47 protein-coding genes, 1 pseudogene and 1 riboswitch are annotated in these 49,505 nt (G+C 58.9%); of the genes and pseudogenes, 32 read left to right on the top strand and 16 right to left on the bottom strand.

Annotated elements, in window-relative coordinates:
* Both VIN96_RS00365 and VIN96_RS00360 read left to right on the top strand, forming a co-directional pair.
* Positions 1-223, top strand: a pseudogene (locus VIN96_RS00365) (hypothetical protein); the annotation flags it as partial.
* 88 nt (positions 224-311) lie between these two features.
* Positions 312-1,244: a hypothetical protein gene (locus VIN96_RS00360; RefSeq protein ID WP_331893422.1), complete on the top strand. Its 933-nt coding sequence runs from the start codon at positions 312-314 to the stop codon at positions 1,242-1,244.
* Positions 1,245-1,269: 25 nt separating this feature from the next.
* Here the strand turns inward: VIN96_RS00360 and glpD are convergent, their stop codons facing one another.
* Positions 1,270-2,805, bottom strand: coding sequence for a glycerol-3-phosphate dehydrogenase (gene glpD / locus VIN96_RS00355; RefSeq protein WP_331893421.1), 1,536 nt, complete (start codon positions 2,803-2,805; stop codon positions 1,270-1,272).
* A 206-nt stretch (positions 2,806-3,011) separates the two neighbouring features.
* Between glpD and VIN96_RS00350 the strand changes: the two genes are divergently transcribed.
* From VIN96_RS00350 to VIN96_RS00335, 4 genes are all read left to right on the top strand, one after another.
* Complete coding sequence (locus VIN96_RS00350; RefSeq protein ID WP_331893420.1) at positions 3,012-3,797, top strand: DeoR/GlpR family DNA-binding transcription regulator; 786 nt, start codon at positions 3,012-3,014, stop codon at positions 3,795-3,797.
* Between the two features lie 299 nt (positions 3,798-4,096).
* Complete coding sequence (locus VIN96_RS00345) at positions 4,097-4,561, top strand: sulfur globule family protein (protein ID WP_331893419.1); 465 nt, start codon at positions 4,097-4,099, stop codon at positions 4,559-4,561.
* A 133-nt stretch (positions 4,562-4,694) separates the two neighbouring features.
* Positions 4,695-6,089 (top strand): helix-hairpin-helix domain-containing protein, encoded by a 1,395-nt coding sequence (locus VIN96_RS00340; protein ID WP_331893418.1) that lies wholly within the window; start codon positions 4,695-4,697, stop codon positions 6,087-6,089.
* Between the two features lie 377 nt (positions 6,090-6,466).
* Positions 6,467-6,838 (top strand): hypothetical protein, encoded by a 372-nt coding sequence (locus tag VIN96_RS00335; RefSeq protein WP_331893417.1) that lies wholly within the window; start codon positions 6,467-6,469, stop codon positions 6,836-6,838.
* Here VIN96_RS00335 and VIN96_RS00330 read toward each other — a convergent pair.
* Positions 6,835-7,749, bottom strand: coding sequence for a DMT family transporter (locus VIN96_RS00330; RefSeq protein ID WP_331893416.1), 915 nt, complete (start codon positions 7,747-7,749; stop codon positions 6,835-6,837). The two genes, VIN96_RS00335 and VIN96_RS00330, sit on opposite strands and share 4 nt — an antisense overlap.
* Before the next feature lie 49 nt (positions 7,750-7,798).
* Here VIN96_RS00330 and VIN96_RS00325 point away from each other — a divergent pair, with 49 nt between their 5' ends.
* From VIN96_RS00325 to elbB, 4 genes are all read left to right on the top strand, one after another.
* The gene (locus VIN96_RS00325; protein WP_331893415.1) at positions 7,799-8,620 is read left to right on the top strand and encodes an N-formylglutamate amidohydrolase; all 822 of its coding nucleotides are present in this window, start codon (positions 7,799-7,801) and stop codon (positions 8,618-8,620) included.
* Between the two features lie 56 nt (positions 8,621-8,676).
* Complete coding sequence (locus VIN96_RS00320; protein ID WP_331893414.1) at positions 8,677-9,813, top strand: carboxylate-amine ligase; 1,137 nt, start codon at positions 8,677-8,679, stop codon at positions 9,811-9,813.
* A 109-nt stretch (positions 9,814-9,922) separates the two neighbouring features.
* Positions 9,923-10,165 (top strand): DUF2312 domain-containing protein, encoded by a 243-nt coding sequence (locus VIN96_RS00315; protein ID WP_331893413.1) that lies wholly within the window; start codon positions 9,923-9,925, stop codon positions 10,163-10,165.
* Positions 10,166-10,202: 37 nt separating this feature from the next.
* A complete protein-coding gene (elbB, locus tag VIN96_RS00310; protein WP_331893412.1) occupies positions 10,203-10,862 on the top strand; it encodes an isoprenoid biosynthesis glyoxalase ElbB in 660 nt (219 codons plus the stop codon).
* Positions 10,863-10,987: 125 nt separating this feature from the next.
* On the opposite strand, the gene VIN96_RS00305 is transcribed toward elbB, so the two are convergent.
* From VIN96_RS00305 to VIN96_RS00265, 9 genes are all read right to left on the bottom strand, one after another.
* Positions 10,988-11,422 carry a CBS domain-containing protein gene (locus tag VIN96_RS00305; RefSeq protein ID WP_331893411.1) on the bottom strand — a complete coding sequence of 145 codons (435 nt, stop codon included), beginning with the start codon at positions 11,420-11,422 and terminating at the stop codon, positions 10,988-10,990.
* Between the two features lie 201 nt (positions 11,423-11,623).
* Positions 11,624-14,554, bottom strand: a complete 2,931-nt coding sequence (locus VIN96_RS00300) for a phosphoenolpyruvate carboxylase (RefSeq protein WP_331893410.1) — start codon at positions 14,552-14,554, stop codon at positions 11,624-11,626.
* Positions 14,555-14,682: 128 nt separating this feature from the next.
* The gene (locus VIN96_RS00295; RefSeq protein ID WP_331893409.1) at positions 14,683-15,975 is read right to left on the bottom strand and encodes a class I SAM-dependent RNA methyltransferase; all 1,293 of its coding nucleotides are present in this window, start codon (positions 15,973-15,975) and stop codon (positions 14,683-14,685) included.
* A 74-nt stretch (positions 15,976-16,049) separates the two neighbouring features.
* Positions 16,050-16,664 (bottom strand): ABC-type transport auxiliary lipoprotein family protein, encoded by a 615-nt coding sequence (locus VIN96_RS00290; protein ID WP_331893408.1) that lies wholly within the window; start codon positions 16,662-16,664, stop codon positions 16,050-16,052.
* 17 nt (positions 16,665-16,681) lie between these two features.
* Positions 16,682-17,641, bottom strand: a complete 960-nt coding sequence (locus VIN96_RS00285; protein ID WP_331893407.1) for an MlaD family protein — start codon at positions 17,639-17,641, stop codon at positions 16,682-16,684.
* Entirely contained in the window at positions 17,638-18,471 is an 834-nt protein-coding gene (locus tag VIN96_RS00280; protein ID WP_331893406.1) for an ABC transporter ATP-binding protein, read from the bottom strand. Before VIN96_RS00280 ends, VIN96_RS00285 begins: the two co-directional genes overlap by 4 nt.
* A gap of 10 nt (positions 18,472-18,481) precedes the next feature.
* A complete protein-coding gene (locus tag VIN96_RS00275; protein WP_331893405.1) occupies positions 18,482-19,297 on the bottom strand; it encodes an ABC transporter permease in 816 nt (271 codons plus the stop codon).
* Positions 19,298-19,370: 73 nt separating this feature from the next.
* Positions 19,371-19,703: an STAS domain-containing protein gene (locus VIN96_RS00270; protein WP_331893404.1), complete on the bottom strand. Its 333-nt coding sequence runs from the start codon at positions 19,701-19,703 to the stop codon at positions 19,371-19,373.
* A gap of 19 nt (positions 19,704-19,722) precedes the next feature.
* Positions 19,723-21,501, bottom strand: coding sequence for an ATP-binding SpoIIE family protein phosphatase (locus tag VIN96_RS00265; protein ID WP_331893403.1), 1,779 nt, complete (start codon positions 21,499-21,501; stop codon positions 19,723-19,725).
* A 386-nt stretch (positions 21,502-21,887) separates the two neighbouring features.
* Here VIN96_RS00265 and VIN96_RS00260 point away from each other — a divergent pair, with 386 nt between their 5' ends.
* The 10 genes from VIN96_RS00260 (at position 21,888) to VIN96_RS00215 (ending at position 32,392) form a co-directional block, all read left to right on the top strand.
* Positions 21,888-22,655, top strand: a complete 768-nt coding sequence (locus VIN96_RS00260; protein ID WP_331893402.1) for a heme-copper oxidase subunit III — start codon at positions 21,888-21,890, stop codon at positions 22,653-22,655.
* Positions 22,656-22,682: 27 nt separating this feature from the next.
* A complete protein-coding gene (locus VIN96_RS00255) occupies positions 22,683-23,513 on the top strand; it encodes an SCO family protein (protein WP_331893401.1) in 831 nt (276 codons plus the stop codon).
* The gene (locus tag VIN96_RS00250) at positions 23,513-24,223 is read left to right on the top strand and encodes a cytochrome c oxidase subunit II (RefSeq protein WP_331893400.1); all 711 of its coding nucleotides are present in this window, start codon (positions 23,513-23,515) and stop codon (positions 24,221-24,223) included. The genes VIN96_RS00255 and VIN96_RS00250 overlap by 1 nt, the downstream gene beginning before the upstream one ends.
* 28 nt (positions 24,224-24,251) lie before the next feature.
* A complete protein-coding gene (locus tag VIN96_RS00245) occupies positions 24,252-25,886 on the top strand; it encodes a cytochrome c oxidase subunit I (RefSeq protein ID WP_331893399.1) in 1,635 nt (544 codons plus the stop codon).
* A 193-nt stretch (positions 25,887-26,079) separates the two neighbouring features.
* Positions 26,080-26,283, top strand: coding sequence for a hypothetical protein (locus VIN96_RS00240; protein WP_331893398.1), 204 nt, complete (start codon positions 26,080-26,082; stop codon positions 26,281-26,283).
* A gap of 15 nt (positions 26,284-26,298) precedes the next feature.
* Positions 26,299-26,766, top strand: a complete 468-nt coding sequence (locus VIN96_RS00235; protein WP_331893397.1) for a DUF420 domain-containing protein — start codon at positions 26,299-26,301, stop codon at positions 26,764-26,766.
* 50 nt (positions 26,767-26,816) lie between these two features.
* Positions 26,817-28,259 carry a cbb3-type cytochrome c oxidase subunit I gene (locus VIN96_RS00230; protein ID WP_331893396.1) on the top strand — a complete coding sequence of 481 codons (1,443 nt, stop codon included), beginning with the start codon at positions 26,817-26,819 and terminating at the stop codon, positions 28,257-28,259.
* Positions 28,260-28,344: 85 nt separating this feature from the next.
* Positions 28,345-29,307 carry a heme o synthase gene (gene cyoE, locus VIN96_RS00225; RefSeq protein WP_331893395.1) on the top strand — a complete coding sequence of 321 codons (963 nt, stop codon included), beginning with the start codon at positions 28,345-28,347 and terminating at the stop codon, positions 29,305-29,307.
* Between the two features lie 14 nt (positions 29,308-29,321).
* Complete coding sequence (locus VIN96_RS00220) at positions 29,322-30,818, top strand: carboxypeptidase M32 (protein WP_331893394.1); 1,497 nt, start codon at positions 29,322-29,324, stop codon at positions 30,816-30,818.
* A gap of 227 nt (positions 30,819-31,045) precedes the next feature.
* Entirely contained in the window at positions 31,046-32,392 is a 1,347-nt protein-coding gene (locus VIN96_RS00215) for a GGDEF domain-containing protein (RefSeq protein WP_331893393.1), read from the top strand.
* Between the two features lie 16 nt (positions 32,393-32,408).
* Here VIN96_RS00215 and VIN96_RS00210 read toward each other — a convergent pair whose 3' ends face one another.
* Positions 32,409-33,128, bottom strand: coding sequence for an LrgB family protein (locus VIN96_RS00210; RefSeq protein ID WP_331893391.1), 720 nt, complete (start codon positions 33,126-33,128; stop codon positions 32,409-32,411).
* The gene (locus VIN96_RS00205; protein ID WP_331893390.1) at positions 33,121-33,495 is read right to left on the bottom strand and encodes a CidA/LrgA family protein; all 375 of its coding nucleotides are present in this window, start codon (positions 33,493-33,495) and stop codon (positions 33,121-33,123) included. Before VIN96_RS00205 ends, VIN96_RS00210 begins: the two co-directional genes overlap by 8 nt.
* 118 nt (positions 33,496-33,613) lie before the next feature.
* On the opposite strand from VIN96_RS00205, the gene thrC reads away from it, so the two are divergent.
* Positions 33,614-35,020, top strand: a complete 1,407-nt coding sequence (gene thrC / locus VIN96_RS00200) for a threonine synthase (RefSeq protein WP_331893389.1) — start codon at positions 33,614-33,616, stop codon at positions 35,018-35,020.
* A complete protein-coding gene (locus VIN96_RS00195) occupies positions 35,017-36,282 on the top strand; it encodes a pitrilysin family protein (RefSeq protein ID WP_331893388.1) in 1,266 nt (421 codons plus the stop codon). The genes thrC and VIN96_RS00195 overlap by 4 nt, the downstream gene beginning before the upstream one ends.
* 10 nt (positions 36,283-36,292) lie before the next feature.
* Here the strand turns inward: VIN96_RS00195 and VIN96_RS00190 are convergent, their stop codons facing one another.
* Positions 36,293-36,868 carry a YqgE/AlgH family protein gene (locus tag VIN96_RS00190; RefSeq protein ID WP_331893386.1) on the bottom strand — a complete coding sequence of 192 codons (576 nt, stop codon included), beginning with the start codon at positions 36,866-36,868 and terminating at the stop codon, positions 36,293-36,295.
* 192 nt (positions 36,869-37,060) lie between these two features.
* On the opposite strand from VIN96_RS00190, the gene VIN96_RS00185 reads away from it, so the two are divergent.
* The 3 genes from VIN96_RS00185 (at position 37,061) to VIN96_RS00175 (ending at position 40,293) form a co-directional block, all read left to right on the top strand.
* Positions 37,061-39,241, top strand: a complete 2,181-nt coding sequence (locus tag VIN96_RS00185; protein WP_331893385.1) for a protein-disulfide reductase DsbD family protein — start codon at positions 37,061-37,063, stop codon at positions 39,239-39,241.
* A gap of 94 nt (positions 39,242-39,335) precedes the next feature.
* Positions 39,336-39,818 (top strand): peroxiredoxin, encoded by a 483-nt coding sequence (locus VIN96_RS00180; protein ID WP_331893384.1) that lies wholly within the window; start codon positions 39,336-39,338, stop codon positions 39,816-39,818.
* A gap of 142 nt (positions 39,819-39,960) precedes the next feature.
* Positions 39,961-40,293: a hypothetical protein gene (locus VIN96_RS00175; protein ID WP_331893382.1), complete on the top strand. Its 333-nt coding sequence runs from the start codon at positions 39,961-39,963 to the stop codon at positions 40,291-40,293.
* Between the two features lie 21 nt (positions 40,294-40,314).
* Here VIN96_RS00175 and rnhA read toward each other — a convergent pair whose 3' ends face one another.
* Positions 40,315-40,773 carry a ribonuclease HI gene (gene rnhA / locus VIN96_RS00170; protein ID WP_331893380.1) on the bottom strand — a complete coding sequence of 153 codons (459 nt, stop codon included), beginning with the start codon at positions 40,771-40,773 and terminating at the stop codon, positions 40,315-40,317.
* Positions 40,774-40,778: 5 nt separating this feature from the next.
* Positions 40,779-41,741, bottom strand: a complete 963-nt coding sequence (locus tag VIN96_RS00165; RefSeq protein ID WP_331893379.1) for a homoserine kinase — start codon at positions 41,739-41,741, stop codon at positions 40,779-40,781.
* Between the two features lie 157 nt (positions 41,742-41,898).
* Between VIN96_RS00165 and VIN96_RS00160 the strand changes: the two genes are divergently transcribed.
* The 7 genes from VIN96_RS00160 to gcvPB all read left to right on the top strand — a co-directional run bounded on the left by VIN96_RS00160 (position 41,899) and on the right by gcvPB (position 49,469).
* Positions 41,899-43,668, top strand: a complete 1,770-nt coding sequence (locus VIN96_RS00160; RefSeq protein ID WP_331893378.1) for a peptidoglycan-binding domain-containing protein — start codon at positions 41,899-41,901, stop codon at positions 43,666-43,668.
* Between the two features lie 76 nt (positions 43,669-43,744).
* The gene (locus VIN96_RS00155; protein ID WP_331893376.1) at positions 43,745-43,984 is read left to right on the top strand and encodes a CDGSH iron-sulfur domain-containing protein; all 240 of its coding nucleotides are present in this window, start codon (positions 43,745-43,747) and stop codon (positions 43,982-43,984) included.
* Positions 43,985-43,994: 10 nt separating this feature from the next.
* Positions 43,995-44,555, top strand: coding sequence for a hypothetical protein (locus VIN96_RS00150; protein ID WP_331893375.1), 561 nt, complete (start codon positions 43,995-43,997; stop codon positions 44,553-44,555).
* 148 nt (positions 44,556-44,703) lie between these two features.
* Positions 44,704-44,806, top strand: a riboswitch (glycine riboswitch).
* A gap of 153 nt (positions 44,807-44,959) precedes the next feature.
* Positions 44,960-46,072, top strand: a complete 1,113-nt coding sequence (gcvT, locus tag VIN96_RS00145) for a glycine cleavage system aminomethyltransferase GcvT (RefSeq protein WP_331893374.1) — start codon at positions 44,960-44,962, stop codon at positions 46,070-46,072.
* 40 nt (positions 46,073-46,112) lie between these two features.
* Positions 46,113-46,487 carry a glycine cleavage system protein GcvH gene (gcvH, locus tag VIN96_RS00140; RefSeq protein ID WP_331893373.1) on the top strand — a complete coding sequence of 125 codons (375 nt, stop codon included), beginning with the start codon at positions 46,113-46,115 and terminating at the stop codon, positions 46,485-46,487.
* 58 nt (positions 46,488-46,545) lie between these two features.
* Positions 46,546-47,898, top strand: a complete 1,353-nt coding sequence (gcvPA, locus tag VIN96_RS00135; RefSeq protein WP_331893372.1) for an aminomethyl-transferring glycine dehydrogenase subunit GcvPA — start codon at positions 46,546-46,548, stop codon at positions 47,896-47,898.
* A gap of 8 nt (positions 47,899-47,906) precedes the next feature.
* Positions 47,907-49,469, top strand: a complete 1,563-nt coding sequence (gene gcvPB, locus VIN96_RS00130; RefSeq protein WP_331893423.1) for an aminomethyl-transferring glycine dehydrogenase subunit GcvPB — start codon at positions 47,907-47,909, stop codon at positions 49,467-49,469.
* Positions 49,470-49,505 lie beyond the last annotated feature (36 nt).

The raw sequence follows: 49,505 nt of genomic DNA, 5'->3' as shown, positions 1-49,505 counted from the left end.
TGAAGACATCTATCTGCAAGGCATGCTCACGGGCATCTTCAACTGGCTGGGCGCGGGCGCGTTCACCGGCAGCACCAGCGGCAACAACACCGAAGCGCGCTTCGACGACGGCACCGATCTGCTGCAAATCGACACCAACGGCGACGCCACCGTGGACATGGAAATCACCCTCACCGGCGTCAGCCTCGCCGACCTCGACGCGAACGACTTCACGGTGACGTGAAATTTCGACGTGCCGTGACTGCAACTTCGTCCACAGCGTTGCCATAAGATAGGCGGGCTGATAGCGTGTGTCGTAAAAGGGGATACGAATGGCGCGCGTTTTAGATCCATACTGGTTTTGCGGCGAAATACTCGCCCCTGGCAACCTGGAACTGCATCCCGTTTACATTCAGCATCTTCCCAAAACCGGCACCACGACGTTGTTCACCGCCCTTAAGGGGGCTTTTGACGCTCAGTTTCAAATGATTGCTGAAGGTGTGCCGAACTTCACGGCTCTGCGCAGCGGTCGACTGGACGCCCCGGAAGATCTGAGCGTTGGCCGTATCAGAGAACAATTTGCGCTCATCGCGTCTCACCACCCATTCGGCTTTCATCAGCGATTTGAGAAACCTTTTACAAAGTTGATCACCGTCGTTCGCGAACCCTACCGCCGCGTTTATTCGGCATATACGTACGGGTGCATGAGGTCCGGAGAAAAACCAACGCCTCAAGGCTTTAAAGATTTCTTTGGCGACGAAACCAATAGAAATGTCATGTCCAAGTTGTTGTCTGGGCGGAATGTCCATGACCGTTCAGGTGACGCCGATGCAGAGACATCCATAACCAACCTGCACAACAACTTTGTGCTATTTGGCACCACCGCGCACATTACCGACATCACATCGCAAATTCTCAAATTGAACAAACTTCCCAATGTTCTTTGCGATCACCTCAACAAAACGGAAAAAGAATATCTTCTGCCAGGCGATGAATTTAAAGATGAAATTCTAAGTTTGAACGATCAGGACGTTTCTCTATTCGATCACATACACAAAAACCCAAGGATCGAAATCCCGCATCTGAACGAACAGCGCACCAACACACCGCACCAACGCACGGTTCTCATACAAGAAGTGACGAACAAAACCGAAGGCGCCTTTGGGAGATCGTTAACGGTTCCAACAGATCGCGTCTTGCCCCTCATTGTCGATGGACGTTGCGACAAAACGCAATTCGACAAGTTTTTTGAGTCCGACACATAAGAAGGGGAAAATTCAAAGAGAACGTTTACACAGCAGTGTGTTGCTGACGCATGTGGTACGTCCGCATCCACGCGCCCAAACGGGATCTTTCATAGGTATCCAGCCGCAAACCCAACTTGGTGCGGCGCCACAAAATGTCGTCGGCGGTGCGCGCCCATTCGTGTTCGATCAGATAAACGACTTCCGCTTCCGTCAGGGTCTCGCCGAACATCTCACCCAAATCGTCGAGACTGTGCGCCGCGCCGAAGACCTGCCATACGCGGGTGCCGTAGGCCCGCACCATGCGGTTTGCCCATCCCGCTTCGATGAAGGGATACTTGTGCTGCACCGCCAAAGACAATTCGTTCACGCCATCGACCGAAAAATCGCCGCCGGGTAACGGTGCCTTTTGGGTCCATTCCTGCCCGACCTTGCCCAGCCAGGGGCCCAGTTTCGCCAAGGCCGCTTCCGCCAATTTCCGATAGGTGGTGATTTTACCGCCGAAGACGTTCAACAGCGGAGCTTGATGCAGCGCCGCATCGCCATCGATCTTCAAAACGTAATCGCGGGTCGCCTGGTGGGCCGCACTTGTCCCGTCGTCGAACAATGGACGCACGCCGGAATAACTCCACACCACATCTTCGACCTTGGGGGCTACTTGAAAATAACGTTGGGCGGCCGTGCACAGATACTTCACTTCTTCATCGGTGATGGAAACGGTGTCGAGAGATCCTTGATGGTCCTCGTCGGTGGTGCCGATCAAAGTGAAGGCGCGCTCGTAAGGGATGGCGAAGAAAATCCGCCCATCTTCGTTTTGGAAGATGTAGGCGCGATCGTGTTCGAACAAGCGTGGCACCACGATATGGCTGCCGCGCACCAGACGGATGTGCTTGCGTTCACGGTGCACGTCGGGCATGGTTTCGATCACGTCCTCGACCCAGGGGCCGGCGGCATTGACCAGCACCCTGGCGAGAATTTCGCGGCGTTGGCCACTGTCCGTATTCTCGACCATGATGCTCCACAAATTGGCTTCGCGATGCGCCGAAACGCATTTGTTGCGCACCAATATATCGGCGCCGCGCGCAGCCGCATCAACGGCGTTCAGCACCACCAACCGGGCGTCGTCGACCCAACAGTCGGAATACTCAAAGCCCTTGCGGAACGTGTTCTGCAACGGCTCGCCGATGGCCCCGTGGGTCAGGTCCAAGACTTCGGTACCGGGCAGGATTTTGCGCCCGCCGAGATGGTCGTATAGAAACAATCCCAAACGCAGCAGCCACGCCGGGCGCAAGGCCTTGTGGTGGGGCAGCACGAAGCGCAACGGGTGAATGATGTGCGGCGCGGCCTGCAACAGAACTTCGCGTTCGATCAGCGCTTTGCGCACCAACGCGAACTCATAATATTCCAGATAGCGCAGCCCGCCGTGGATCAGCTTGGTGCTGGCCGACGAGGTGCCTTGCGCCAAGTCGCCTTGTTCGCACAACACAACATCAAGACCGCGCCCCGCGCCATCGCGTGCGATGCCGCAACCATTCACGCCGCCACCGATGACGGCCAAATCATAAATTCGTTCTTGGGACATGGGGCGGCACCGCAAATGAGTTGACTGCCGGAAAACGAAGCACAATGCATGCCCGCCTTCCAATTTCACCTACATTTTTTCGTTTTAGGTTCGTTTTGTCAACATTAACTTTCGCTTTACATACGTTTGAACATGATCTCGCTTGAATTTTCGTCACAAACGCGCGTATTGTTTCCCCAGTTTTCGTTTTACACAGGATACGCCGCATGTCTTTTTCGCTTCGCCAGCAAGAAATTCTCGAAATCGCTCGCGAGCAAAGCCGCGTCACGGTGGACGAGCTGGTGGCCCGGTTCGACGTCACCGCGCAAACCATCCGCAAGGATCTAAACGAATTGTGCGACGCCAAAGCTTTGTCGCGGGTCCATGGCGGGGCGGTTCTGGCGTCGGGAGTCGCCAACGTGGGCTACGAGCAGCGCCGCGCCATCGCCACCGATGAAAAACACCTGATCGGCGAATTGTGTGCGGCGGCGATTCCCAATAACGCGTCGCTGTTCATCAACATCGGCACCACCACCGAAGCCGTCGCCCGCGCGTTGATGCACCACCGCGATCTTTTGGTGATCACCAACAACCTCAACGTCGCGAACATTTTAATTCAGAATCCCTCGTGTGAAGTGATCATCGCGGGGGGCGTGCTGCGACGCTCAGACGGCGGAGTGATCGGCGAAGTCACCGCTGATTTCATCAATCAATTCAAGGTCGATTACGCCGTTATAGGCGCATCGGCCATCGACGAAGACGGTGCGCTGCTGGATTACGATTACCGAGAAGTGCGCGTTGCCCAGGCGATCATCAAAAACGCCCGCCACACCTATCTGGTTGCCGACAAGATGAAGTTGGAACGCACGGCACCGGTGCGCATCGCCCATATTTCCCAAATCAGCACCTTCTTCACCGACGAAATCGTCTCCGAAAAGCTCCGACAGGTTTGTGCGCAACACGATATCACCATGATCGATGCGACCCACGGCCCCATTGCTACCGAAAATTGAACGCCGCAGCGACATTTTTTCCCGTTGCTCGAAAATCTTTTGGCGCGTGATTCAACGGGCAATTGCAGTGACTTGGCTCAAAACTCAGGCCACATAATCGAAATGGTTGCAGGAATATCAGATATTTATGTTGACGCGTGTATTAGCTTTAGCTTAAATAAGGATTAGCTAATAGATATAGCGCCCGGCCGCAAAGAGCCCCATAAAAACAATTCTTCCCCAGAAAATAATACACGTACTTGGCAGCCCATGTTGGGCAGCCAAGAGGGATCAATACTGCAAACATTGAGGATCACGTAATGAAAACCATTAAAACCATCGCGTTCGCCGGCATCATCGGCATCGCCGCCCTGTCCGCCACTTCCGCCCAGGCTTTCTGGGGCTGGGACAACGGCAACGGCTGGGGCAACGGCAACAACAACGGCAACGGCTACGGCAATGGTAACGGCGGCGGCGACGGTTCGTTCGGCTTTTCCATGAACGGTCGCGGCAGCGGCAACGGCAACGGCAGCAATGGCTGGAACGGTAGCAACGGCTACAATGGCTACAACGGCTACGGTCCTTATGGCTATGCGCCTTACGGTTACGCTCCGCAGGGTTATGGCGCGCCTTACGGCCAGCCGGTGGCTCCGCAGTTCGCGGCGCCGCAACAGCAGCAGTACGCCCCTGCACCGGGTTATGCACCGTATCCGCCTTACGGCCCGTACGGTTCGCAGGCCTTCACGGCTCCGGGACAAGCCCCGGCGCCCGCCGCAGGCAAATAAGCTGATTAGACCGCACCCTGCTGTTTTAAACAGCTAGGTGCGGTCATCGCTTATATCTGCAAAACTGAGTGTGTGAGCCGACGTAGTTGTCGGCCTTTGATGCTTTTAATTTTGAGATATTGACGAAGCACCGATGGAAAAGCCCACCCTGACAGATATCGCAGGCGTTGGAAAAGCCGCCGCCGAACGCCTGAGCGAAGCGGGATACACCCGCATCGACGACATTGCCGGCGCAGATCCTCAAAAACTCAGCCAAGTTTCTGGGTTCGAAGGCGAACGCGCCCGACGAACCATTGACGCAGCGAAACTCTTGGCCGGTGACGATGACGACATCGTTGCACCCGCCATTTTGCCAGCCAAACCGGAGGTTATCGACATGACGGACGACAAGACCGAAGATCAAAACACCCCCGCCGAAGCCGCGAAGGCTGAAGCGCCGAAAACCGAAGCACCCAAAACCGAAGCCAAAGCCACCGCGAAAAAAGCGCCGGTGAAAAAGGCCGCCGCGAAGAAGCCCGCAGCCAAAGCCGCTGCGAAGCCTGCCGCGAAGCCTGCCGCGAAGCCTGCTGCAAAACCTGCAGCGAAACCGACTGCGAAAGCGGAACCGGCTAAAGCAGAACCAGTAAAAGCAGAAAAGGTAGAAACCCCAAAGGTTGAAGCTGCCAAACCCGCAGCGAAGCCTGCTGAGCTTTCTATGGCTGCGCCCGCAAATGCCAACACCCCGAGCATCTTCAAGGAACCCGGTTATATCGCCGCTGGCGTCCTGTTGGTTTTGGCTGTTTACGGCTTCGCCCAACAGCCGAGCATCCAGGAATATCTGGGCTATTCGAGCTCCACGGAGTCTTCCACAAGCACCGCGGCGATGACCACCGCCCCCACTGCGCCCGCCACGGCCGGCACCTCCGGCGAAACCGGCACGGCATCAGGTACGAGCGCACCGGCGAACGTCAACGCCCCCGCCGCCGCGAGCGCGCCGAACGGTTTCAACCACCCCGCCATGATGCAAAACATGGGTTCGGGCATGAACCATGATATGCCCGGCTACATGAACCCCGGCATGGGCCAAGGTATGGGCCAGGGCATGCCCCCCTATGGCAACATGCCGCCGCACAACATGCCCTACGGCCACCCGGCATTTGGCGGCGCGCCTGCAGCCGCGGCTGGTGACAGCACCGAGCCGACCGACGCCACCGAACAGGGTGCCGTTCAAGGTGGAGCACCTTTGCCGCCCCCTTACGGCCCGTACAGCTACACCGGAAACCGGTTCTTCAACCAAGGTAACGGTTATGGCAACGGCTACGGTCAAGGTTCCGCCGACGCAGATTTCGGCATGAACTTCGCAGGTCGCGCCAACACCCAGGCCTATGGCAACGGCTACAACAACTATAATGGCTATAACGGCTACAATGGCTACAACGGGTACGCACCCTATGGCTATGCGCCTTACGGCTATGCGCCCTACGGCCCCGGCCCTGCGCCTTACGCGGCACCTGCCGCCCCGGGTCAAGTTCCGGCGCCCGCTCAGTAAGCTCTGAGCGTTAGCAACACACCTTCGAAAACGCACGCCTTATATAAGGCGTGCGTTTTTTTGTTCCGAGCGGGATGAAAGAGACATTGCAAACGTTGTCTCCACAAGCAACTCCATGCCTCACCTGTCGAGGATAAAATTTTATCAAAAATGTAAGTATATATTTTTTGTTAACTGTGTTTTTCATCACACCATTAATCATGAATAGGTGAGATAAATAATATACGGCGCACATGACTTAAATATATTGCGGCGGAATTAAAGTATATGTACGGGGGTACATTAAAATGGGCATTCCAAATCAATATATTAAATCATCTATGCGGGTTATATCTGTCATCATTGCTGTAAACATCCTGTCGGGTTGCATCGTCGCCATGCCACCGGCTCTCCAAGCCGCATCCTTTGCTTTGGACGGACTGAGCTATGCCGCCACCGGCAAATCCATGACCGATCATGCACTGTCGGCCGTGGCCAACAGAGATTGCGCCATGACGCGCGCCTTAAACGGTGAAGCCATTTGTTCGACCAACTCGATGATGGCCGAACTCGACGCCATCGATCGCCGTTTAAACAATCCCAATGCTGAAATCATCGCCAAGTCCATCATCCCCGCCGCCGAGGACGAGGCGTTCCAGCGCGCAAGTCTCGAGTTGGCGAAAAATGGTGGACAGGATGGCGATGAAGTGCTGGACGACGATCAGTTGGATCTGGTCGACATGGCCGTGGCTGAAGGCCCTTTGCTTTAAGCGTCAGGCTTTTTAATCGATCCCACCCGCGCCAAGGCGACACCCATCAACACCACCAACGCGCCAACGCCTTGCAAAGGCCCCAACGCCTCGCCAAACAACAGCCACGCCGCCAAGGCGGCGATCACCGGCTGAAACAACAAACTCACTGACGAAAACGCCACCGGAAGATGCGCCAAGGCATAGGCAATCAGCCCCTGGCCGAACACTTGGGCGGTCAAGGCCAAACCAATCAATACCCACCAGCCGTTGAGCGTTTCAGGGGTCCAGGCCTCGCCCGACATCCACGTCAGCGGCAGCAAGAACGCGGCGCAAAACAGCGTGCTCCAAAACATGATCACGCGGGTCGCCAAACGCGAGCGCAAGCGCCCCACCGCCATAATATAGCTGGCGTAAAACACCGCCGTCGCCACGCCCAGCAGATCGCCGATGAAGCTTTGGCGCGACAGCTGTAAACTGTCGCCCATCAACGTCACCGCCCCCAAGATCGCCAGCGCCATGCCGCCCAGAAACAGGCCGGTAAAGCGGGTCTGAAACAGCACATAGCCGAACAAGGTGACGAAAATCGGTGCCAGGTTGGCCAGAAGCGTCGCATTGGCGACGGTGGTGTAGTGGATGGAAAAATGCCACAGCGACATGTCGCCGGCGAAAAAGAACCCCGCCAAGGCCAAGCGCAGATACTCGCGGCGTGACAGCGCTGGTTCATCGCGCCCGGACTTGCCCCAGTACAGCCACAATCCCAATGCCGGCACCGCCAACGTCATCCGGTAAAAGGCCGTCGCCACGGGTCCGACCTCGGACACCCGCACGAAGATCGGTGCAAAGGCGATGGCGGTCGCGCCCAAGATCAGCATCACGAACGCAAGCCGCTCGACACGAGCTTTGTCTTTTAATATTTTTTCTGCCGCCAATCGCCGATCCCCTGTCCCCACGCGGGCGCGAACCCTCTATACTTGCGATATGAGCACCACAGCCACCACTTTCCCACAAGAATGTTCGGCGCCCCTGCTGAGGGACGACGAACCGGGACCGTTCGAGATTTACAATCCCGGCGGCCACGCCCCTTTTGTCATCGTCAGTGATCACGCCAGCCGCCGCGTCCCCCAGGCGTTGAACGACTTGGGGCTGAGCGCGCAGCAATTCGACAAGCACATCGCCTACGACATCGGCGCGGACATGATCACGCGCCGTCTCGCCGACCGGCTGGATGCGCGCGCGGTGATGGGCACCTATTCGCGCCTGGTCATCGACCTCAACCGCCAGCCGGGCGACCCCGGCAGCATCCCCGAAATCAGCGACGGCGTCACCGTGCCCGCCAACCAATCCCTCAGCGAGGATCAGGTCGCGTGCCGGATCGAAACCCTGCACACCCCCTACCACGAAGCCATCAACCGCGAGATCGCAGCCGTGTGGCGTCGCGACGACAAGCCGCCGGCACTGTTTTCCATTCACAGCTTCACCCCGACCATGAACGGCCAAGACAGGGTCTGGGACATCGGCGTGCTGTGGAACCGCGACCCGCGCTTGGCGGTGCCGCTGATCGAACACCTCCGCCAATGGGATGGATTGCACGTCGGCGACAACGAGCCGTATTCGGGCCGCAGCCTCGCCTACACCATCGACACCCACGGCGCGGCGGGCGGTTTGGCCAATTGCGCGGTGGAAATCCGTCAAGACCATTGCGCCACGGCGGAGGAAGCCAGTCACTGGGCCGACATCTTGGCCGACGCTCTGCGGCCGATTCTCGCCCTACCGGGACTGCATGAGGTCAAATCCTTCTGAGTTCCGTTTGACTTGAAAGCGTGCACGGCGTCAAATAGCTGAGTGGGAGGATCAACATGACGGTCAGCACACCCAGCTTCACCATCGGCGTCGAAGAAGAATATCTGCTCGTCGACCGCGATACCCGCGCCCTGGCTAGCGAGCCGCCGCCGGGGGTGCTGGAAGCGATCGAACATCGCATCAAGGACTTGGTCCGCCCCGAATTTCTCAAGGCGCAAATCGAAATCGGCACCACCGTGTGCGCCAACGTTGGCGAGGCCCACGCCCAGCTGGCGCATCTGCGCAAAACCGTCGCCGACGTCGCGGGCGAATTCGGCCTCGCCCCCATCGCCGCGTCGACCCATCCGTTTTCCGAATGGACCCACCAGGTTCATACCGACAAGCAACGCTACAACGAACTCGCCGACGCCATGCAGGGTGTCGCCCGGCGGTTGCTGATCTGCGGCATGCACGTGCATATCGGCATCGACGATGACGACCTGCGCATCGATCTGTTGAACCAGGCCAGCTATTTCCTGCCGCATCTGTTGGCGCTGTCGACCTCGTCGCCGTTTTGGCGCGGCGACAACACCGGGTTGAAATCGTATCGCCTCAGCGTGTTCGACGAACTGCCGCGCACCGGGCTGCCCGGCCATTTCGACACCTTCACCGAATACCAGCGTCACGTCGACATTTTGGTCAAGGTCGGCGTGATCCCCGACGCCTCGATGCTGTGGTGGGACTTGCGGCCATCGGCCAAGTTCCCGACCTTGGAAATGCGCATCACCGACGTGTGCACCCGACTGAACGACGCCGCCGCCATCGCCGCGCTGTTTCAGTGCATCATGCGCATGCTCTACCGTCTGCGCCGCAGCAATCAGCGCTGGCGCAACTACGCCAACATGTTGATCAACGAAAACCGTTGGCGGGCGCAACGCTATGGCATCGACGAGGGCATGATCGATTTCGGCCGGTGCGACATGGTGCCGTTTCACGAACTGATCGCCGAACTCCTGGACATGCTGGCCGAAGACGCCGACGCGCTCGGCTGCACCAACGAACTCGCCCACGTGCCGACCATATTGGAAACCAAGACCAGCGCCCACGAACAATGCGCGGTGTTCGAGGCCGCCAAAGGCATCGGCGCCTCCAACGACGAAGCGCTGCAAGCTGTGGTCGATTGGCTGATCGCCACTACGGTCGAGGACCTATAGTCCCCCGCCCCCGCGCAGCAAAGTTATCCCCCGTTTTTCCACATGGACGGCGTTCATCCACACGGTTAATGTCCAGCCAACGCAACCTGATTTTTAGAAGGACTTCACCATGACCGACGTTGGTGGCATCGCGGGCGACCGCCTGCGCTCTTTCGTGGAACGGATCGAACGCCTGGAAGAAGAAAAAGCAGCCCTGGCCGCGGACATCCGCGAGGTTTACTCCGAAGCCAAGGGCACCGGGTTCGACGTCAAAATCCTGCGCCAGATCGTGCGTCTGCGCAAAATGGACGTCTCGGAACGCCAGGAACTCGAAGACCTGCTCGACGTCTACAAGCGCGCGCTCGGCATGTAAATTTGCTATACTCCCATAACGACAATGGGAGGTCATTATGAGCAACTCTGCAAACGTCGCTGTCGTGCTCTCCGGTTGCGGCGTCTTCGACGGCGCGGAAATCCACGAAAGCGTGTTCACGCTGTTGGCGTTGGATCGACGCGGCGCGCGCTACCAGTGCTTCGCCCCCGACATCGACCAAGCCCACGTGGTCAACCACCTCACCCACCAAATCGCGGACGGTGAAAGCCGCAACGTGCTGGTCGAAAGCGCGCGCATCGCGCGGGGCGCAATCAAGCCGTTATCGCAATTCAACGCTCAAGACTTCGACGCCCTCGCCTTTCCCGGCGGGTTCGGCGCGGCCAAGAACCTCTCCACCTTCGCCTTCGACGGCGCGGACTGCACCGTCGACCCAGATGTCGAACGCGCCCTGAAAGACATGGTCGCGGCCGGCAAGCCCATCGCCGCGCTGTGCATCACGCCCGCCGTGGTCGCCAAAGTCCTCAAAGGCGCCGACGTCACCATCGGCCAGGACCCCGGCACCGCCAAAGCCATCGAAGCCATGGGTGCACACCACACCCCCACCGAACACAAGGGCGTGGTGATCGATCCCAACTACAAGCTGGTGACGGCACCGTGTTACATGCTCGACAGCACCATCAGCCAAATCGCCGACGGCGCGGACGCAGCGATGGAGGTTTTATTGGGGATGGTTTGAAGGGGCGGAAACAAGTGCGATCCGGAGCACTGAGAACCCGCTGAATGTACCAACCGACAATCACCCAAAATAAAACGGCGCAGAACTCATGAGTTCTGCGCCGAGCGTCTTGTCGTCGTCGTTTATCAGCCGCGTGCGATCGCCAATTCGCGCATCACGTTGGCTTCGGTTTGGGCTTGTTCGATGCACATGTGCATCACGTCGCCTTGGCTGACCACGCCGTGCAGCTTGCCGTCCTTGACCACCGGCAGGTGACGGAAGCGACGGGTGTGCATGATGTTCTGTACGTCTTTGACTTTGTCGTTCACGGTGCAGGTGGCGACGTCGGTGGTCATCAGATCTTTGACCAACAGATCGAGGCACGATACGCCGCTTTTGTACAGGCCGCGAACGATGTCGCGCTCGGACAAAATGCCGATCACTTCATCGTTTGCATTCTTCACCGGCAAGGCGCCGATTTTGTTCACCGCCAAAATCGCCGAAGCCGTCTGCACGGTGTCTTCGGGGCGCAGTGAAATCACTTCGTTGCCTTTGCGCTGAAGGATCATCTCAACTTTCATGGGTGGTACCTCTTCCTTGTTATTGCTTTTCCCTGGGGCACCATAATAGGGCTTTATTTCACTTTTTCCATATATATTGAAACTTTCATATACCGCACTGCACAATGGCATAACAATCAAAAAAAAGGGCGGGGCGTCCGCGCCTGTTCGCGCCGTCCGCACTGCCCCTGATATGGGCAAAAAAGCTGAAAAGATAGAGCGTTATCCGATCGCGCCGCTCATATGCGCGACGGCGATGGAGATCCGCCGGGTGAGATCGTAGAGCTGTTCGAGCGGGTCGAACAAGTCACGGTGTTCCTTCTCATAGCCGTGCTCGGCGTCGGTGCGATAGGTCGATTCCTCACCGAACGATTTGGCGTCCGTGGGCGCGCCGGAAACCGGGAAGGCACGGCGCAAAACGCTCAGCGCGTGCTCGACGTCGAGGTTGAGCATCTCGTTGATCAGGTCGCTCGACGAGGTGTCGTGACGGTCGGAATATTTCGGCAACCGCGCGACGATCAGGAACATTTCGTGGATCAACGCGATGCGTACCGCGTGCAACAGCAACAGGTCGGGATAACACTCGTCGACCATTTCCGGTAGCATCTGATCCGCGCCGACGGCTTGCAGGCCTTTGTCGAGATAAAGCGTATCGTTCAAAAAGATCCGATAGATGCGGTTGACCTTTTCGTGGCGGCTGGAATGGCGCAGCATGCCCGCCAGGGTCTGCATCTGCTCGGCGCGCTGGGCGTTCGGCTCGATCGCCGCACGACGCAACCAGATGGCCGGATCGTACAGCGACACATACCCGTGCAACGCATCCAGGTTCGACAGGTGCCGCGCATAGGCAACCATGGCGGTGAACCGGCGGCAGCGATCCGAGAGCTGGAACACTTCGGTGAAGCGGTCCAGGTCCTTGGACATCGCCTTGCCGTGACCGCTGATGGTGTTGGAGAAATAGCCCAGCTGCTGCAAGATCGCGTTGTGCGGAATGGCGCGCACCTGGCTGGGGTGTTCCAGGTCCACCTGGGCGCCGCCTTCGTGCTGGCGCTTCACCTTTCGCGAGCCGGTGGGGTACAGCAAGTTGGTGCCGAATAGGTTCAAGGTCGCGGCGTAGTTGGGGTTTTCCATCAGCCGTTCGTTGAAGCCCTTCACGGTCATGAAGTAATCCAGCGAATAATCGGTGTCTTCGTAGAACACGTCCAGCGAGCCGCTCGAAGGGGTGTCGGTCAGCGCGTGTTCGACCAAACGGCACACCGTGGCGAACGCCAGATCGGGGTGGGAGAAATAGACGTAGCCGTCACCGCCCTGGAAGCTGACTTCCTGTTTGACGTGAATGCCCGCCGCCTTGAAACGCGCGCGCGCGTGGGGCGGATAAGTATAGTCGAGGCGATCGGCGAAGCTCAACGGATGCGCACCACGGCCGATGGACTCGCCGTGGGTGTCGAAGATCAACAGATCGACATCCTTGACCCCGCTTTGCTTGATGCGCTTGGCAAGTTTGATGCGGATGCGTTCGATCGCCAACGAAGCCGGAACCTGCCCGATGTAGCGCCCGGCGTCGGAAAATCCGGTCTGCATGCAAATGCGCCCACGGCCTTCGACGTATTTGACGTAGGTCGGGTTTTTCAGCAACTCGGTGATGATCTCGTGGCCTTGATCCAGCGCCATGCCGGTTTCGAACAACGGCGAGATATCGATCTTGTCGGCGACGCCGAACAGCTTGGCGAAATAGAGCGCGGTCAGCACCGTGAACGGCGTGTTGCATTCGGCGATGAGAAAGCGCACCGGTTCGTTGGCATCCACGTACTTCAAGAACTTGGCCACCAGCATGAACACCCGCTTGGCGGTGGCGCGTTCGTTCATGATGGTGCCGAAGTTGACCGTCACCGGCTTGACGCGTTCCAACAAATGGGCGATTTCCACCAGATAACGCCGCCGGTTGGCCGGATCTTCCGGCGAAGAGGTCATGTCGATGTCGTGACGAATGGCATTGGTCAACTGGGTGGCGTTGATACGCATGTGGGTATGCGCGAAGGCCAAGCCGAAATTCGCCATCTCGGCGCGCAACACGGCCAGTTCGGCGATTTTCTCGGCCCCGCCGTCGATGGCGTGGGTCAAGATGTCGGTGATCTTGGCGACGCTGACCAAACGGTTTTCCAGCCCACCGGACAGGTGGCGGCTGAACGCGCCGACTTCGTCGGCATCGTCGGGGTCGAGATTGAGGCGCTCGATATCACCGTCGAGTTCGTCCAGGGCCGTGCGCAACAACGCTTGTGCTTCGGCCACGTCAGCCCCGCCGATGGCATCGAGGTTGCTCAAGTAGTCCTGCAGCGCCAAGCGTTCCACACCCATGCGCATGGACAAGGTATCCGACCAGCGGATGTCGGCGCGCCCGTCGAGGTCATAGCCCACCCAACTGGCCACCGTCAGCAACCGCGGCGTGAGGGTCTGCCATTGGTCGGGATACAGATCGCGGGCGACCGCGAACACCACGGCGTAGACCCGGCGCAACGCTTTGTGAATGTTGCCGATCGCCATCAAGGCGAACTGCTGTTCGTCGTCCAGGCCGATTTGCGCAGGCGTGCCGTGCGGGCGTTCGGCGATGGTTTTGACCAAGGCGTCGAGGTCGCTTTTGCTCAGCGGCGTGCCGTCTTGATTGCGCTGCACCGCCAAGGTGGCTTGCACGGTGGTCAATTCTTCCGACACGGTAAAAGTCGGGTGCGCGGTGATCACGATGCCGAACACTTCGCGTTCGACGCGCTGTTTGAAAATTTCAAAGGCCACGGTTTGGTCGCCGTTTCGCGCCAAGCCCGCAAACAGGGTGCGCAAGTTGCCTTCGTTTTTCGCCACATCCATTTCGCCCACATAGGACCGCAAACGCTGCGAGCGATATTTAAACGCGTTGATGGTCAGCAGCCGGACCAGATCCGACAGATCGCCGACCGATACGTCGCCTTGCTGGGCCAAGCACGACACGTGCAGCGCCATGCGCCGGGTTGGCGATTGCAGGTGATTTTCGCGGGCTTCGCGCTGAAACTGAATCAACTTATCTGCCAGTTCGTTGCGCAGTTCGCACGCTGTCGGCAAAATTTTCTTTTCCGCGCCGTTCAAGGCGTCAGGTGTCACAGCATCAAGGGCAGACGGCACCATGGTGTCTCTCAATTCAACTCTAGCAGGCCGAACGTGTCGGCTATGGAGGGGAGGCCATGAGTCATATTTGAGCGCTTTGTAATATAGCCGCGCGCGTTTGTAAATTTATGACGTGAAAAACCGTCAATTTAGCGCGTGAAATGCGCCACCAACTCGATATGGGCGCTGTAGGTGAACTGGTCGATGGGCTGCACCGCAAGCAGCCTATAGCCGCCATCGACCAATGTTCGGGCATCCCGTGCGAAGGTCGCCGGATTGCAAGACACCGCGACCACCCGCGGTACACGGGACTCGGCCAGATAGCGCACTTGATCCGCGGCCCCGGCGCGCGGCGGGTCGAACACCACCGCGTCGAATTTCGACAATTCGGCCTCGTCGAACGGTTGACGGCTGAGATCGCGGACCTGAGCCACCACCCGCCCACCGAGCCCGGCGCGCCCCGCGGCGCGTTCCAGGGCCCTGACCGGGGCCTCCACGGCATCGGCAGCGGTGACGATGGCCTGTTGGGCCAGCGGAATGGAAAAACTGCCCAGGCCGCAAAACAGATCGGCGACCCGCGCCGCATCCGCACCGACCCCGGCCAAAACGGCGTCGCGGATCGCATGCTCGCCCTCGACGCTGGCTTGCAGGAACGTGCCCGAGGGCAATTCCACCGGCACGCCGGATAGATAAACCAACGGGACGGCGACTTGCGCGATCGGCTCGGCCGCAAGGCCTTCCTCTTTCCACGCCACCCGCACGCTGGGGGTGTTTTGCACGAACACCGCCAAAGCCTCGCGCGCTTTTAAATCCGGCGAAGCGTTCCCTTCGATGAGCACGTCGGCGCCGTTTTCACATGCCGTAACGTTGATGCGCGCCCGCGCGCCGTCGTCCAAAATACCGTGCAAGGCCTCGCTCAACGGTGCGATCAAGGCATTCAGGGCATCATCGAGCAAAGGACAGTGGTCCACCGCGACGATGTCATGGCTGGAACGAGCATTAAAGCCCAAGGTGACATGCTTGGCACGTTTCAGGGCGGTGAACGTCACCCGACGGCGGGTGCCTTCGCCGATCAGAACCGGCTCCAATACCGGCGGCGCGTCGAAGCCACGCTGGCGCAGGGCTTGAGCCACACGCTCCCGCTTCCACATTGCGTAAGCTTGGGTGCCGAGGTGTTGAAGCGCGCAACCGCCGCATGTTTCGAACAAGCGGCAGCCGGGTTCGGCGCGGTCCGCACTGGACTGCAATATGTCCACCAAATTCGCCACCAAGCCGTCACCGCGCTTGGCGACCGTTTCGGCCACCACCCGCTCACCGGGCAGCGCGCCGGCAATGAACAAGTTCTGCCGACGACCAAGAATGTCGGCGCTGGCCACGCCGTCACCGTGCGCGCCGAGCTTGTCGACGACGACCTCGACGGTTTGCTGCGGAACCTTCGCCACCGGCCGTTTGCGGCGCCCACGCTGTTGCCCCGGAGACGACCCGCGGCCGCGCTGCCCCTGTTTCGGCCCTCGGGTCATTGCTTTTGAATGTCCGCGACGAAATCTTGGAAAGCTTTGTCGACCGCCTTTTCCAGCGCCGTCACATCGGTCTTTACGCCATTGGGACCGGACGGAACTTCCGCCCGATATTCGCCCAACACCAGCAATTCGCCGTCGCTTTCACGGCGCAGGCTCAATTCGAATTCGGCGATGCCGATGGCGCTTTCACCCTTGACCGTTTCCAGACGCATCACCCGGCCACGAATGGTGTAGTCGGGGCGCACCCGCATTTCCGGCGTGACCACGCGCTCAGCCACTTCGGTCGAGCGCAGATAAGAGACCAGTGCGTTCTGCAGCAAGATGGGCGGGGCTTCGATCCAGAAGTGATAATGATATTCGCTGACGGCGCTGGAACCGGGTTCGGAAAACAGCAACGGCCGATTGGCCAACGACCCGGCGGCGGCGAAGCGGTCCACCTCGACCACGCCCGTCAACACCGGCGTCGATGCCACGGGCGCGGCGGCACGCGGGCTCAAGCGATAAAACGCGTCTTCGGGCGCGGGTGGCGGCACCGCGCAAGCGCCGAGAACGCCTGCCATCAGTCCCAAAGCCAACACGGCGGGAAACTTGGATTTCAAAGTCTGTTTCATGACGTGGCTTCCCTACCTTACTTCTTGCCTTTTTCCTGGGGCGCGGTGCCGGACAGCAGCAGCCCCGGGTTTTGACGAATTTCGCGCGAGAACTCATACATGTTGCGCGCCGTGCCTTCGACGTTCTGATTTACGGAATCGATGTGCCGCGCCAAAGAATCGGTGACGTGTTTCAAATCTTCGATGGACTTGCGCACTTCGTCGCGATTTTCCCCGACCATGGCGTTGGAGTTCTCCATCAATTGATCCGCCGTGACCAGCAGCTTATCGAGCTTGCCCCGCGTTGCCGACAGGTCCTTGGACAAATCCGCGAAATTGGCGGTCGAGGTGTCGACGTTCTTGGCGATGCGCGGAATGCGGTCGTTCAAATCCAAAACCAGGCCCGACAAGTCGTCGGCCACCGCAGCGAATTGCTTGATCATACGCTGACCGTCCTCATCCAACAAATCGCCGACCGTTTCCACCGTGACGGCGAAATTGCCCACGGCGGTGTTCATGGTCGCCAGCAAAGGCCGCAGATCGTTTTCCGCCAAGTTGGAAATTTCGCCAGCAACGCCGGACATGACCTTGAACAAATCGGACGCTTCCTGCGCGCCGACCTCGGAACCGGGTTTATGCGCGATGGGACTGGTGCCCGCGTCGATGTTGATGGTGATGGCCGACAACAAACCCGATGCCCCGATGCGCGCCACGCTGTCGTCGGGAATCTGCCAACCCTCGGTAATTTCGAAATCGACCCGAAACAGCATCGTGCCGCCGTCCGCCACCGGCGTAACCGTTTCGACTTGGCCGATGGGATAGCCTTCGTAAAGCACTTGGGTGCCGAACTTGACGCCGGTGATGTTCTTGTAGACGGCATAATAGGTATCCGTCGCCCCGGTGCGCCCCGTCAACATCGCGATCGACACCACCATCCCGATCAGGGCGGCGGTCACAAACAAGCCGACCGCAATGTAATTGATTTTCGCCGTGTTCATCTTGGCATTCCCTCAGCTTCCTCTTTGTCGCCGGTCAAACGGCGCAGGTACTCATCGGCATCGATTTCCGCTTCTTCCGAGCGGCGATTGAGCAAATTCTGAATGCGTTCGCTGGGATGATTGCGCAACTCTTCAACCGTGCCGACGAATAGAATATTGCCCTGATCCAACACGGTGATGCGGTCCGCGATCTTGAACGCGCTTTCCAGTTCGTGGGTAACGACGCAGATGGTCATGCCCATGGCGTCGCGCAGACGCAAAATCAAATCGTCCAGTTGCGACGACACCACCGGATCGAGGCCGGCGCTCGGCTCGTCGAAAAACAGAATGCGCGGATCCATGATGACCGCACGCGCCACCGCCGCGCGCTTGATCATGCCGCCCGACAGTTCCGACGGCATGAGATCTTCGAAGCCCGCCAGATCGACGACTTCGAGTTTCATGCGCGCCATGATCTCCATGGTCAGTCGGTCGAGCTTGGTATGCTCGTAAAGCGGCAACATGATGTTTTCGCCCACCGTCATGGAGCTGAACAACGCCCCGCCCTGAAACGCGACGCCGAGCTTCTTGCGTAGTTCAAACAGTTGCTTCTGCGGCAGCTTCCACACGTCTTTTCCAAGGATCTTGATGGTCCCCGAGGTCGGCCGCTGCAAAGCCATCAAGTGGCGCAGGAATGTGGACTTGCCCGAACCGGACCCGCCCATGATGATCATGATCTCGCCTTCGACGATGTCGAGGCTGACGCCGTTGAGAATTTGCCGGGTGCCGTAGTGGGTGACCAGGTCGCGGACCTCGATCACGGTTTGCGGGGATTTTTCGCTATCGCTCATCCGCCGCCCCTTAAAACGTCGCCACCAAGGCGAACAGCATGTCGGTGATGACGATGGCGGAAATGCACTGCACCACCGAACGCGTGGTGGCTTTGCCGACACCTTCCGCGCCGCCCTTGACCAAAAAACCGTTGAGCACGCCAATCAATGCAATCAGCACACCGAAGATGGCCGCCTTGCCGATGCCGTGCATCAAATCGTCGACCGACAACACGTCGATGGTCTGATCGAAAAACGCCGCCAATGAAATGCCCAGCGAGGCGTTGACGTACAACGCCGCCGCGTACAGACCCAGCGCCATCGACATAAAGGTCAACACCGGCACCATGATCAGCGACGCCAACAAAGACGGCACCACCAAAAACCGCACCGGGTTGATGCCCATGACCTCAAGGGCATCGAGTTCTTGATTGATTTTCATGGTGCCCAGCCGCGCCGACAACGCCGAGCCCGAACGCCCGGCCACCAAAATGCCGGTGATCAAGGGGGCGAATTCGCGCACCATGGAAAATGCCACCCCGAACACGACGTGACCTTCGGCGCCGAACACCTTCAGACTATAGATACCTTGGATGGCCAACATCGCCCCGATGGCGGCGGCCATGATGCCGATGATGCCGATGGCGCGCACGCCGATTTCCATCATTTCGGCAAACACCGCGCCCAAGCGCACCGGTTGGTTCATACGCGGCCCGACCAGCAGCCAATACAGGCTTTCGGCCACCAAAACGCCATGACGGCCCATCTCTTCGAACGCCGAGACGGATGACCGACCAACCCGATCGAAGAACCGGGCAGCAACGTTTTGATGTGAACTCTCAGCCATGCGGTGCGTATCTCCCCCTTTTGCGCCTATGCCCGAATATTGCCTGCCTCAAAACATAGAGGCATTTCAGCGATTAGGCCATGGCGGCGATGGCGTCGTCGAGGTTGTCGTAAATCACGAACACCTTATCGAGACGCGCCAATTTCAACACCCGCATCGGCGTGTCGCTGACTTGCGCCAAGGCAAAGCCCAGCGCCTTGGATTTTGCGGACTGAAAGGCCTCGACCAACGACGCCACACCGGAGCTGTCGATATACGCGACGCCCGACAGATCCACGATCACGCCCTTACCGCCCGTAATGCACCCCAACAAGGCTTCGCGCACTTTGGGCGAAGTGCTGAGATCCACTTCCCCCGTCAAGGCCACAACATTCAGGCCGCTTTGTTCCGTAATGCCGATATCCATATTTTTGTTCCCTCAAGCCTTATATGGCTTTTTTCATCCTCAACAAATTGCCCTGTCCATCGGGCGGGGGCAAGTGCTCAACGTCATCCATGACTTCGCGCATGAAATGCACGCCCAATCCGCCGGGTCGAATATCGTCCAAATCGCGCGGCACGATCTTCGCCACATCTACCGGTGGCGCAAAATCGCGGATCAAGACCACATAATTTTCACCTTCGCGGCGCAGGTCGACGACCATATCGCCGACATCCGTTTCTGCGTAGGCGTGACGCACCACGTTCTGGCAGGCTTCGTCGACCGCCAGCATCAAATCCTGGCATTGTTCATGGGAAAAGCCGCACGCTGCCGAGGTTTCGCCCACCGCGCGACGCACCAGCTTCAAACTGCTGGCCCGCGCCGGCACCGTGAGCGCGCACAACGATCCTTCGCGTGGCCCAATGGCACCCTCATCTATCGATGTGCTTTCAATTTGTTTTTTCATTGCGTCGTTCACGATCGCATTGTCGTCACGACTTTGACGCTTTTGCAAGGGCTTGGCATCGTCGATGACCAAAACCGTGACGTCGTCGCGCAACGCTTCACCCGAACGGCCAAGACGGTTCGCCACCGCGTCGATGCGCGCCTGCGCAGATTGCCCCTCCGCCACGCCGGTGCGGATCATGTCCTGAAAACCGTCTGCGCCCAGTTCTTCACCCGGCGCGACGTAGCCTTCGGTGGCGCCGTCGGTAAATATATAAAGAGAGCCCCCGTTCAAATGCAGGACCTCTTCGGGTACCGGCCCGCCGCCGGTGAGTTCTGGCGGAATGCCCACCGGCGGTGCGGTTGCCTCCAAAGACGTGAACCGATCATCGGTGGAATGCAAAAGCGGCGGCTCATGCCCGGCGTTCGCCAGCACCACGCGGCCGGACGCGGGATCGTAAATACCCGCGACCATGGTCACGAACATCCCGCGCAGAGAGGTCTCGCAGACTTCAGCGTTGATACGTTGAAGCAAGCGCCCCGGACGCATGTCCTCTTTGCCCAAGCAGCGAAACAGGCTCGCGGTCTTGGCCATCAACAGCGCCGCGTTCATGCCTTTGCCCGACACGTCGGCGAGGGTGAAGGCGATACGCCCGTCATACATTATAAAGAAGTCGAAGAAATCGCCCGATACGACGCGTGCAGGACGGTTGACGCCGCACACAGGAAAGCTCTCGTCCGCGCTTGGCGGCGGCAGAAGTCCGCGTTGGATTTCCCCGGCCAGTTCCAACTCGCGGCGCATGACCTCCTTCTCCGCCAATTCACCGGCCATGCGAGCGTTGGAAATGGCCAATGCCGCCGATGCCGCCAAAGCCTCCAGCAATGTCAGGTCTTCGGGCGCGAACAAGCCGTCGCCCGCACCGTGCGCACCGGCGGTCTTATTGACCATTTCGATAGCACCGATGCGTTCGTCCTTGACCGACAAGGGCGCACACAGGACGGATCGGGTGGTAAAGCCGCTCTGCGCATCCATGGACGTGTCGAAGTTGGGGTCGTTCTGCGCGTCGCGCACCATCTCGGAACGGTTTTCGGCCACCGAACGGCCAACGATTCCTCTGTCGGCGGGTATCGTCAGCCCCTTGATGTCGACCGGACCAAAACTGGCATGACAGACCAAACGCGGCTCGTTGTCGTGCTCATCCAACAGAAACAGCGCGCCGCCCTCAGCCTCCATCAGCTCTGCGATGCGCGCCAGCGCCCGGCTCATGGTCACTTCGATATCCTGGGTTGCAGCAAAATGCCGCCCCATTTCGACCAAAAGTTCTAGCTGATTGTTCACGACTTTTCCCCCATACCCTACCTTATATTAGGGACTCGCAATCGGCAGCGCAGCATCTTTTGTGTGTAAGATTCCCCGACCATCAGCTGAATAAGCCAATTTACGTATTTTTCCTTCACACGGTGTTTTTCCAACAGCACTTACTTATGTAACGCGGAAATCATGGGCTCAATTATCACATGACCTCGTCAAAAGGCTGAAAACGCAGAAAATTATTGTGCACTGCAAAAGGACAATCAATTGACAGTGGTCAATTCGCATATTACGAAGTTCGGGCAATTCCTCATCTAACGTATGGGGGCTTATTGATTTTTGAACCTTTTTACATGCCGTCCTGTGTGAAAAGAATAATTTGTAACTACTACGTCCGACTTTGGGGAGGGACTATGACTTCTGATGCAGATACCGCCCACGTGCATGAGCACCACTGGGAATGGAGCTGGGCGCCGCTTTTGGTGGTAGCCGGCACGTTTTTGCTGCTGCCGATCGCTTTCGGGTTCTACTTCGCATACGACAACCTGATGATGACGGCGGTTTTCGCTGGCCTGGGCACCGTTATTTTGCTCGCCGGCGTTTCCATGTGGGTCAACGAAGGCCTCACGCAAACCCCGCTTCTCGCTGGTGTGGCCAATATCGGCCTGCCGATCTTCATCCTTTCGGAAATCTTCATCTTCCTGTCGCTGTTTTCCAGCTACTGGATGATGCGTCTGGGCATTGAATCCTGGCCGCCCGAAGGCACGCCTGAAATCGACAAACTGCTTCCGGTGATCATGACCGTGATCCTGGTGTCGTCGTCGATTACCTGTCACGTGGCTGAAGAAAAGCTCGATCACGCGGATCTGTCCGGCTTCAACAAATGGTGGGTCTACACCATCTTGTTGGGAACCCTGTTCTTGGGTTGCACCATCTATGAATGGAACCACCTGATTCATATGGACTTCATTCCGGGCACCAACGCCTATTCGTCCGCATTTTACACCATCACCGGCTTCCACGCTTCGCACGTGCTGGTCGGTTTGGCTGCATTCGTCGCGGTTTTGATCCCGGCTTTGGGTGGTCGCACGAACAAAACGTTCGTCAACTGCGTGTCGGTTTACTGGCACTTTGTGGACATCGTTTGGTTCTTCGTCGCTTCCCAGATTTATTTCTGGTAAGCCGCGAAACTGACGGATATCCGGTCGATGTTTGGCACCCGTACTCTTATGGCAAGCGCCCTGCTGGGCTGTGCTTTGGCTGCATTTCCAGCCAAGGCACAGTACGGCGGTGCCGTGCCTGTGTCGGACATCGACCCATCCATCTTCCAAATCGACGAAACGAAGTATCTCGGCACCAAGGTCAGCGGCGATATTCAGCTGATCGACGAGCAAGGGCAGGAATTCACCCTGGCCGACAAGCTCGGAAAACCTCTCATATTGGTTTTGTCCTATTACACGTGTGATGGCAGTTGTTCCGTCATCAACCAAGATCTCAACGCCCAGTTGGCCGATATCAGCGGCATTAAGCCGGGGGAAGATTTCAACGTTCTGACCATCTCGTTCGACGAACACGATGATCTGAACAGCGTCGGCGTTTTCAAGCAGCATTTGAAAATGACCGAAAACATGAACGGGTCCTGGTCATTCGCGACCTTCAAGAACAAAGACCAGATCAAGCCGTTCGCGGAATCCATCGGATTTCATTATTTCTGGTCGCCCCAGGATCGGACCTTTTTCCATCCGGGCGCCTTCATGTTCCTGACCCCGGAAGGGCGTCTGGCGCGGGTGTTGTACGCACTCAACTCCGCGCCGCAGGATATAAAGCTGGCCGTTTTCGATGCCAAAGCCGGTGAATTCAAGCCGGGTGAGATCATCGATTTCGCCGTAAGTCTTTGTTACAGTTACAACTATGCTGAGGGGAAGTACACGGTCAGCATTCCGTTGTTTGTTGGTGTCGGCGCATTGTCCTTAGGCGTCTCATCATTTGCAGTTTCCGTCCTGTTTTTTCGCAGGCGGAGGAGAGGGAGGTTAAGTTAATGAGGAAATTACTGTCAGCAATGACGGGCTTGGCTGGCGGCGCATTGCTGTCGACCCAGGCTTTTGCACAGGAAATCCGCAATCCGGCCGCGGAGTGGGAACACCTGTGGAACGAGGTGATCATGGATATCACCGTGATCGGCGTCATCATGTCTGTTGCAGCCATTGTGATGTTGGTTAAGTACCGCGCGACAAGCCCCGAACAGGTTGGCACCGCAAAGAAATTGACCACCGTTCAGTCGATTTCGTTTGCTTTGATCCCGGCTTCGATCTTCATGGCCGATGACTTCTATCTGGCCGCCAACGGCTGGACCGTTTGGAACGCCTATCGTCGCGTTCCGGAAAACGCCATGGAAGTCAAAGTCACGGCGTATCAGTGGTACTTCGAATTCGAATACCCCGACGGCACCGTAGCCGATGGCAGCGATTTCAGTGCCATTAAGGTTCCCGCCGGTCAGCCGACGGTGTTTCGCATGACGTCGGAAGACGTGATCCACTCGTTCGGTCTGCCCTACTACCGCGTCAAAGAAGACGTGATGCCGGGCCGTATCACCTACATCTGGATCAATCCGGACAAAGAGCAAACTGAAGCCGTCCTTCAGTGTGCAGAATTCTGCGGTGACAGCCACTCGCAAATGGCCAACCCGATCCACGCCGTCCCGCAGGCCGAGTTTGACGCTTGGCTCGCCGAACTCGCTGCTGAAGGCTAAGGCCGAGGCCTAGAGGGAGAGAATACTTATGAGCACACCTACAACCACCGCAGGACACGCCGCTGTCCCAGCCTGGAAAGAGTGGATCCTGACCACCGATCACAAACGCATCGGTGTTCTGTATCTGGTCGGTTCCATGGCCGCTTTCGGCGTCGCTGGCCTGATGGCCCTGATCATCCGCGCAGAGCAGATGCAATTGGGCATGCAAATCGTTACCTCCGGCACCCAGTACAACGGCTTTTTGTACTTCCACGGCGCCGCCATGATTTTGGCCTTCTTGATCCCGGGTTTGACCGGTTTCGCGGCCAACTACTTCCTGCCGCTGATGATCGGCGCACGCGACGTTGCGTTCCCGCGCATCAACGCATTTAGCGTCTGGCTGTTCTACTTCGCCATTGTCTTGGCGTTGTTGAGCTTCGTCGTTCCCGATGCACCCGATATCATGTGGACCGGCTATCCGCCGTATTCCGTGACCACGTCGGCCAACACCTCCATGTACGTGTTCACCGTTCACCTGCTCGGCTTCTCGTCGATCTTGGGTGCCGTGAACTTCCTGGTGACCGTGATTTACATGCGCGCACCGGGCATGGGCTGGAACCAGCTGAACATGTTCGTGTGGACCACGGTTGCAGCGTTCGTCCTGCAGCTGGTGTTCATTCCGGTGCTTGCCGCCGCCGTGACGCTGCTGCTGTTCGATAAATACCTGGGCACGCACTTCTACGATCCATCCGCGGGCGGCGACGTGCTGCTGTATCAGAACTTGTTCTGGTTCTATTCGCACCCGGCTGTGTACGTTATCTTCCTGCCGGCCGTGGGTATCTTGTACGATATCATGGCTACCATGGCGAAGAACCGGGTGTTCAACTACAAGGCTGCGGTTTACGTCGGCATCTGGGGCACCGTTGGTATCGCCGGTATCGTGTGGGTTCACCACCTGTACATCTCAGGCATGCCCGATTGGATCCGTCTCGGCCACATGGTCACGACGCTTCTGATCTCGGTTCCGGTCGGTATTTTGACCCTGTCGCTGTGGGGCACGCTCTACAAAGGCGCAATCACCTATAACACCGCCATGATGTATGCGGCATCTTGCCTGTATCTCATCTTGCTCGGTGGTCTGACTGGTATTCCGCTGGCGATCCCGTCGATGACGCTGCACCTGTCGGAAACCTCTTACGTGCATGCGCACTTCCACTTCATCATGGCTCTGTTCTCGGCGTTCGCTCTGTTCGCTGGCATTTACTACTGGTTCCCCAAAATGACCGGTCGTTATGCAGACGGCCCGCTGGCCACCGCCAGCTTCTGGCTCAACTTCATCGGTGTGAACGTGACCTTCTGGCCGCTGTTCATCATCGGTAAAGAAGGCATGCCGCGTCGTTACTGGGACTATGAAATGTTCAAGGACGTTCAGGTGATGGGCTTCTACTTTGAGGACTACCACAAAGTGGCGACCATCGGCGCATTCACCATTGCCTTGGGCATGTTGTTGCAGACCATCAACTTCGTCTACGCGGCGTTCGCGGGCAAGCCTGCTCCGACCAATCCGTGGAACTCGAAGTCCTTGGAATGGACCCACACCGTGAGCCCTCCGGGACCGGGTAACTTCGGCGACACCGATGTGGTGGTCGACGAAAACTGGAGCCCGTACGAGTACAACAAGTAAGTTGCTCGACACTCTCAAGACAAAGCGGGGGCCTTCTGGCCCCCGCTTTTTTTTGCGATTTCCACTCGGACTTTCGGATCAAACAAAATCCCCGAAAAAGCGCACATTTCTGCGCCAAGAGCCGCTCTCTCCTTGCGAAAAACCGCCCGGAGGGCTATACCTTCCAGAACACATAAATGGGGAGAAAATACACATGAGCGAGACGCCACAAACCAATGCCGCTCAAAGCCCGGCACGGCCTCAAATCCCGCGCACGAAAATTTGGGTGATCGGCGGTCTATTCCTGATCGCCGCCATCGGTATGTATGCCGGAACCATGTACCGCATCCAGAATTACGGATACGTCGGTCTCGGTGCCGATCAGCCGATCAAACCCGGCGCCGAATTAACCAACTGACCCGGACATCAGATCATGATCGAAATCACCACCATCCCGCACATCAATGCGGTCTTGAATGCTGCGACCGTCGTCCTGTTGTGGTTGGCACGCAGCCACGTCAAGGCCGGCAACGTCAACGCGCATAAGAAGACCATGATTGCGGCGTTGGCCGTTTCGCTGGTGTTTTTGGGTTTCTATCTGGTCTACCATTTTAATTCCGGCCTCGCCAAATTCGGCGGCGAAGGCATCATCCGCCCGATTTACTTCACCATCTTGATTGCCCACGTGATCGGCGCCGTGATTATTACGCCGTTGGTGCCGATGGCGGTCTATCAAGCCGTCAAAGGCAACCGTGAGGCTCACAAGCGTTTGGTCAAGTGGACGTGGCCGATCTGGTTTTACGTCGCCTTTTCCGGGGTGGTGGTCTACGTCATGGCGCTGCAGTTGTGGCCGTGCACAGGCGCCTGCCTAGCCTCCGGCCTCAGCTTGCCGGGACGCTAAGAGCCACCGTCGATCCTTGCATATGCCGCCTCCAGTCTAAGGCCGAAATCATGAGCAAAAGCACCGCCCAAGTCCCGCCCCTGATGGAACGCCTCGACGTCGCCATGGCGGAACCATCGGCACGGCCCTGGCTGACCCGCTGGTCGGTGGTGGCCTTGATCGTTCTTGGCACGGCGGGATTGTTTGCACTGCCGTTGGCGTTCGGCCGCGCCCCTGGGGTGAGCGATTATTTCCCGTGGTTCGTAGCCAATTTCCATCGTTTCTTGGTGGTCCATGTCGATTACAGTTTCGTGGTGTTTTTCCTCACGATTTTCGCCATCGTCGCACACATCAGCGCATACCGCCTGTCCAACGGCCAGCCACGCTTCTTGGTGCTGGAATACATCGCTTTTCGCGCCACCGTGGTGGCGATCGCAGGCATGTTCATTCCGGTTTTCCTGATGCCCGAAGGCGAGCCGATCATGAGCAACTACGTGCCGGTGCTCACCAGCCCGCTGTTCTACCTATCCTTGGTGGTGCTGGCCGGCGCCATGGCGTTGATGGCGATCTTGGTGTTGTCGTGCTTGTTCAATCGCCCGCAACGCGACCTCGACACGCACAGCTTCGGCATCGACATGGTCAGTCTTGCCGGTATCGCGGCGTCGCTGATCTATCTGCTGGCGTTCGCCTACTTTCTTTACGCTTGGGCTTTGTTGGACCCGCAACTGGTCGAAGGCCAACCGATCAGCCACCAGTTCAACGAAGAACTGTTTTGGGCCGGCGGCCACGTGTTGCAGTTTCTCAACGTCACATTGCTGGTCGGAGCCTGGTACGCGGTCGCCAGCGCGGTCTTGGGCCGCGCGCCGTTCAACCCCATGACAGCGGTCGCCTCAATCGTTATCGTCACCGTGTCGGCGTACATCACCCCGATTTTCTTTACCGTCTACGAGGTCTTTTCCGCAAGCTGGCTGCTGGCGTTCACCAACATGCAATACGTTTTCGCCCCGGTGGGCCTGATCGTGGCGCTGCCGCTGATCAAGGCGGTACTGGGCGCATCTGATAAGCCATGGAAAAACCCCGGCTACGTGGCGCTGATCCTCAGCCCGGTTGTGTTCGGCATCGGCGGCGTCATGGGGCTGTTCGTCGACGGCCAAGACACCCGCACCCCAGCGCATTACCACGGCATGATCGCGGGTGTGACGCTGGCCTTCATGGCGCTGTTTTACACCGTTATTTTGCCGCTGCTCAAACGCCCCATCACCTGGCCGCGCTTGAGCTTGACGTCGGTGTGGCTGTTCGGGGTCGGCCAGGCGTTGGCCAGCAGCGGGCTGTTCATCGCCGGCGGGCACGGCGCGGCGCGCAAGGTTGCCGGCGCGGAACAGGGCCTCACCGCCTTTACCGCCAAACTGGGCATGGGGCTGAACGGTGGCGCGGGATTGCTGGCGATCATCGGCGGCGCGTTGTTCGTGTGGGTGTGCGCAAGTGCGCTGATCGGCAAAAAAAGCGACGCTTAATACGCGCCGCGCATGAAAAAACATACGAAAGTCGGATCATTGTCTGTACATTCGTCATGGGGACTTTTTGAGGGGCACGTCAAACTTGGCTGATACAATCCAAGACAAATCACAAACCGCCAGCGAAGCGGCTGAAACCGTGATCGAGCCAAACGGCGGCGACACCTATCGCTTCCGCGTCGCCGATTACGCCAACCTGTTGAAACCGCGGGTGATGATGTTGGTGGTGTTCACCGCCATCACCGGAATGGTGCTGGCGCCGGGTTCGATTTCCTTGTGGCAAGCGGTCGTTTCCATCCTGTGCATAGCCATTGGCGCGGGCGCGTCGGGTGCCATCAACATGTGGTACGACCGCGACATCGACCAGTTCATGGCGCGTACGCAAAAACGCCCCATCCCCGCAGGCAAGGTCGAACCCACCCAGGCGCTGGTGTTCGGCGTGGTGCTGGCCGCCCTGTCGGTTGTGGTGATGTATTTCGCCGTCAACAGCGAAGCGTCTGGCCTGTTGCTGTTCACCATTCTCTATTACGTATTCCTCTACACCATGTGGCTGAAGCGTTCGACCCCGCAAAACATCGTCATCGGCGGGGCCAGCGGCGCGTTTCCACCGATGATCGGCTGGGTTTCGGTAACGGGCGATTTCAGCTTTGAATCGGGCATCCTGTTCCTCATCATCTTCTTGTGGACTCCGCCGCATACCTGGGCGTTGGCGTTGTTCCGCCATGGCGATTACGAGCGTGTCGGCGTGCCGATGATGCCGGTGGTGGTGGGCAGCCACTCCACCAAAGTGCAGATGCTCATCTACACCTTGCTGCTGGTTCCGGTAACGTTGATCCCCGGTTTCATTGGCATGTCGGGTCTGCTGTACACCGCTGGCGCGGGCGCGCTGGGGGCGCTGTTTCTGCATCACTGCTGGAAGCTGCTCAAAGACAAAGACGATGCCCACGCGCGGCCGACGTTCCTGTTCTCGATCCTTTACCTGTTCTTGATCTTCGCCTTTTTGCTGATCGACCGGGTGGCGTGGCTGCCGATGCCGATCACCTTCTAAGGTCTCGTTCGCCAATGATCAAAACGCCCTACCAAGACCTCGAAGACCGCTTTCGCCGTTTGGACGCCGTCGGTGGCGCGCTGTCCATGCTGCACTGGGACATGTCGGCGATGATGCCGTCGGGCGGCGTCGACAGCCGCAGCGAACAACTGGCGGTGTTGACCTCCATTCGCCATGCGATGATCACCGACCCGGCGCTGCCCGACCTGCTGGACGGGGCCGAGGCCGATCAACACCTCGATCCCTGGCAACAGGCCAACGTCGCCGAAATGCGCCGCCAGTGGGTGCACAGCGCCGCCGTGGACGCCGATTTGGTCGAAGCATTGAGCCGCGCCGCGTCCAAATGCGAAACCATCTGGCGCACGGCCCGCGCCGAATCTGATTTCAAGGCGGTTCTGCCGAGCTTGGAAGAGGTCCTCAACCTCACCCGCCAAGAAGCCGAAGCCAAGGCCGACAAGCTGGGCGTATCGCCCTATGACGCATTGCTGGACCAGTACGAACCAGGTGGCCGCGCCGCCGATATCGACGAGGTATTCGCCCATCTGGGCGATTTTCTGCCCGGTTTCCTCGACGACGTGCTGGCCAAGCAGGCCTGTGGAACGGCAATCCTGCCTCTTCAAGGACCCTTCCCGGCAGCCAAGCAAAAAGCGTTGGGCCAGACCTTCATGACGGCGTTGGGCTTCGATTTCGACCATGGTCGGCTGGACGAAAGCCATCACCCCTTTTGTGGTGGCACCTATGACGACGTGCGCCTAACCACGCGTTACGACGAGGCCGACTTCACCTCGGCGCTGATGGGCGTACTGCACGAAACCGGCCATGCACTCTACGACCAAGGCCTGCCCAAGGCGTGGCGCGGCCAGCCGGTGGGTTCGGATCGGGGCATGAGCATCCACGAAAGCCAGTCTTTGTTGATCGAGATGCAAGCCTGTCGCTCGCGTGAATTCCTCGAATATGCCGCCCCATTGCTGCGCGACACCTTTGGCGGTTCCGGCGCGGCGTGGGAGGTGGACAACCTCACCCGCCTCTACACCAAGGTCGAAAAAGGCTTCATCCGTGTCGATGCCGATGAGGTGACCTACCCCGCCCACGTGATCTTGCGTTTTCAATTGGAACGCGCGGCCATTGCCGGCGACCTGCAGATGGCGGACCTGCCGGGCGCGTGGAACGAAGGCCTGCAAAAAATCCTCGGCATCACCCCGCCGACGGATCGCGAAGGCTGCTTGCAAGATATCCATTGGTACGATGGAGCTTGGGGATACTTCCCGACCTACACGCTGGGCGCCATGACGGCGGCGCAATTGTTCGCCAAGGCCAAGTCTGACCGACCGGACATCTTACCGTCCATCGCACGCGGCGATTTCGCGCCGCTGCTGGGCTGGCTGCGTGAACGCGTGCACGCCAAGGGCTGTAGCCTATCCACCCGCAACCTGATCGCCACAGCGACGGGCGAACCCTTGAACGCGGATCACTTCAAAGCCCACCTGAAGACCCGCTACTTGGATTCATAAACGCACGCGTCGGCACATGTGGAAATTTCGTACTAAGCGTGAATATTTTGTTTGATTCCAAAGGGCGACCCTTTATGGTGGAAAAACTTTTACAAACGAACGCTGCCACGGCCTAAAAAACGACCTCAAAACGGTCACGTGGTTTCCCCCTGCGTTCGATCGAGTGATTTATACATAAAATTCAACACGTTACTCGATACTTGACGCAGTCAGAGTGGGGAGCTCACGTGCGTATCACAAAGAAAATTCTGACCGATCTGGCCATTTGGATGGTGATGTTCGGTATTCTGGCGGGAGTGGTGTTTCCGTTTTTCGTCGTGTTTATGGGGGTTTCTGAAGCCCTAGCCCTCAGCCCGATGTTTTTCGCCGCCACGCTGTGCGCTGGCATCACCGTCGGCGGTTTGAATTATCTCATCGCCCACTGGGTGATCCGACCGCGCCTGCGCTATCTGTCGCAAAAGATGGGCGACATCGGCACGCAAATTCAACAGGCCACCTACACCGGCGATTGGACAAGCTGCAGCCCCGAAAAATGCGCGGTGAAAGTTGAATCGGAAGACGAAATCGGCGGGTGCGCGCTGGCCTTCAACAGTCTGCTCGATGCCTTTTCGGAATCGCGCCACGTCGAACAGGCCGTCGTCAACTTCACCCATTCCTTGTCGAGCACCCTGAACATCGAAGAACTGGCCGAAGATGCCTTGGCGCAAATCCTCGCCCACACCAATGCTCAAGCCGGTGCGTTGGTGATTGAAGCGTCGGGCGAACTGGAAATCGCCGCCGCGCGCGCCATCAAGGAGCCCGCGACAATTTTGGAAAGCGATCAAATTCGCCACATGTTCCGCGACGGCAAGGAAATCCGCTTTACGGTGCCCGACGATTTGCGCATCGACGGCATCGTTGCCGACTTCAAGCCGCGCGAAATTTGCACCATTCCCGTCTCCTTCAATGACGTGCCCATCGCCGCGATGGTGCTGATCTCGTCGACCGGTTTCAAACGCGGCGCGCTGCGTCTTGCGCGTCTGTTTCGCCAGGGTCTGGGTCTGGCCATTCAAAACGCCTTGGCGCACCGCCAACTGCAGCGGGTCGCGGCCTTGGATCCTTTGTCCGGTGCTTACAACCGGCGCTTCGGCATGAAACGCCTGCGCGAGGAATACAGCCGCGCCGTGCGCAACAACAGCAACTTGGCGCTCATCATGTTCGACATCGACCATTTCAAAAAGGTCAACGACACCTACGGCCATCTGGTCGGCGACCGCGTCATCGTCGCGGTGTGCGATGCCGGTCAGCGTATTTTACGCGGCGACGACGTTTTGGTGCGGTACGGTGGCGAGGAATTCTGCGCCATCCTGCCCGGCGCGACGCTTCAAAACGCGCTCGACATTGCCGAACGCATCCGCCGCGTGGTCGAGGAAACCTCTGTCGAAGATGGCGACCAACGCATCAACGTCAACATCAGCGCCGGCGTTGCGGTCTATCCCGACCAGCCGACCGAAAGCGAAGTAGCGTTGCTCGATCATGCCGACAAAAAGCTCTACGTCGCCAAGCTGGAAGGGCGCAACCAAGTCCGCCACTAAGCCCACGAAGCAGGATCTAAAAAATCAGCCCCAAGATCAACGGCAACAGCACCGCCGTGGCCAAACCGTTCAGCCCCATGGCGAGGCTGGCGAACGCCCCGGCGACGTCGTTGACCTGCAAGGCCCGCGCCGTGCCGATGCCGTGACTGGCAGTGCCCATGGCAAGCCCGCGCGCCCGCCAATCGGTGATGCGCAGCGCATTCAGGGTCCACGTGCCGAGCACCGCGCCCAGAATACCGGTCAAAATCACCAACACCGCCGTCAATGACGGCACGCCGCCGGTGGCTTCGGCGATGCCCATGGCAATCGGCGCGGTGACGGATTTGGGCGCCAGCGACAGCAACGTTTCGCGCGACGCCCCCAACGCCCACGCAACGCCGATGGCGCTGAGCGCAGCGGTGGCGGAACCCGACAAGATCGCCACCAAGATCAAGACAAATGAGCGACGGACCTTTTGAAATTGCCGGTACAAAGGCACCGCCAGCGCCACCGTCGCCGGGCCGAGCATGAAGTGCACGAACTGCGCGCCGTCGAAATAGGTGCGGTATTCGGTTCCTGTGACCATCAACAAACCCACCAGCAACACCACCGCGATGAGCACCGGGTTGAGCAGCGGATGCAATCCGGCGCGGGTATAGATCCACATCCCCGCCTGATAGGCGACCAGCGTCACCGTCAGCCCCAACAGCGGGGTGGTCGAAAGATAAACCCAGATCTGATAAAGCCCATCATCCATCGTTCGGCTCCTGCCCACGGTCCTCGTCGACGAACCGGCAACAGCCCTTCATCACCAACGCCGTCACCGCGATGGTCGCCACCGTGCTGACCACCAAGGCGACGCTGATGGGCAACCATTCGTCGCGGATCATGTGCAAATGCAGCATCACCCCGACACCTGCGGGCACAAACAGCAACGACAGATGCTTGAGCAAGCCGCCCGCCGTGTCTTTCAGACCGTTCGGCACATCGCCTTTGATGACCAGCGCGAGGAACAGCAAAGCCATCCCCACCACCGGACCGGGCAGCGGCAAATCGAGGCCTTTCGATATGACCTCCCCGACCAATTGGAAGACCAACAACAATGTAATGAAGCCAAGCGTCATGTTTCCCCCATATGAAACCTACGTGAATCCTGGGATCCAACGTGCTTCTGGATTGCTATTTTGGTCCGTGGTCTCTAAGAAAGGGAGCGTTTTTTGGAAATTTCGACGGAAATGAGCCGTGAAGTACATCAGCACCCGGGGCAACGCCCCCAAACTCGCCTTTGACGACGTCCTGCTGACGGGCCTGGCCCGCGATGGGGGCCTCTATCTGCCCGAATCCTGGCCGCAGTTCAGCGCCGCCGATTTGGCCGAGATGAAGGACATGTCCTACGTCGATCTCGCCGTCAAAGTGATGCTGCCGTTTGTCGAAGATGTCGTCAGCCGCGAAGAGCTGACCCAGATCGTCACCGACACCTACGGTTCGTTCGATTGCGACGATGTTGCCCCGCTGGTGAAGCTTGGCGACAACGAATATGTGCTGGAACTGTTTCACGGCCCCACCTTGGCGTTCAAAGACTACGCCCTGCAATTTTTGGGACGCATGTTCGACCACGTGTTGACCAAGCGCGGCGCGAAGCTGACCATCGTCGGCGCGACTTCTGGCGACACCGGCTCAGCCGCCATCGAGGCATGCCGTGACCGCGACAACATCGAGATCTTCATCCTCCACCCCAGCGGCAAGGTGTCCGAAGTGCAGCGCCGTCAGATGAGCACCGTGCTCAGCGACAACGTGCACAACATTGCGCTGAAGGGCAATTTCGACGACTGCCAGAACACCGTCAAGGCGCTGTTCGCCGACGAAAAGTTCCGCGACGATGTCAATTTGTCTGCGGTTAACTCCATCAACTGGGCGCGCATCATGGCCCAGGTGGTCTATTATTTCTGGGCCGGGTTGCGCGCTGGCGCGCCCGATACCTCGGTGGCCTTTGCCGTGCCGACCGGCAACTTCGGGAATGTGTTTGCAGGCTACGTGGCGAAACAGATGGGCCTGCCCATCAGCCAGTTCGTCATCGGATCCAACGCCAACGATATTTTGATCCGTTTCATCGAAACCGGACGCATGGAATCCAAGGGCGTTTTCGAGACCACCAGCCCGTCGATGGACATTCAGATTTCATCCAACTTCGAACGCTTCATGTTCGAATTGTTGGACCGCGACAGCAGCGCGCTCAACGACGCCATGCAGGAATTCAAAGAAACCGGACATTTTTCCGTCACGGATACGTTCATGGTCCGTCTCAAAGCCATCATGGACGGCGCACGCTTCGACGATGCGGGCACGGCGAAGCTGATTGGCGACGTTCACAAGGAAACGGGCTACCTGCTGGATACGCACTCGGCCATCGGCGTCGGCGCGGCACGCGCGCGGCGTTGGGACAAAGCCGTGCCGATGGTGATCTTGGCCACCGCGCACCCGGCGAAGTTCCCCGACGCGGTGAAAGCGGCGTCCGGCGTACATCCCGAGTTGCCATCGCATCTTTCCGACCTATATGAACGGGAAGAGAAATACACGGAGCTGCCCGACAGCTTCGAGACCATTAAAGATTATATCGAAACGACTTTGAAGGAGCGCGGCAAACTGTGAGCGAAACTTTGCGCATCACGACCCTGGACAACGGACTACGCATCATCTCCGACGAGATGCCCACCGTTGAAACCGCATCCGCAGGCGTTTGGATCGATGCCGGGGCGCGTTTCGAAGCGCAAAAAGTGAACGGCGTGTCCCATATGCTGGAACACATGACGTTCAAGGGCACGCGCAAACGCTCCGCCCTGGCTATCGCCGAAGAAATCGAAGACGTCGGCGGGCACATCAACGCCTACACCTCGCGCGAGAACACGGCGTATTACGCCAAAGTGCTCAAAGACGACCTGGGTCTCGCCGTCGACATGGTTGCCGACCTGGTGCAGAACGCGACGCTGGACGAAGATGAGCTGGAACGCGAACGCGGCGTGATCTTGCAAGAAATCAATCAAGCCCAAGACACCCCCGACGACGTGGTCTTCGATCTGTTTCAAGAAGCCTGCTTTCCCGACCAAGCGCTGGGCCGCCCGGTGCTGGGCACCCTCGACGGCGTCGGTCAGATGCCGCGTGCCGACATTTTGGGCTATATGAACGATCATTATCGCACCGGCGACATGGTGCTGTCCGCTGCGGGCAACTTTAAGCACGATCAACTGGTCGATCTCGCCAACCAGCATTTCGCCCACGGTCCGGCCAAAAGCATCGGCGACACCCAAGGTCCGGCGCAATATGTCGGCGGCGATATCCGTGAAAGCCGCGACACCGAGCAGGTCCAATTGTTGATGGGGTTCGAGGGCTTCAGCTATCACGACGACGATTTTTATGCCGCGTCGGTGATGTCGATGTTGTTCGGCGGCGGCATGTCGTCGCGCCTGTTCCAGGAAGTGCGCGAAAAGCGCGGCTTGGTCTATTCGGTCTATTCCTTCGTTTCCGCCTATGCCGATACCGGCGTGTTCGGCATCTACGCCGGAACCGGGGAAAACGACGTCAAGGAACTGATTCCGGTGATCTGCGACGAAATCGGCAAACTGGATCAAAACGTCAACGCCGAGGAACTCAACCGCGCCAAGGCGCAGCTCAAGGCCTCGATCTTGATGAGCCTGGAAAGCACCTCGTCTCGCGCCGAGCAAATGGCCCGCCAATTGATGATCTTCGGCCGTCCGATTCCCACCGACGAAGCCGTCGCGCGCATCGAAAACGTCGATGCCGAGGCCATCAAACGCGTGTGTGCGCGCATTTTCCAAGGCACGCCGACGGTGGCGGCCCTGGGACCGATTTCTCACGTCGAGGATTTCGACAAGATCGAAGCGCGCTTGAATTAAGTCCGGCCCCTTAGGCGTGGCCGGCTTCTTCTGACAGCAGGCTCAGGTCGATGCCCAGTTTGGCCAGAGCGGTGTTCCATTTTTTGTCGAGATCGACGTTGAACACGATCTCGGGGTCGGCCTCGACCGTCAGCCAACCGTTGGCGAGAATTTCGCTGTCCAACTGCCCCGCGCCCCAACCCGCGTACCCCAACGCCAAAATGCGTTCCTTGGGGCCGTGACCTTCGGCGATGGCCTGTAAAATGTCCACCGTGCCGGTCAGCGCGACCTTGCCGTCAACCAACAACGTGGCCTCGTGGATGTAATCAGGGCTGTGCAGCACGAACCCGCGTCCCTGTTCCACCGGTCCGCCAAACTGAATGGACACGGCCGCGCCGGGGTCGGTCTGCACCAGATTGAGTTGATCGAGCAGATCCGGGAATGAAATGTCTTTCATCGGCTGATTGATGACCAGGCCCATCGCGCCTTCGTCGTTGTGCGCACAGATATAAATCACTGATTTTGCAAATCGAGGATCGGGCATGCCCGGCATGGCAACGAGTAGGTGGCCGACAAGATAAGGACTGTTCGAGGTTTGAATGGTCATCGCTTCACCCACCCGTTTCGTCGGCGTTGTTGTATCCGCCGTTGCGCACATTGATCAGTATGACATATGTGCATCGATCCACAAAACCACCCCCTCTATGAGTGAAAAATTCAGTCAAAATGATGTGAATTGCCTCAAAGCGGCCACGATCAGCACTTAACCTTTTTGAAAATCCAGATACACTCCGAGGCCATGAAAAACATGCTCCGCATCCTGACCGTCCTGAGTGTCCTGGTTTCCACGTTGGGAACGTTCGCCGCCCCCGCAAACGCGGCGTCCAGCCCCTGGGTTGAAACCGACACAACAGCGTTGCGCATCATCAGCCAGACCGACGCAACGGGCGACGGCGACAGCGTGACTTTGGGGCTTCACTTCAAGCTTCAGGATCACTGGAAAATCTATTGGCGCACGCCCGGTGATGCGGGTTTCCCGCCGTCCGTGGACTGGAACGGTTCGTACAACATCAAGGACCTGCAAATTCAGTGGCCGTTGCCGGAACGCTTTTCGATCCTTGGCTTCGAAACCTTGGGCTACACCGACGAAGTGGTGCTGCCGTTCACCGTTAAGCTGGCACAACCCGGCGACGCCCTGGCGCTGAGCGCCGAGATCAGCTACCTGGCCTGCGCCGAAATTTGCGTGCCCTATGACACCACCATCCAGTTTTCCCTGCCCGCCGGAACCGCCACGCCGTCCGAACACGCCCACCTGATCAACAAATTCCAAACCTTGGTGCCGCGCACCGGCACTCAAGGCGCGGATGCCCTGGGCCTGAAGATCGAAACCGCCCAGTTCCGCACCACCCCCGGCACCGACGACGATCGCGGCACGTTGTATCTGAGCGCCCGTTCGAGCACCCCTTTCCAAAACGCCGATGCGTATATTGAGGGGCCCGAGGGCTTGGCCTTCGCCAAACCCAAGGTGTCGCTCAGCGGCGACGGTGCGATGGCGTTAATCGAGGTTGGCTTCGAAGGCCTCAAGGCCATCAAAGCACCGTTCGATCAGACCGAACTGACCATCACGTTGGCCGATGCACCGCGCGGGGCTGAGTTCAAAGCGACCCCGACCCCCGCCACAGCCGACACCCTGGCCATGGCCGATGCCCAAGCGCTGCCCATAGCGGCCGGTCCGTCGATGATCGTGATGCTGGCGCTGGCGGTTCTCGGCGGGATGATCTTGAACTTAATGCCGTGCGTGTTGCCGGTGCTGTCGATCAAGCTGTTGGGCGTTGTCGGTCACGGTGGCGGCAACACCCGCACCGTGCGCTTGAGCTTCCTGGCCAGCGCGGCGGGTATCATCACGTCGTTTTTGGTCCTCGCGGCGGGACTGATCGCTTTGAAAGGCGCCGGCCTGGCGATCGGCTGGGGCATCCAGTTCCAACACCCCTGGTTCCTCGTCGCCATGGCATTGATCATCACTTTGTTCGCCTGCAACCTGTGGGGATTTTTCGAAGTCCATTTGCCTCAAGCCGTCAATGAAATCGGCGAAAGCACAACCCACACCCATGGTCTGGGCGGCCATTTCATGACCGGCGCGTTGGCGACGCTGTTGGCCACACCGTGTTCCGCACCGTTTCTCGGCACCGCGGTGGGCTTTGCCTTGGCGCGCGGTGCGCTTGAAATCGCAGCGATCTTTGCGGCGCTCGGCATTGGCTTGGCGCTGCCGTATCTGCTGGTGGCGCTGTTTCCCAAGTTCGCCACCAAAATGCCCAAGCCCGGACGCTGGATGATCATCTTGCGCCGCATCCTCGGCTTCGCCCTGGCCGCCACCGCCGTGTGGCTGGTGAGCATTCTGGCGATTCAGGTCAGCGAACTGGCCGCCGCGTTGATCGCCGCCATCATCGCGGTCATCGCGGTGACGCTCTACGTCCACAAACGCCTGCACAGAAAATATGGGCGCATGGATTGGGCTGTCGTTGCGATTTTAGCGGTTTTGGCCTTCGCGGTGCCCGACAGGCTCGCCAACGGGCCGGAAGCCCAAGCCGACCAAGCCAAACTGGACGGTCTGTGGCAAACCTTTGATCAGCAGGAAATCCGCAAGCTGGTGAAGGACGGCAAAGTGGTGTTCGTCGATGTGACCGCTGAATGGTGCATCACCTGCCAGGTCAACAAAGCCGTGGTAATCGGCAAGGGTGAGGTCTTTGAACGCCTGGGCGGCACCGACACCGTCGCCATGCAGGCCGATTGGACCCGGCCCGACCCGGTGATCTCGCAATACTTGGCGTCGTTCGGGCGCTATGGCATCCCGTTCAACGCGGTCTACGGTCCCGGCGCGCCGGACGGCATCGCTTTGCCGGAGCTGCTCAGTCAATCGGCGGTTTTGAAAGCCCTCGACGATGCCGGCGGCGGCGCCATGGCGATTGCGCGCGAACGATAAAATTTAACGATTTCGCCGTTGTAATCTGTACGCCTTATGCCCAATTTAGGGATCAATAGGTTTTATTGAATCATTCCAATTGGGAGCACTTACAATGACCATTCAGCCCGGCGACAAAATTCCTGCCGCAACCCTTTACGAAATGGGCCCGGACGGCCCCGGCGGCGTCAGCACCGATGACCTGTTCAGCGGCAAGACTGTCGTCCTGTTCGGTCTGCCCGGCGCCTTCACGCCGACGTGTTCCGCTCAGCACCTGCCCGGCTTCGTCAAGATGGCCGACCAGCTCAAAGCCAAGGGCGTCGACGAGATCGTCTGCTTCGCCGTCAACGACGCGTTCGTCATGGGTGCCTGGGGCAAAGACCGGAACGTCGCCGGAAAAGTCCGCATGATTGCCGACGGCGACGCGGAACTGACCAAAAAAATGGGCCTGGAACTGGACCTCTCCGGCAAGGGCCTGGGCCTGCGTTGCGATCGCTTTGCGATGATCGTCGAAGACGGCGTAGTCAAATCTATCGACCAAGAAGCTCCCGGTGCATTCGAAGTTTCCAGCGCCGAAGCGCAATTGTCCAAGCTGTAAGGCTTCATTCCCCGATGACGTTTAAGGCCCGCCAATTTGGCGGGCCTTTTTCATGGTGATGGCGATCACAGCGTTGCCTTTCAATATTAGGGCATGCTTATATTCAGAACGCCCCGCAATAACAATAAGCAGGATACCCCCGATGAAGATCTTCCTTCCGAGCGCCACTGTGGCGGTCATGTTGAGCGCCGCGCCGGTTGCGGCTCAAACGGCCATCGCCCAAGCAACGGCAGCCATGGGCAAGCCGGAAACCGCGGAACGGGTACAAATCCAAAACCGTAACCGCTACAATGAAAACGCAGATGCAGGCGTGAAAGTGCGCACACAAACGCAAGAACGTGTCCGCACCCAAGACTGGTACAATGGCAACCCGTCGCGTAACAATTTCGGCCCCAGCCGCAGCTTTGGCAACGGCTTTGGCAGCGTCTACGGCGCTGGCGCCGGTGGTGGATTCGGTGGTGGCGGACACCGTTAAATCATAACGAACGCTGCGGCCCTAAAGCACTTGGCTGTCTTTATATTGGCTGATCGCCAAGCGCGCTAGTTCGTCGCAGCGTTCGTTTTCCGGGTGGCCGGAATGGCCTTTGACCCAGTGCCATTCGACATCGTGATCCGACAACGCGCTATCGAGGCGCATCCAAAGATCTTGGTTTTTCACCGATTTTTTGGCGGCGGTTTTCCAACCGTTCTTTTTCCAACCGTGTATCCATTTGGTGATGCCGTCTTTGACATAGGTGCTGTCCGTGTGGATGCGCACCTTGTTCACACCGCGTTTGAGCTGTTCCAATCCGATGATCGCCGCCATCAATTCCATACGATTGTTGGTGGTCTCAGGGTCTGAGCCTGAAAATTCCTTTTCCACCCCTTTCCAGCGCATCACCACACCCCACCCGCCGGGGCCGGGGTTGCCGCTGCACGCGCCATCGGTATAGATATCCACCACATCGTCGCTCATCTTCGTCAGTCCAATCCGTATGCGCCGGGGCCTGTGACGGCCTGATGGAAGCGCAGCTTGTCGTAGTATTCCAGAGGATTCTTAGGTGTTACCAAGGCGTTTTCGGGGGTGTTCAGCCAGTCGTACAACCGGGTGAGCAAGAACCGCATCGCCGCGCCGCGCGCCAACAGCGGTAAGGCCTGCACCTCGGCGTCAGACAATTCACGAACCTTGCGGTACGCCCGCAACATCTTACGTGCCTTGGTCGCATTGAACGAACCGTCGCGCTCAAAACACCACGCGTTGAGACAGATGCCAAGGTCGTAGGCGAACTGATCGTTGCACGCAAAATAGAAATCGATCAGACCGCTCAGATGCTCGCCACGAAAAAACACGTTGTCGGGAAACAGGTCGGCATGGATCACCCCGGACGGCAAGTCGCGGGGCCATTCAGATTCCAACACATCCAACTCGGCGTTCAGCGCGGCGGTGATGCCCGGAAGAACGTCATCACCGCGCCCTTCGCAGGCCTCCAGCAAAGGACGCCAACTTTCCACGCTCAAGGCATTGGGACGGCTCAATTCAAAATCCGCGCCGGTGACATGCATTTCGGCCATGGCCCGTCCCAGTTCGGCGCAATGATGGTTTTGGATTCGCTTGGGCCACATGCCGGTCAAGAACGTCACGATCGCTGCGGGCCGCCCGCTGAGTTCGCGCAACACCTCGCCATTGAGCGCATGTACCGGCGTCGGACACGGTATGCCACGCGCCGACAAGTGCTCGGTCAAGCCTAGGAAAAACGGCAAATCGTTTGCATCGACGCGCTTTTCATACAGCGTCAGAATGAACGAGCCCTGCTCCGTCACCAGCAAAAAATTCGAATTTTCAACGCCTTCGGCGATACCTTTGCACGACAAAACCTCGCCGATGCCGTAACCGGCAACAAAGGCGGTGAGATCGTCGTCGGAGATGTCCGTATAGACGGCCATGGCGGGGAGATCCTTAAATCCAAGCAGTTTGCCCACGAATCGTTCGGCGCCATAAAAACACATGGACGCCTTGGTGGACAGGCTGTTTCAATGCGATAATATGTCAGCGCGGCCCGAAGATTAAGGAAACAAAATGCGCCCACAAGGGCCTTTCATCGTGCTTGCTGCTCTTGGGATTATCATCACCGCCCCGTCGACCTGGGCGGCGAGCAGTGCTGGCGTGCCTGAAAGCTATTTGGAACATCTCGCCACATTTGAAACCGCCGCCGGTGTCGGGCCCGAAGATATCGAGCAATCGGCCCCCACAGCCGCGACCAATCTTGTGCAGAGGATTCAAAAGGGGCTTGCCGATCAGGGGTTTTATCTCGGTCCCCTGGATGGGCGCTACGGCCCGCAGACCGAGGCTGCGATCAAGGCCTATCAAAAAAGCGCCGACCTGCGCATCGACGGCAAGGCCACCGAAGAATTGGCCAAAGACCTGGAAACCGGCGGCCAGGTCAGCAAGCTTTTGGGACGATTGGAAAAGTCGCGTCGTCAATCGACGGATGCCGCACGTGAGGCTTTGCGGGCCAATCCGCTCACCCGCAATTTGATCGAAGGCGTTTCCAGCGCCCCGCAAAGCGCGCCGCGCGACAAGAAAGCCTGCATGGCGAATCCAGAACCGCGCTGCTTGTTGATCGAGGCCGCCGCCAGTGCCCGCGACATCGACAAGCCGGAAATGCGCGACTGGGCGTTGGGTGAAATTCTCACCGCCCAGGCTCGCGCCGGATTGGCCCAAGACGCCGCCATCACCACGCGGCGTATTCACGATCCGCGCCTGATCATGGTGGCGCTACGCGATATCGCCAAGGCGCGCGCCGAAATCGGCCAGATCGAAGACGCGCTCGCGGCGGTCGACATCATTCCCGACCCCGTGCAGCAGGTCGAAGCCTATGTCGCCATCGCCGAAATCCAAAGCCTCAACGACAGCACCTTCAACGCCGCCCAAACGGTCGAACACTTGGCCCCGTACCTCGATCGGATCGAATCGGTGCTGACACAGATTTCCTTTCGCACCCGCATCTCCGTAATCTTGCACAAGGCCGGATTCGATGCCGACGCTCTGGCCTATATCACCGCAGCTGAACGGCAACTCGACCTGATCAAGGACAAGGAAATCCTCAACAAAGCGCGCCGCCACATCGCTGCCGCCTATGCCGAAAACGGCATGGCCCAGCGTGCGTTAACGGTGCTGAAAGACGTCGAAAACGGTGCCAGCGATGTCCCTGTGCTGGTCGCGGCGGCCACCGGGCTCGCCCAAGCGGGTCAAGCGGATGCTGCCCTGGTCACCGCCGACAGCATCGAAGCCGTGCGCTACCGCGCCTTGGTATTGGCGCGCATCGCATCCTATCAGGCCGGGGCCGGTCAGTTCGACCAAGCCCGCACAACCCTCGACAAAGCCAAGGAAGCCGCGGCGAAGATCGAGTTTCCTTTTGCCAAGGCTTACGCATTTTCGCGCATTGCCCTGGCCTTTAACGACGTCAGCATCAGTATCGGCGGCGAACAGAACCTCAGCGACGAAGCCATCAACACCACCCACCTGATCAAGGACGATCGCCTAAAGGCGCATATTTTTTGGACCATCGCCGACGAACGCCGCCGCGGCGGCGACATCGACGGGGCCACCATCGCACAAGCCGAGGCGACCAAGGCCACAGACGACATCATGAGCCCGTTTTCCCGCGTTTGGATGCTGTGCGACATCGCCGAAGAGCGCTCCCAACGTTTGGAAACGGATGCCGCATGGTCGGTTTTCGGTTTGGCGTTGGACGAGGCGAAAACCATCTCCAATCCCTGGGGGCGGGCTCGCGCGCTGAGCAAGGTCGCGGCGACCATGACGTCGTTGGCGGATAAATCCACACAAAGCGCGCTGCAGCCGAAGAATTAATCCCCACCTTGTATCTGGCGTCGGCCTTGATTAGAGTGCCTTCACCGCACCACCCAATTCTATCGAGGCAAAATACATGAGCGAAGCCGTCTGCACCCAAAAAGCCCCTTACGTTGTCGAAGCGGAAGAAGGCAAAACCTACTACTACTGCACATGTGGACTGAGCGAAAAGCAACCGTTCTGCGACGGCAAGCACAAGGGCAGCGGTTTTTCACCCATCGCGCACACGGCCGAAAAAGCCGGCAACATCTATTTCTGCGGCTGTCGCGCCTCAAAAAAAGGCGCGCTGTGCGACGGCGCCCACAAAACCATCTAAGGTCATACCCATGAAGCTGTTGCAACGCCCCATGCACACCTTATTCAGCGCAGCCTTGGTTGCGTTGGTAGGGTTGGGTTTGGGTGCTTGCACCGGCGACAAGCCCACCCCCCCGCCGTGCCCGGACATCCTGATCGTCGCCGACGGGGCCAAGCTGACCCGTTTCAAACCTGGCCCGGGTCGCGACATCATCGATGTCCTGCATGAAGAAGAGATCGCGGGTTTCGCCCATTCGTGCGAATACGACACCGATGAAACCGGCGCGGGCGAGCTGACAGTTTGGCTGTCACCGGCGATCGTATCCAAACGCGGCCCTGCCAACCAGACCGGCGACGCAGACTTCGAATACATCATCGCCACGACCGACGCGCAAAAGAACATCTTGTACAAGGGGCGTTATCCGCTGGTGCTGACGTACACCGAAAACGTGCCCAACCTCATGTGGCAAAGGCCTGAACCGCATGAGCTGGTGTTGCCCTTGAAGCCCGGGCAAACCGGCGAGGATTATCTGATCTACCTGTCGTTGGCGCTCAACCGCGTCGAGTTGGAGTACCAGCGTAAAAATCGCTGACCCATGACACGGAAAGGCCTTGCAACCCGGCAAGACTTCCCTTACGTAGTCAGCGCCCCATTGACCTCAGCGGGGTAGCCTTTAGAATGAACTGGGCTCGATCAAATCGGGCTTAGAACTTTGAAATTCAAAACTGGTTTCCTCGACTGAAGCCGCCACGGGAGAGACTGTCGCGCCAGGCATTTGGTGACGACAGCGCCGAAGGAGCAACCGCCCCGGAATCTCTCAGGCAAATGGACCGTGATGGCGACGAGGCTCTGGAAAGTAGGCGGCTGAAGAACCGGCCCCTCACCGAAGATGTAACCCAAGGCATGCTTGGGGAATCTTTCAGGTTCCAAGACAGAGTGGGGCAGCACCTGATCCCGGTGGATCGGTGACTGCCAGAATCTGCTAGGGAACCTGTTATGAACGACCACAACGAGCAAGACCTCCTCACCACGCCGCTGGATAGCCTGCACCGCGAACTCGGCGCGAAGATGGTGCCGTTCGCCGGTTACGCCATGCCGGTGCAATATCCCGCGGGCATCCTCAAGGAACACCTGCATACCCGCGCGGGGGCGTCGCTGTTCGACGTTTCGCACATGGGTCAGGCGTTTTTAATGGGCGAGCACGCCGTCGAAGCATTCGAAACCCTTGTGCCCGGCGACTACCAAGCCATGGCCGAGGGCAAAACCCGCTACACCGTGCTGCTCAACGATCAAGGCGGCATCTTGGACGATCTGATGGCGACGCGCATTGCCGGGGGTCTATATCTGGTGGTCAATGCCGCGTGCAAGGACCAAGACTTCGCCCACATTGAAGCGGGCACCAAGGGCAAGGCCGAGCTGCAAATCCTCACCGATCGCGCGTTGCTGGCTCTGCAGGGCCCCAAAGCCGGCGATGTGTTGGCCAAACTGGCCCCGGAAACGGCCGAGATGAAGTTCATGAACTTCCGCGAAGTCGAAATCGGCGGCATTCATTGCTTCGTCACCCGCTCGGGCTACACCGGCGAAGACGGCTTTGAAATTTCCGTGCCGTCCGATCAAGCCGAGGCGTTCGCCAAATTGCTGTTAGACCAACCCGATGTCGAGCCCGCCGGGCTCGGCTCACGCGACAGTCTGCGCCTGGAAGCGGGCCTGTGTCTGTACGGTCACGACATCACCACCGCCACCACGCCGATCGAAGCCGACATCAAATGGGTGGTCAACAAACGCCGCCGCGAAGAAGGCGGCTTTCCCGGCGCGGACGTGATCTTGAAGCAGTTGGAAAACGGCACCGAACGCTTGCGCGTCGGCATCCTGCCCGAAGGCCGCGCCCCGGCCCGCGAAGGCACCGAAATCCAAGATTTGGACGGTAACACCATCGGCACCGTGACCAGCGGCGGTTTCGGCCCTTCGGTCGGTGGCCCCATCGCCATGGGTTACGTGAAAACGGCGTTTGCCGCCGAGGACACCCCGGTGAACCTGATCGTGCGCGGCAAACCGCTGGCGGCCAAAGTCGTCAAAATGCCGTTTACGTCCAAAAGCTACAAAACCTAACTCGCATTTTATTGATTGATCTGAAAACGGGATGAGCAACATGAGCATCAAATACACCAACGACCACGAATGGATCAGCGTCGACGGCGACACCGCCACGGTTGGCGTCACCGATTACGCCCTTGAGCAACTGGGCGATTTGGTTTTCGTCGAAGTGCCTGAAGCGGGCCGCACCGTGTCCAAGGGTGACGAAGCCGCCGTGGTGGAATCGGTGAAGGCCGCGTCCGAAGTCTACGCACCGGTTTCGGGCGAAGTGATCGAGGGCAACGCCGCCATCGCCGACGACCCCGCGACCGTTTCCGGCGATCCGTCGGCAAACGGCTGGTTCTTCAAAATTAAACTGTCCGACGCATCCGAGCTGGACGGCCTGATGGACGAAGACGCTTACAAAGCTTACGTCGACAGCCTCGACTAAGACCCGACCCTGCCCCAGGCCTGCGCCTGGGGCCTTCTTGAACAAGGAATTCGTGCTGATGCGTTATCTGCCTCACACCGAAGAAGACCGCAAAGCCATGCTTGACGCCATCGGCGCAAACGCGGTCGAGGATATGTATTGCGACGTGCCTGCACAGGCATTGTTGGACAAGCCTGTGGACCTGCCCGGATTTGTCGGCGAGTTGGAGGTCGAACGGACCTTCAGCGCCCTGGCGGCGAAGAACCTTTCGCCCTCAACCGCACCCAGCTTTTTGGGAGCGGGCGCATATCGTCATCACATCCCGGCAACGGTGGATTACCTGGTGCAACGCGGCGAGTTTCTCACCGCTTACACCCCGTATCAGCCGGAAGTTTCACAAGGCACGCTTCAGTACTTGTTCGAATTCCAGACCCAGGTCGCGCTGATGACCGGCATGGAAGTGGCCAACGCGTCCATGTACGACGGCGCGACGGCGACGGCGGAAGCGGTGATGATGGCTGTGCGTGCAACGCGCCGCAATCGCGCCGTGCTGGCGGGTGGCCTTCACCCGCACTATTTCGATGTCACGAAGACCAGCGCCCATTCGCTGGACATCGAATTGGTCCATCCCGATTCGGACCCCACCCGTCCCGCAGATCCGGCCAGCGTCATCAATTTGATCGACGATCAGACCTCGTGCGTGGTGGTGCAAAGCCCCGATGTGTTCGGCCGCATCATCGATCTTAAGCCCATCTCCGAAGCTGCCCACGCCAAAGGCGCACTGGTGGTCGCGGTGACGACCGAAATCGTTTCGCTGGGACTGTTGGAAGCGCCCGGCAACCAAGGCGCCGACATCGTCGCCGCCGAAGGCCAGTCGCTGGGCAACGCGCTCAGCTACGGCGGTCCTTACGTCGGTCTATTCGCCACCACCTCGAAACTGGTTCGCCAGATGCCCGGACGCGTCACCGGCGAAACCCAGGACGTCGAAGGACAACGCGGCTGGGTGCTGACGCTGTCGACCCGCGAGCAGCACATCCGCCGCGAAAAGGCGACCTCGAACATCTGCACCAACGCGGGCCTATGCGCGTTGGCGTTCACCATCCATGCGTCGCTGCTGGGCGAAGAAGGACTGGCGCGACTGGCACGCATCAACCACGCGAACGCCTGCAAGCTGGCCGATATGCTGGCTGGTGTGAACGGGGTTGAACTGATGAACGACAGCTTCTTCAACGAATTCACCGTCAAGCTGTCCAAGCCCGCCGAACAGGTGGTCGAAGCCTTGGCCGAACGCGGCATCTTGGGCGGCGTGCCGATCACCCGCTTGCTGCCGGAACGCGACGATCTGGCGAATTTCTTGCTGGTCACCGTCACCGAAACCAATTCCGACGCGGATATGGACGCGCTGGTCAAAGCGCTTGGGGAGATCCTCTAATGGCTGATATGTCTCAAGGCCGCACCAATGTGCCCGTCGGCGGCAGCCAAGCCCCGGCGCAAAAAACCATCAGCGGCTCCAAAGGCCTCGACTTTGCCGAACCGCTGATCTTCGAAATGGGTGAGGAAGGCCGCACCGGCGTCGACCTGCCCGACGTCGAAGTGTCCAACGACCGTCTGGGGGGCATGCGCCGCAAGGACGCGGTCGGCCTGCCCGGCCTGTCCGAGCCGCAAGTGGTGCGCCACTACACCCGCTTGAGCCAGAAGAACTACGGCATCGACAGCGGCTTCTATCCGCTCGGTTCGTGCACCATGAAGCACAATCCGCGCATCAACGAAAAGGTCGCGCGCCTCAAGGGCCTTGGCGACCTGCACCCGATGCAACCCGACAGCACCGTGCAAGGCGCGCTGGAACTGATCGACACCCTGGCGCATTGGATCAAGACCTTGTGCGGCATGCCGGCCGTGGCGATGAGCCCCGCCGCCGGCGCGCACGGCGAACTGTGCGGCATGATGGCCATCAAGGCCGCCCTGGAAGATCGCGGCGAAGGCGAAACCCGCAAGCGCGTGCTGGTGCCTGAAAGTGCCCACGGCACCAACCCGGCGACGGCGGCGGCGTGCGGCTTCACGGTCGATTCCATTCCCGCCACTGAGCGTGGCCGCGTCGACATCGATGCGTTCAAGGCTAAGCTGGGTCCGGACGTTGCGGGCATCATGCTCACCAACCCCAACACCTGCGGCTTGTTCGAAAACGACGTCATCGAAATCGCCGACGCCATTCACGAAGCAGGCGGCTATTTCTACTGCGACGGCGCCAACTTCAACGCCATCGTCGGGCGCGTGCGTCCCGGTGATCTGGGCATCGACTGTATGCACTTGAACCTGCACAAAACCTTCTCCACCCCGCATGGCGGCGGTGGTCCGGGTGCCGGTCCGGTGGTGCTGTCCGAAGCTTTGGCTCCGTTCGCCCCGGTGCCCTATGTCATCCACGACGGCGATGGCTTCAAGATGGTCGAACACAAGGCCGATTCCGACGCCAAGCCGTTTGGCCGTCTGAAGGGCTATCACGGCCAGATGGGCGTGTTCATCCGTGCGTTGGCGTTCATGATCAGCCACGGCGCCGACGGCTTGCGCCAAGCATCCACCGACGCGGTACTCAACGCCAACTATCTGCGCGCCAAGTTGCAAGATGTGATGAGCGTGTCGTTCGACGGCATGTGCATGCACGAGGTTCTGTTCGACGATCATTTCTTGAAAGACACCGGCGTGACCACGCTGGACTTCGCCAAGGCGATGATCGACGAGGGCTTCCATCCCATGACCATGTACTTCCCGCTGGTGGTGCACGGCGCGTTGTTGATGGAACCCACGGAATCGGAATCCAAGGAAACTCTGGATCTGTATATCGAGACTTTGCGCGGTCTCAACGCTCGCGCCCAATCGGGCGATGCGCAGTTCTTCAAGGACGCCCCGGTGCTGACCCCGCGCCGCCGTCTGGACGAGACGGCGGCGGCCCGCAAGCCGGTGCTGCGGTGGACCCCGCCGGTCGAACAGGCGGAAGCTGCGGAATAAGAACAACCCACAAAAAAACGGGGGCTCGGTTTCGAG

It is taken from the genome of Magnetovibrio sp. (assembly GCF_036568125.1).
GTDB lineage: Bacteria > Pseudomonadota > Alphaproteobacteria > Rhodospirillales > Magnetovibrionaceae > Magnetovibrio.
Note: the sequence above shows the minus strand (reverse complement) of the source record. Positions and strands in the feature narration are given on the sequence as shown.

What these genes read in the sequence shown, in the direction of transcription:
- VIN96_RS00230 (WP_331893396.1), top strand. Translation starts at nt 26,817, where the DNA reads ATGAGCAAAAGCACCGCCCAAGTCCCGCCCCTGATGGAACGCCTCGAC.
- VIN96_RS00290 (WP_331893408.1), bottom strand. Translation starts at nt 16,664, where the DNA reads ATGAAACAGACTTTGAAATCCAAGTTTCCCGCCGTGTTGGCTTTGGGA.
- VIN96_RS00210 (WP_331893391.1), bottom strand. Translation starts at nt 33,128, where the DNA reads ATGGATGATGGGCTTTATCAGATCTGGGTTTATCTTTCGACCACCCCG.
- VIN96_RS00235 (WP_331893397.1), top strand. Translation starts at nt 26,299, where the DNA reads ATGATCGAAATCACCACCATCCCGCACATCAATGCGGTCTTGAATGCT.
- glpD (WP_331893421.1), bottom strand. Translation starts at nt 2,805, where the DNA reads ATGTCCCAAGAACGAATTTATGATTTGGCCGTCATCGGTGGCGGCGTG.
- VIN96_RS00360 (WP_331893422.1), top strand. Translation starts at nt 312, where the DNA reads ATGGCGCGCGTTTTAGATCCATACTGGTTTTGCGGCGAAATACTCGCC.
- VIN96_RS00205 (WP_331893390.1), bottom strand. Translation starts at nt 33,495, where the DNA reads ATGACGCTTGGCTTCATTACATTGTTGTTGGTCTTCCAATTGGTCGGG.
- VIN96_RS00325 (WP_331893415.1), top strand. Translation starts at nt 7,799, where the DNA reads ATGAGCACCACAGCCACCACTTTCCCACAAGAATGTTCGGCGCCCCTG.
- VIN96_RS00345 (WP_331893419.1), top strand. Translation starts at nt 4,097, where the DNA reads ATGAAAACCATTAAAACCATCGCGTTCGCCGGCATCATCGGCATCGCC.
- VIN96_RS00260 (WP_331893402.1), top strand. Translation starts at nt 21,888, where the DNA reads ATGACTTCTGATGCAGATACCGCCCACGTGCATGAGCACCACTGGGAA.
- gcvH (WP_331893373.1), top strand. Translation starts at nt 46,113, where the DNA reads ATGAGCATCAAATACACCAACGACCACGAATGGATCAGCGTCGACGGC.
- VIN96_RS00220 (WP_331893394.1), top strand. Translation starts at nt 29,322, where the DNA reads ATGATCAAAACGCCCTACCAAGACCTCGAAGACCGCTTTCGCCGTTTG.
- VIN96_RS00185 (WP_331893385.1), top strand. Translation starts at nt 37,061, where the DNA reads ATGAAAAACATGCTCCGCATCCTGACCGTCCTGAGTGTCCTGGTTTCC.
- VIN96_RS00275 (WP_331893405.1), bottom strand. Translation starts at nt 19,297, where the DNA reads ATGGCTGAGAGTTCACATCAAAACGTTGCTGCCCGGTTCTTCGATCGG.
- VIN96_RS00255 (WP_331893401.1), top strand. Translation starts at nt 22,683, where the DNA reads ATGTTTGGCACCCGTACTCTTATGGCAAGCGCCCTGCTGGGCTGTGCT.
- gcvPA (WP_331893372.1), top strand. Translation starts at nt 46,546, where the DNA reads ATGCGTTATCTGCCTCACACCGAAGAAGACCGCAAAGCCATGCTTGAC.
- VIN96_RS00165 (WP_331893379.1), bottom strand. Translation starts at nt 41,741, where the DNA reads ATGGCCGTCTATACGGACATCTCCGACGACGATCTCACCGCCTTTGTT.
- VIN96_RS00175 (WP_331893382.1), top strand. Translation starts at nt 39,961, where the DNA reads ATGAAGATCTTCCTTCCGAGCGCCACTGTGGCGGTCATGTTGAGCGCC.
- VIN96_RS00300 (WP_331893410.1), bottom strand. Translation starts at nt 14,554, where the DNA reads ATGGTGCCGTCTGCCCTTGATGCTGTGACACCTGACGCCTTGAACGGC.
- VIN96_RS00285 (WP_331893407.1), bottom strand. Translation starts at nt 17,641, where the DNA reads ATGAACACGGCGAAAATCAATTACATTGCGGTCGGCTTGTTTGTGACC.
- elbB (WP_331893412.1), top strand. Translation starts at nt 10,203, where the DNA reads ATGAGCAACTCTGCAAACGTCGCTGTCGTGCTCTCCGGTTGCGGCGTC.
- VIN96_RS00270 (WP_331893404.1), bottom strand. Translation starts at nt 19,703, where the DNA reads ATGGATATCGGCATTACGGAACAAAGCGGCCTGAATGTTGTGGCCTTG.
- VIN96_RS00155 (WP_331893376.1), top strand. Translation starts at nt 43,745, where the DNA reads ATGAGCGAAGCCGTCTGCACCCAAAAAGCCCCTTACGTTGTCGAAGCG.
- VIN96_RS00240 (WP_331893398.1), top strand. Translation starts at nt 26,080, where the DNA reads ATGAGCGAGACGCCACAAACCAATGCCGCTCAAAGCCCGGCACGGCCT.
- VIN96_RS00335 (WP_331893417.1), top strand. Translation starts at nt 6,467, where the DNA reads ATGCCACCGGCTCTCCAAGCCGCATCCTTTGCTTTGGACGGACTGAGC.
- rnhA (WP_331893380.1), bottom strand. Translation starts at nt 40,773, where the DNA reads ATGAGCGACGATGTGGTGGATATCTATACCGATGGCGCGTGCAGCGGC.
- VIN96_RS00245 (WP_331893399.1), top strand. Translation starts at nt 24,252, where the DNA reads ATGAGCACACCTACAACCACCGCAGGACACGCCGCTGTCCCAGCCTGG.
- VIN96_RS00350 (WP_331893420.1), top strand. Translation starts at nt 3,012, where the DNA reads ATGTCTTTTTCGCTTCGCCAGCAAGAAATTCTCGAAATCGCTCGCGAG.
- gcvPB (WP_331893423.1), top strand. Translation starts at nt 47,907, where the DNA reads ATGTCTCAAGGCCGCACCAATGTGCCCGTCGGCGGCAGCCAAGCCCCG.
- VIN96_RS00280 (WP_331893406.1), bottom strand. Translation starts at nt 18,471, where the DNA reads ATGAGCGATAGCGAAAAATCCCCGCAAACCGTGATCGAGGTCCGCGAC.
- gcvT (WP_331893374.1), top strand. Translation starts at nt 44,960, where the DNA reads ATGAACGACCACAACGAGCAAGACCTCCTCACCACGCCGCTGGATAGC.
- VIN96_RS00305 (WP_331893411.1), bottom strand. Translation starts at nt 11,422, where the DNA reads ATGAAAGTTGAGATGATCCTTCAGCGCAAAGGCAACGAAGTGATTTCA.
- VIN96_RS00340 (WP_331893418.1), top strand. Translation starts at nt 4,695, where the DNA reads ATGGAAAAGCCCACCCTGACAGATATCGCAGGCGTTGGAAAAGCCGCC.
- VIN96_RS00250 (WP_331893400.1), top strand. Translation starts at nt 23,513, where the DNA reads ATGAGGAAATTACTGTCAGCAATGACGGGCTTGGCTGGCGGCGCATTG.
- VIN96_RS00315 (WP_331893413.1), top strand. Translation starts at nt 9,923, where the DNA reads ATGACCGACGTTGGTGGCATCGCGGGCGACCGCCTGCGCTCTTTCGTG.
- VIN96_RS00320 (WP_331893414.1), top strand. Translation starts at nt 8,677, where the DNA reads ATGACGGTCAGCACACCCAGCTTCACCATCGGCGTCGAAGAAGAATAT.
- VIN96_RS00150 (WP_331893375.1), top strand. Translation starts at nt 43,995, where the DNA reads ATGAAGCTGTTGCAACGCCCCATGCACACCTTATTCAGCGCAGCCTTG.
- VIN96_RS00190 (WP_331893386.1), bottom strand. Translation starts at nt 36,868, where the DNA reads ATGACCATTCAAACCTCGAACAGTCCTTATCTTGTCGGCCACCTACTC.
- VIN96_RS00180 (WP_331893384.1), top strand. Translation starts at nt 39,336, where the DNA reads ATGACCATTCAGCCCGGCGACAAAATTCCTGCCGCAACCCTTTACGAA.